Here is a 57,671-nt window from a genome sequence, read left to right as displayed (position 1 = left end):
AGCGGTCTGTTTGAGCTCTTTTTCTTTGCAAAAGAAAAAAGCGAGTAGCGAAAGCAGGTTCCAGGCTCCTGAGAAAATAATTGAATTTTACAAAACTTTTTATTTGGAGCTTTTTACTTCAAACTTTTTTACTATCTTTGCACTCTTAAATATTTAACTGGGACGAGTTCCCGTAAAATTCAAACATTATGTCAGTAAAAATCAGATTACAAAGACACGGTAAAAAAGGAAAACCTTTCTTCCATATCGTGGTTGCAGATTCTAGAGCTAGAAGAGATGGTAGATTCATCGAAAAACTAGGAACTTACAACCCAATTACTAACCCAGCAACTATCGAGTTGAACGTTGATTCTGCTGTACAGTGGTTAAACAACGGTGCTCAGCCTACTGATACTGCTAGAGCTATTTTATCTTACAAAGGTGCTCTTTACAAAAAACACTTACAAGGTGGTGTTGCTAAAGGTGCTTTTGATGAAGCTGAAGCTGAAAAAAGATTTAGCGCTTGGGTAGATGCTAAAGAATCTAAAGTACAAGGTAAAGTTGACGGTTTAGCTACTGCTAAAGCTGATGCTAAGAAAGCGGCTTTAGATGCTGAAGTAAAAGTAAACGAAGCTAGAGTTGCTGCTGCTGCACAAGCTGATGCTGATGCTAAAGCTGCTGAAGAAGCTGCAAATGCACCTGCTGAAGAAGTTGCTACAGAAGGAGAAGCTGCTGCTGAAACTGAAGAAAACACTGAAGCTTAAGAACATTTCCTGTTATGCGTAAAGAAGATTGCTATTTGTTGGGGAAAATCACACGCAGACACGGACTTGCGGGTAACGTTATTCTTAAATTGGATACCGACCAACCCGAGCTTTACAATAAATTGGAATCAATATTCGTTGAAATCAACGGATTATTGGTTCCTTTTTTTATTGAAAAATCATCATGGAGCAAATTTGATGCTCTGAACCTTGCATTCAAAAACTCTTCTGAAGCAATGGTAGACCAGGCTTTAGGTAAAAGTGTTTACCTTCCGCTGGCTTCTCTTCCAAAACTTACAGGTAAGCAATTCTATTACCACGAAATCATCGGATTTGAAATTTTTGATGAAAATGACAACAACTGTGGAGTGATCAGATCCGTAAACGATCAGACGGCACAGGTGTATTTCATCACCAATTTGGATGGAAAAGAAGTAGTTATTCCTATGATCAAAGACTGGATTCTTGACGTTGACAGAGAAGAAAGAACAATCAAAATGCAGCTTCCTGAAGGTCTTATTGACGTTTTTCTGGTTCCTTCGAAGAAAGACGAGTAAATTCTATTTTTCTATTATTATTCCCAAGAATATACTATTTATCTATTATCCGGTAAGATAAGAGGTATTTAATTAAACAATTTTCTAAATTCTCCAGGCGATTGCATTGTCTTTTGTTTGAAGAGTTTACTGAAAGACTGTGGGTGTTCAAATCCCAGTTCATAAGCAATTTCGCTTACAGATAAACTTGTGGTACTCAAACGTTCCTTAGCCAGGTCAATGATTTTATTCTGAATATGCTGTTGCGTATTTTGTTGTGTATGAATGCGTAGTAATGTCCCAAGATAATTGGGGGAAATATTCATTTGTTCAGCAATGGTTTTTACAGATGGAATTCTATTTTCCAGAAGATTTCCGTTTTTAAAATACTTGGAAAGAATTTCTTCAAACTTATGAAGTAATTCATGGCTCGATTTTTTTCGGGTTAAAAACTGACGTTCATAGAAACGCTCGGAGTAAATCAGCAATATCTCAATCTGTGCAACAATAAGTTCCTGAGTGAATTTATCAATGTTCGACTGATATTCGCGTTCAATATTTTTAAAGATATCCACAATAATTGTTTCCTCTCTGTCAGAAAGAAAAAGTGCTTCTTTTACCTGATAGCTGAAGAAATCGCAAGATTTTATTTTTCTCGTTAATGAAGTATTCCACAAAAAATCAGGGTGAATAAGTAATAAAAAACCGGTAGGTTCTACTTCAACATTCTGTTTTATTTCCAGTCTTAAAACCTGCTGTGGAGATACAAAACATAGCACTCCTGAATCAAAATCATATGGTTCCTGTCCATAGTTAAATCTCGGATTGACATTTTTTTTCAAACCAATCGAATAGAAATCCTGAATCCATCTTAATTCATCTTCATCTACCGTATAATGTACTTTACTGTAATCTATGAGACTTACCAGCGAATGCTCAGGCTTTGGAAGATTGCAGAAAATATGAAAATCTGAGATGGAGTTAAAACGAAGGAACTGTTTCATACAAGCTAAGTTAGTTGTTTTTTGGATAAAATGGTATACTGTATTGTTTCGAAAAAACTTCGACTCTGCTTAGACTGATTTCTCTAAAGCTGTTTGTGAGATGTCTGAGTAGAGCCGAAGGCTAGTGAGTGATCATTATAAAATCAGATTGCGGTTGAAACGGTCAGTTTTTCCCATTTTTCGGCATCTTTCGTTAAAATATCAATTTTTTGATTCAAAAATTCTCTTGTCCCAACTCCCAATAATAAATGTACTGGCGGATTTTTCTCTTTACTGATCTGGATCAGCACGTCTGCCGCTTTTTCCGGATCATTAGGCTGATTACCATTGATTTCATGAAGATGGGCCTGCTCGGAAAGTCTGGCTGCTTCATAAGCCTGAATAGGGTTTGCCGGAGTCTTCACGGAATCTTTTGTTAAAAAGTCTGTACGGAAATAACCCGGATAAACAACGGTGGCATGAATTCCAAAGTCTTTTACTTCTTCAGCCAAAGCTTCTGTAAATCCAGCAACCGCAAATTTTGTTGAACAGTAAATACCCCATCCCGGAAAATTTGCTGAATATCCACCAACAGAAGATATATTGAAGATGTTTCCTGATTTTTGTTCACGGAGATAGGGAAGAACATTTCTGATCACATTTAATGTTCCGAAAACATTCACGGCATAATTTTCTCTGGCTTCTTCATCTGTAAGCTCTTCCAAAGTTCCGATTTGTCCATAGCCGGCATTGTTGACAATCACATCAATTTGTCCAAAATACTCTACCGTTTTTGAAATAACAGATTTTATGTCATTATTGTCTTTAATGTTGACGCTGAGCGGCAGGAAGTTTTCGGAGGATTTTCCAAAGGAAGAAATTAGAGATTCAACAGTACGGCTTGTTGCAGCTACCCTGAACCCTTCGGATAATAATTTTTTAACTAATTCGAATCCTAAACCTTTTGAAGCTCCTGTCACAAACCATACTTTTTTTGTTTCCATTTTTTTAATAATTTTTTGTTTGAATGATGGTACAAAGATGGGTTGTTAAGGAAATGAAAAAGTATCCAAATCGGGCAATGATGTATCCAAATCGTGAATGATCATAAAATCCGGATACCTTTGAGATAAACTACACTTTTGTTTTAGATCAGCCTTTAATCAGTTTATAGCCTTTTCTAAAGAATAATTTTTTATCCTCCTTACTTATTTAATAGCAGGCAGAAGATATTGCTCTACTATCTTGTCTGCTTGTGAATGGCCATATGGCTTATTGTAAGCGGTTGCAGTAATTACTATTACTACAGGAATATGGGTGAATATAATAATTTTATTGCCGCCATTTCCACTGGACTGATAAGCTTCAAAACTTTGATTTCCTACTTTATACACTTTTCTCCAGAATAAATATCCATAGCCTTCAAAATCTAAGGAGCCGGAGAAATAATTAGTGAACGTTTTTTGAATCCAGATTTTATCTAACACTGTTTTTCCATTCCACACTCCATTATTTTTGTAAAGTTGGCCAAATTTTGCGAAATCTAAGGCTCTCATCCTTAATCCTCCGGCTAAGGAAGGCTTATTTTGAGGAGTAAATTGCCATTTGTAATGAGTGATTCCGAGGGGCTGGAATAATTTTTTATCAGCATAATTTTCCAATCCTTTTGGTACAGTCTTATCTAAAATATCTCCGGTTATGACAACACCGGCAGTAAAGTAATTCCACTTTTTTCCAATTGTATTGTCTGTCATAGGTACATCGAGTGCAAATTTTACCCAATCTTCAGTAGGATACATGTTTTCTTCATTACCGGGAGATTCACTATCCTCATCATTCCCATCAAAACCGGAACTCATCGTTAATAAACTTTTGATCGTGACACTGTCTTTTTTAGGAGAATAGTTTTTAAATTGTTCTATGGCATAAAATGTTTTTAAATTTTGATCCTCGTCTTTTATATGGTTTTCTTTTATGGCAATTCCCATCAAAGCTGAAGAAAAAGATTTACCTACGGATCTTGTATCCTGTAAAGAATCTCTTCCTGAATGATTAAAATATTCTTCTAATAAGAGCTTTCCATTTTTTATGACCACAATACCAGTGATATTTTTGAACCTTTCTTCAGCTATTTTTTTGTTTAAATTTCGAATGATTTCACCGTTGAGTTTTTCTTTGGAAATCTTCCATCCACTGTTAGTTTGGATAGGCTGCACAGCGGTCTCTTGCTCTGAAATATTCTTTTGTGGAACATTGATATTTACTTCTCCTTCTGCAATAATAGATCCTGTCTGTATTGTTGTTGTTGTTCTCAGGTAAGGACGGATTTCAATTTTTAGAATATGATTTCCGCTTGTCAAAGCATCAATGCCGTCATGGATTAAGTAAAAACGCATCCATAAATATCTTCCCCATGAATCCTCATTGTTGTTGCTGATGAGAGGAATTCTGAAAGTCGTTTTTAGTTTCTTACTTTCTGTAGTACCTGCTCCCGTATTCAGGTTTTCTTTGTAAATCATTTTTCCGTCCACGTAAAATGAGAACTGATAATTTCCTTTTTTAAGTAATTCATCAGCTGTGAGGGCTGGCTCAAGCTGGTGCAGATAATTTACAAGAGAATTATCAAAGAAAGCTTGAATACCAAGGTTTTTATCTTCCTGCAGAGTAGTGGAGGAGAGGATATGGGATTCTTTTAAATTTTCAAGACTGATCGTTTGGTCTAGAAATATAATTTTTCCGGAATATTTCTTCTGAATCAGATTTTCAATTTTCTCAGGAGTGACAATATTTGGGGTTTGTGCCTGATAAAAATAAAATGTGAAAATAAAGATCAGCTTTAATACAGTTTTCATTTTAAAATATTTTAGCAAAAATAAGAGACTGCTATTTCAGAAAATAGAATGAAATTAACATGACTATCTTCTTAATAGACTTCGATATTTTAAGGGTGTTATGCCCATATTCTCTTTGAAGCAACGGATGAAATGACTTTGGTCGGCAAATCCGCATTCCATGGCAATATCCGTTAAAGAAGTGTGTTGAGGAAGCAGTTCTAATGATTTATTCAATTTTAATTTTCTAAGATATTCTCCCAGATTACAATGAAAGTATTTTGGGAAATCTCTGCTTAAGTGAATGGGATGGATATTGAGTGTTGAGGAAAGCTCAGTAAGGCTTAATTTTTCTGTAAAGCATTCGTGCAAAATTTCACTGATTTGTTCAACCCATACAGGCTTTTTCTCAATTTTATCTTTCCGGATAACGAACTGACTGAATAGATTTAACAAAAGTTGATGGATAGCCAATTCAAAAGTATGATCTCTAGCCTGGTTTTCTTTAAAGATTTTATAAATCAATAATTTTAAAGTAGGGTCCTGTATATTAAAACTACCTTCAACTTCATTTTTTTGAACATCAAACCGATCAAACCAGCTTTGTGAAATCTCAATGTGAAATCCTCGTGTAAATATATCAGGTTTAATATTATAGTGCGGATCTTCCCAGTGATGGTAGAGTAATGTACCTGCAGAACATTCATAAATTTCTTTTTTGTTTCCCTCAGTCATATTTCCCTGAAGCAAAAAAGTAAAATAAGCATTTTCATGATAATGCCAGTCTACATAAGGATGAGTATATTCAGTATCTGTGATTATTAATCCATCAAGATTAACAATATCATTGGTATGACCAAAATATTCACCGTTATGTAAAGTCTTCATGATAAATTTTGTTTTAAGCGTTCAATCTGTTCATACATTTTGTTAAAGAACATTTTTCTCTCCCGGTTTCCGGATTCATTCAGTGATCTTGAATTCTTGATCTGATGCTCAAAATAACTTAAAGAATCCTCACAGGTTATTTTATCATTGGTCATCATATATCCAAACATACTGAACGGGATGAAAAAGGAACACTGCTGCTCATTTTTAAATAAAATACTGTTGTTTAGAATCACCAGATCGTTGATGTAAATCTGAAAGTTAGATTTTTCCAGTGTTTTGTTTTCTAATTCTATCAAAAGATTTTTCAGGTCTTCTAAAATCAAATCAATATCATTATTATTGAGTAAACCCATTTCAGAATAAAAGGTGATCTGCCTTAAAACACTCAAAATTGTTGTGTCATTCCAGATTTCTGTAACATTTTGTTTATCATACAAATCTCGGAGCATTTCATTTTTCACTGAGTGATACTGCATGTTGAAATCGTGAAAAGGACTTAAAAACTTATCCTGATTCAATAAATTCATCCATACATAAAACTTAAAACGGGATAAAACAGAATCTGAAATCGTATAGAAAAACGGAATATCTTTAGCTGAATAATAAACTTTCGAATGGGTAATATCCTGAAAAACGTTCAGAATTTTAAGAGAGTTTTCAAAGTAATTTAAAAGATCCTCAGTGGTTTTTACAGGCTGTGTTCTTTGGACCACCAATTGATTTTCCGTTCCCAGAAACTGATCTAATGATATTTGGTAATATTTGGCGAGTTCAAGGGCTTCTTCAAAACTAAATTTAGCCTTCAATGAAGTTCTTCGGTGAGCTGCATCATAGCTGATATTAAGAATATTGGCGATCTCATCATTCAACGACTTATCACCGATTTTTCTGCGGATTTCCTTTAATAAAGCTTCCTGGTGCATAGCTTTGTGATTTTCACAAATGTAATGTTTTTTTCAAGGCGAATACATTTTTTGAAAATAGCGCTGTAAATGTGTTTTGTGATTTTCACAAACTGGATATTTTTTTTAATTTTTTTTCACATTCAATACTGGGCTTTCGGCAGATAATTTTGAACTATAATTTAAAAATCATGAGTTATGAAAGCACAATTTTTTTTAATACCAATGCTTTTATTCAGTAGTCTGTTCTATGCTTCAGACACTATAAAAGTTGATTCTTTGAAACCAAGAATTGTTGGGTTTTCACCTTCAAAAAATGTTCGAAACGTTAATGGAGTTTTATTTAAATATTTTGAAGAAGAGGAAGATTTTATTCCCAAAAAAGTAAACGGATTGGGAGTAGGTGGGAATGTTCTTGGAGTTTTTTTCCCTTTTTGTTATTTTTTAATTTACCAGATGCTCTGAGTAAAGGAAGTCTGAATGATGATTATGAAATTGTTCCGGAAAATAGAATGAATAAGATTAATGGAGTTCAGCTATCATTGATTAATATGGAGCCCTCTGTTACCAATGGGTTGGAAATAAATGTTTCCAGTAATATAAATACGTATGCCATAACAAATGGGATGGCTGTTTCTCCACTGTATAATCTACATCATAAAATAAAAGGCGTCTCTGTAGCTCCGTTTGCTAATGTTGGACAGAAATGCAGAGGTCTTCAGATCGGACTTTATAACAGCTGTAAAGACTTCCGTGGAATACAGATTGGAGCGTGGAATGAAAACGGAAAACGGAAATTGCCATTCATCAATTGGAATTTTAAAAAACAAAAAATAAACGTTCAGCCATGAAAAATCTAGTTTTAATACCTGTTTTTACAGTAATAATATTGAGCCTGAACTCATGCGTGAGTTTCAGCAGGAAAATGATTCAGGATGATCTTTCGGAATTGAAGGATGAAAATGTTCATATGATTGATGGGCAATATAAATATAATGGCTATGAATATATTAGGCATGATAACTCAAAATCTGGAACTGAAGGAAATATAGGAAAAATGCTGGCTGTGAAAAATACATTAGTTAATGATTGTGACCAACTCGTTATTAAATCGGTTCCGTTAGTGCAGGGAAAGACATATGAATTAGAGTTTATGTTTTTAAAAGGAGAGGAACTTAGATATACTTTTAAATATCAGGCTCAACTTAAGAAAGGTCTTCTCATACTTAACAATCATATCTCAAAATGCCATGGAGTTCCTTATTTGCTCGGTGGTTGTGAGATTTCCCAGTCAAGGATAGGTTTAACAAAAGACCATCATTTATTGATTCAAAATTATAAAGATAACAGTGGGGCTTTTTTACTCTTTTTCTGGGCAGGATATACCATCAATTACGCAGAAAAATACCAAAGAATTAATTAAAAATAATAGTTATGAAAAATATACCTTATTTATTAATCCTATCCCGCTTTATTATAGCCTTTATTATTCTGTATCTGGGATATTATGTAGGAGAACCGGCCCGTAAATATATTCTGATTCTGATGTATTTTGGACTGTTTACCGATATTTTTGACGGAATTATTGCCCGAAAGACAGGAGTTTCTTCAGAAAAATTAAGAAGACTGGATAGCCAGACTGATCTTGTCTTCTGGTTATCTCTGGGATTTGCTTCTTATTTCCTGAATCCGGATCTGATTATTAATGAATGGAAAAGTATTCTGCTGATCTTCATTATGGAAACATTGTGCTATATTGTTAGTATCTGGAAATTCGGAAAAGAAACTTGTACGCATGCCTTTTTAGCCAAAATGTGGGGATTGAGTCTTTTGCTGGCCTTTACCTATTTGATAGGTTTTCAGGAAGCAGGCTGGATCTTTGATTGGGCTGTGATCCTGGGGTTGGTTTCTCATCTGGATGTTATCCTGATTATTGTATTTCTTCCCCAATGGCAATATGATGTTCCAAGCTGTTATCATGCTCTGAAAATCAGGAACGGAAAGCAAAGAAAAAAGACCATTTTCTTTAATTAAAGCATTAAATAGTTGATAAATGATTTTTAAAGAGGGCGCAATCATCAAGTTGCGCCGTTTTTTTGTAACTTTGCAGCCATTAATTTTTATACAAAAATTTATTATCAACAAATGAAAAAGCAAACGATCAAAGAAATCCTAAAGGATTACAAGAAAGTATTACATCATGACATTACAGTTTACGGATGGGTAAGATCATTCCGTGCTAATCGCTTTATTGCACTTAATGATGGTTCTACGATTAATAATTTGCAGATAGTTGTTGATTTCGAAAATTTTGATGAAGAACTCATTAAGAATATTAGCACGGCTTCTTCTCTTAAAGTAGTGGGTGAAGTAGTGGAAAGCCAGGGAGCAGGACAATCTGTAGAAATTGTTGCTAAAAAGATCATTATTTTAGGAGATAACTTTACAGAAGAGCTTCAAAGCACCATTCTTCAGCCTAAAAAACACAGCTTGGAGAAACTTCGTGAGCAGGCTCACTTAAGATTCAGAACCAATTTATTTGGTGCTGTTTTCAGAGTACGTCATGCCGTAAGTTTTGCGATTCACTCATTCTTCAATCAAAACCAGTTCTTCTATATCAACACTCCGGTCATTACAGGTGCAGATGCTGAAGGAGCAGGAGAAATGTTTGGAGTAACCAACTTCGATCTGAACAATATGCCCAAAACTGAAGAGGGAGAAATTGATTTCGCTCAGGACTTCTTTGGTAAGAAAACCAACCTTACGGTTTCAGGACAGCTTGAAGGAGAAACTGCTGCTATGGGATTAGGAAGAATTTATACATTCGGGCCTACTTTCCGTGCAGAGAACTCAAACACGACAAGACACCTTGCAGAATTCTGGATGATTGAGCCGGAAGTTGCATTCAACAACCTTGAAGATAACATCGATCTTGCAGAAGATTTCTTAAAATATGTCATTCAGTATGTATTGGATAACTGCAAAGACGATCTTGAGTTCTTAGACAAGCGTTTTGAAGAAGAACAAAAATCAAAACCTGAAAAAGAGAGAGCAAAAGAAGGTCTTATCGAAAAACTTCAGAATGTAATCGCTAAACGTTTCAAACGAGTAAGCTATACAGAAGCTATTGAGATTTTATTAAACTCAAAAGAAAATAAGAAAGGAAAATTTGCTTATCCTGTTGAAAAATGGGGGGCAGATCTTCAGTCTGAGCACGAAAGATATTTGGTTGAAAAACATTTTGAGTGCCCGGTTGTATTGTTCGATTATCCGAAAGAAATTAAAGCTTTCTATATGAAGCTGAACGAAGACAACAAAACGGTTGCAGCAATGGACGTTCTTTTCCCAGGTATCGGTGAAATCATCGGTGGATCTGAAAGAGAAGCGAGATTAGATGTTTTAAAACAGAAAATGGCAGAAATGCATGTAGATGAACACGAACTTTGGTGGTATTTAGATACCCGAAAATTCGGTTCTGTACCGCATGCTGGTTTTGGTTTAGGGTTAGAAAGATTAGTTCTTTTTGTAACAGGAATGACGAATATCAGAGATGTAATTCCTTTCCCAAGGACGCCGAAAAGCGCTGAATTCTAGAATCATAAAAAAAAGCCTTCATCATTGAGATAAGGCTTTTTTTATTTTTCAATAGTTTATTATATAAAAAGTATGAAGCAAAAATCATGCTAAATGTATTTTTTATCAAATAAATTTATTAAATTCGTAGAATATGTTATGTTAAAACGCCAATATTAATATGCTTAAACAACACTTACAACTCAAATTAGGACAGAAGCTGGCCCCTCAGCAGATCCAGTTGATGAAGCTTATTCAGCTTCATACTCTTGAATTTGAAGAGGAGTTGGAGAGAGAGCTAGAAGAAAACCCTGCTTTGGAAATTGTAAAGGAGGATTCTAAGGAAGATGATTTTTCTTCCCTGGAAGATGCTTATCAGGATGAGGGTACAGAAAGCATTGAAACAGACTTCGACGTTAACGAATATCTTTACGACGACGAGCCTAGCTATAAAACCGCATCCAGTAACTACTCTCCGGATGATGAAGAATTTGACAATGAAAGCCTTTTAACCGAAGGACAGTCATTATATGATTATTTGACGGAACAGATTCACCTGAGTAATATCAGTGAAGAAGATCTGAAGATTGCAGAATACCTTATCGGTAACCTTGATACAGACGGATATCTGAGAAGAGAGATCAAATCTATTGTAGATGATCTTGCCTTCTCCCAGGGAATTTATACTACTAAGGAAAAAGTAGATGATATCCTTGAAAATTATGTTCAGAAACTGGATCCGCCTGGAGTAGGAGCCAGAGGCCTTCAGGAATGTTTATTATTGCAGATTGAAAAGAAAGTGAGCTCTGATAAAGCCGTTTCTTTAGCAGCCAGCATTTTGAGACATCAGTTTGATGCCTTAACCAATAAGCATTATAATAAGATCATTCAGAAATATGATATTGAGGAAGAGGACCTGAAAGATGCTTTGGATGAAATTTCAAAACTGTCACCAAAAGTTGGAGGAAACTTCGATACCCAAACCATTACCATCAACCAGGAAATTATCCCGGATTTTGTAATTCAGGTAAAGGATGGGTTGGTTATTCCTATGCTTAATAGCAAAAATGCGCCTACATTAAGAGTTTCTGAAGAGTATAAAGATATTCTTACTACTTATTCACATGATAAAAACTCTTCTGAACATAAGCAGGCTGCCTTGTTTATCAAGCAGAAACTGGATGCTGCCAAATGGTATATTGATGCTATTAATCAGCGTCAGAATACTTTGCTGCAGACCATTACAGCTATTGTTAAGTTTCAGAAAGATTATTTCATTACAGGTGATGAAAAATCTCTGAAGCCAATGATCCTAAAAGATGTAGCAGACATTACCGGATTTGATATTTCTACCATTTCCAGAGTGGTAAAAAGCAAATACGCAGATACATCAAACGGTATTGTTTATCTTAAGGACCTATTCTCAGATAGTTTAACCAATGATGATGGGGAAGAAGTTTCTACTAAAGAGATCAAAACCCACCTTCAGGAAGTCATCAGTAAAGAGAATAAGAGAAAACCTCTAACAGATGACGCTCTAGTCGTAATTTTAAAAGAGCAGGGGTATAATATTGCTAGAAGAACGATTGCAAAATATCGGGAACAACTCAATATTCCTGTTGCTAGGTTAAGAAAAGAACTTTAAAATATAAAAAAAGCATTTCATTTGAAATGCTTTTTTGTTTTAAGAGGTGTTAAAGTGATGCTTTTGTTATTTATTGATGATAGATTATTTGTAAAACCACCCCGTCAAAAATTCTTTGAATTTTTGCCACCTTCAGAGGAGGAGAATTCTAGTCTTTCGATTGTAGCATTCATTATACCATGCATAGAAATCGAGGACAAAAACTTTTGTGGTTAAAATATTTCAGCTTAAGACCTATCATTAAAGTAAATCTATTTTACTACTCTTCATCGTAAAGGTTTTTAAGCTTTATGACTTTCCAATCCTAATTCTTTCATAGAGATTTCCCGCATTTCTACCTTTCTTATTTTCCCGGAAATGGTCATTGGAAATTCCTCCACAAACTTCCAGTATTTCGGAACTTTATAATGAGCAATTCTTCCTTTACAATAGTCTAATAACTCCTGTTCTGTAATATTAAAGCCTTTCCTTACTTTCACCCAAGCCATCACTTCTTCTCCAAATTTTTCACTCGGAACTCCAATGATTTGAACATCCAGAATATGGGTATAAGTGTATAAGAAGTCTTCAATTTCTTTAGGAGAGATATTTTCTCCACCTCGGATGATAAGGTCTTTAATTCTTCCGGAAATGGTAATATACCCATCTTTATCCATTACTGCCATATCGCCGGTGTGCATCCAGCGGGCATCGTCCAGTACTTTTTTTGTGTTTTCGGGATCATTCCAGTATTTCAGCATCACAGAGTAGCCTCTTGTACAGAGTTCACCGTGTTCACCACGTTTCAGAATTTTTCCATTTTCATCAATGATTTTTATTTCAAGGTGATCCTGAACGGTTCCTACTGTACTTACCTGTTTCTCCAATGGAGTTCCTATTAAAGTTTGGGTGGATACGGGAGAAGTTTCCGTCATTCCATAACAGATACTCATTTCTTTAATATTCATAAGGTTTTCCACTTTTTTCATAATTTCCGGTGGACATACTGAGCCTGCCATTACACCGGTTCTTAAACTTGAAAAATCATAAGAATCAAAATCCTTTACGGCAAGTTCAGCAATAAACATAGTAGGAACACCATAAAGGGATGTACATTTTTCATCCGAAACCGTTTTCAATGTAATATCGGGATCAAAACTGTCATTAGGAATTACCATGCAAGCACCGTGAGCGGTACAGCACATATTTCCAATCACCATTCCAAAGCAGTGATAGAAAGGAACCGGAATACATACGCGGTCTTTTTCCGTATACTTTAACCGGATACCAATAAAGTATCCGTTATTTAAGATATTATGATGGGAAAGAGTAACTCCTTTAGGAAACCCTGTGGTTCCTGAGGTATATTGAATATTGACAGGATCATCAAACTGTACATGTTCTTCAAAACTATGGAGAACTTCATCAGAAATTTCCTGGCCGTTGTTTACAAAGTTTTCCCAGTTATCATCGAAGAAAATTTCGTGCTTTAAAGTGGGGCAAACTTCCTTGGCATATTCAACCATTTCTTTGTAGTTGCTGGTTTTAAAGCTTAAGGAAGAAAAAATAAAACGAATTTCAGACTGGTTCAGTACATAGGTAAGCTCGTGGGTTCTGTAGGCGGGATTGATATTCACTAAAATAGCCCCGATTCTGGCAGTGGCATATTGAAGAAGTACCCATTCATAGCGGTTGGAAGCCCATATTCCTATTCGGTCACCACTTTTTGCGCCTAAAAATATCAGGGCTTTGGCAATAGCGGTTGTTTGATTGTAAAATTCTTGATAAGTAGCTCTGTAACCTTGATGAACACAAATAAGTGCTTCTTGATTAGGGAATTTTTCGACAGTACTTTTAAGATTTGCTCCAATAGTCTGTCCTAATAATGGAACCTCAGATGCTCCATAAACATATGATAAAGGCATAGTAAAAAGATTTGGTGAAATAAAATTAACAATAATATCTTGAACTATAGCCTATGAATGCTAATTTTCCTGAGAATCTATCTCTTTAAGTTGCTCCAGATTTTTATCAAGTTTTTTGATGATGCTTCCATACACCAATCTGTAATACACCCAGATCATAGATATGGCTAACAAAGTACTGATACTAATGGCAACAATAATAACGGTAAGGTCAGAACCGGAAGGTTGTATATTTTGAGAATTTAAGGTATAAAATATAAAAGCAACCAATACAAAAGTAAATGCCAGCAGTAATACAATACTAATCAGAATGAAAGCATTGACTGTTTTTTTGAAACTGATAATTCTGGTAATAAGACCTTTTAGATTTTCTTCAATTTTTATTTTACGGTAATTCTGATAGAATTTCAGAACAAAATAAGCTGTAATTAATACGCTCAGAATTTTAATCGCTAAATAGAAATGACTGAAGTTGTTTTCCACTTCAGGGGCTTCTTGAGTGCCCAGCTTTTCCAATATTTTACGGAAACCGTCGGACTCATTATCCTGAAAGAAATAGAATAAGCCCAAAAGAGAAAAGAACAGGAATTCAAAAACACTGATCCAGAAAATATACTTTACATAATTACGTGATTTTCTATTCAGCATTTGAAGAATCTCGCTGTTGTCGTATTTCGGTGCTACAGGTTGTTCCTGCCACGTCTTTTTAAAGCTATCTAGATCAAATTCAGGCATATTTTTCCATCTGTTCTTTAAGGGTTTTCTTTAATCTGTTCATTTTCACGCGTGCATTAACTTCAGTAATTCCGAGGTTTTCTGCAATGTCCTTGTAAGGCAGATCGTCAAGATACATCATGACAATGGCTCTTTCTATATTAGGAAGAGTCTTGATTACAGTATACAAAAGCGAAATCTGTTGTTGTTTTTCATCATCATCTTCCACAAAATCTTTGTGGTTGATGTCCAGTTCATTCGTAGGAAGGCTTTTGCTTTTTTTTCTAAAGAGGGTAATGGCTGTATTAAGCGCTACACGATACATCCATGTTGAAATCTTGGAATTTCCTTTGAAAGAGTCATAACTTCTCCAGAGTTGCAATACAATCTCCTGAAAAAGATCCTCTTCATCTTCCAGTGAATTGGTATATAAGCGCGATACTTTAATAATCAGACCCTGATTATCTTTGATGAGCTGCGCAAATTCTTTTTCTCTGGAATCCATAGATATATAATGCCACGAAGATAACAATAATGTGGTAATTGGGGAAGAATAATTATTGTGAAATCAAAGATAATTCTGAACATGTCAAGAAGCCTGAAGCTGGAGGCAGGAAGTTATTATAGAGACTTATTTTAACAGTAACCTTAAACTCTGATCAGACAGCCTTTAAAAAAATACTATAAAATGGATTATGGTTAAACCTTAGTGCCTCAATAACTTCCTGCCTCTCACTTCCAGCTTCCTGTTCCTTGTGCTTTTCCCATGAAATTTATGTATCTTTGCATCCGCGAGAAAATCGGCTTGTTGATTTCCCGTTTACGGGAGGTAGGAAAGTCCGGACACCATAGAGCAGCAAAGCGGATAACATCCGTCACCCGTGAGGGTAGGACAAGTGCAACAGAAAGCAAGTACAGTTCGGCTGTAGTGAAACCAGGTAAACTCTTTGCGGTGCAATGGTAAGTATATCGGTTCTTTTCAGCAATGGAAATAGGGGCGGCTCGTCCTGAAAACCGAGGGGTAATCAGCTCAAGTTTTGCAGCAATGTAGGACGTAGATAAATAACAGGCGCTTCTTAGGAAGTACAAAATCCGGCTTATAGGTTTTCTCGTGATTTTTACAATACATCTTTCTTTTGGATTTTTATTCTTTAAATCAGTGTTGTATTTATTTGTAAAACAGGATGTTATATATTTGTAATTCTAATATAAGACCTTTATAAAACTATATAAGACTTATCAACGACTTTCGTATTCTTTTGTTATCTCAAATTTGGAATAAAGAAATTGAGATGAAAACGGAATGTATTTTACAGTCAGTTCCAGTAGCAAAACCAGGTTTTATAGTTATCCTGCTATACGCGGCTTTTATTTATGGCTTATTTTGGGGAATTGATCAATGTCTGGGATATCTTTTCTATGGGATAACAAACGAGATCATTATAAAAATTCTTAACAAGATTCTGTGGATTGGATGTATGTTTTTAAACTATAAAGTGGTAAAGTATTTTCTTTACCTGGTCAGGAAACAAAGAGAACGTACTGTTATTTACCCTGTTTTAAACATTTCGAGAGAAGGAATGAATTATTATCCTGAAAATAAAGAAATGAAATGGGAAAATATTTCTGAAATACAGATTGTAGATGCTGTGCTTTCTGTAACTGTGGATTTCAACCCTAAGAAAGATTTTAAACTGAACCTGTCTACAACAGATCTCCAGAAACAAATGACACAGGACCGCTTTGAAAAGCTACTGAAATATCATTATAAAAAAGAAGTCTATATTTACAATACGCCATCATCCTGCGGATGCGGCTGTTAATTTTAAGGGTATATACAGATAAAATGAATTACAATGGAATCAGAAATTACTTTATATACATCACAACAAGAAAGGGCAGGATATTCTACAATTATACTTTTTATGATATCCTCAGTTGGTTTACTGGCAGCCTTTTGTGCAATGATTTTCCTTGTGATTACCAACCAAAACCCGTTTGAAATTTTAATCTCTATCATCATGCTTTTGCTTATAGCAGCTTTTCTTTATGCTTCAGTAAAAATCTTAATTAGCTGTATTGCTGAACGGATGAAACCGGTAGCAAAGCCTGTAAAAAGATTATCTATAAGCTCAAAAGGAATGTTTAATCATAGGACAGAAAGACAATTGATCTGGGAAGAAATTTCTGAAATCCAGATTATTGATTCAATGCTTTCAGTGACCGTAGATCCACATCCTGAAAAAGACTTTCAGTTGAATTTATCAGATACAGATGTTTACAAACAAATGACGAGAGAGGATTTTGAAAATCTACTCAAACATCATTATAAAAAAGAAATTTATACCTATTACACTCCTCCATCCTGTGGATGTGGTGGTTGATTAAATACTTGTGTAAATAACTAATTATCGATTAAGATTTTTAACATTATGAAACCTGAATTTACCCCCATTCTATTGAATAATGCACAGCTAGATTATCTCCAAAGCCCTTTGTGGAAAAGGATTTCAGATTACCAGATCGATCAGGCTGAGGTAATCATCCCTTTTACCCGAAAATTGGCTCAGACTGAAGGCTGGACAAGAAGATTTTGCCTGCTGGTCATTGAAGAATATAAAAAGTTTGTCTACTTATGCTGTATTTCCAAAAATGGGGCATCTCCTTCCATAGCCGTAGATAAAGTTTGGCATCTGCATTTACTCTATACTACCGAATATTGGAAAGAATTCTGTCCGAAAATTCTGGAAAGAGAATTACATCATTTTCCGAATGTAGGTGGAATTAATGATTATAATAAACATAAGGATTGGTATTTGGAAACATTGAAGCTTTATATCAATGTTTTCAGGCAAAATCCACCTGAACCTTTCTGGCGGATTCCAAAAGAAATTGAACTCTTCTTATTGCCTGAAAGTGAAAATAAGGTAAGAACGATCAGACAGTTCACATGGAAAAAGACCTTTGAAGATTTGCATTCAAAAGTCTTTACATATATTCATGGTAAATCGGCTTACCAATAAATTTTTGTTACTCTTCTAATAAATGTTTTTTAGCCTGCTCCAGATCTTCTTTATCTTTTTCGGAAAGTTGGGGATACTTAAGATTCATTTTCTCCAGAGTATCTATAATAATCTGAATAGCTGCCGTTCTTGCAAACCACTTATTGTCTGCAGGAAGGACATACCATGGTGCATGGTCTTTTGAAGTTTCGTTGATTACCGTTTCATAAGCTTCCATATATTGATCAAATAAAGCTCTTTCCGGAAGGTCACCAGCAGAAAACTTCCAGTTTTTTTCCTGTTCGTTGATTCTGTCCAAAAGCCTTTTCTTTTGTTCATCCTTAGAAACATTCAGAAAGATTTTAATGATTGTAGTGCCGTTTTGGGCAAGATGCTTCTCAAAGTTTCTGATGCTTTCGTAGCGGTTTTCCCAGAATTTATTGTCGAAATCTTTTACAGAAGACCATGTTTTTTCACTTAAATTATATTCAGGGTGTACTTTGCAGACTAAAACACTTTCATAATGGGAGCGGTTAAAAATTCCAATCATTCCTTTTTGGGGTAATGCCAGATAATGTCGCCAGAGAAAATCGTGTGAATATTCCTTTGAGCTTGGCGTTTTAAAGCTGGTTACATTACAGCCTTGAGGATTTACTCCTCCAAAAACATGTTCTATCATGCTGTCTTTTCCTGCAGCATCCATAGCCTGAAGTACAACCAGGAGAGATTGACTTCCATCAGCATAAAGCTTTTCCTGCAATTCACGAAGTTTTTCTTTTTCCTGGATTAATAATTGTGTTCCTTCTTCTTTGGTAAGTTTTCCTTTATACGATGTGGAAGCTTTTTTAATTGAAAATTTTCCATTTACCCTAAAGTCATCTGAGAAATTGGTGTCCATATTTTTTTTATTTAAAGATAAAAGATAAAAGATAAAAGATAAAAGATAAAAGATAAAAGATAAAAGATAAAAGATAAAAGATAAAAGATAAAAGATAAAAGATAAAAGATCTTGTCGTTAAACAACTATTATACATTCGGGTATCAACATCAATAGGGGCGGGCTTTAGCCCGGCCGTCCAATAAATAAAATCATCAAATTCCATTGGCTTTAGCCAAAATCTAAAAAAAATAGATGTATTAACGTAATTTTCATCCTCTATTGTCCTGCATATCCATTACTATAAATGACTAGTCCTGAAAAAGGTTGACTAGTTTAATATTTCAAATATACTTAAATCAGAGTAGGAATTTTCCTATTCTGATTTTGTTTTTTATAGGTTTTTAATTTCACATTATTTTTCATGTGCACTTGGCTTGGAATATTATAATTCAAAGAAAAATGAGGTCTTAAATTATTGTAATAATAGATTGATTGATCAAGCTGTTGTGAGAGATTTTTAAAGTCTTCAAAGGTATCGATCAATCCAAATTCATATTTCAGAATACCATTGACTCTTTCGGCTACAGCATTTTCATAAGGGTCTGAGTTCTCTGTCATACTGATGAGAATGTCATTATTCTTCAGCATTTCAGTGTATTCTTTACTACAATACTGCAGGCCTCTGTCTGAATGATGAATTAGGGGATGTTTGTAGACTCGATTCTTTATAGCCTGTTTTAATGCTTTCAACGTAGAGCTTGTCTGTAAATTATCACTCAATTCATGTCCTACAATTTTCTTTGAATAGGCATCGGTAATCAAATGAAGATAATAATTCCTCTCTTTGGTTTTCAGATAGGTAATGTCTGCAACCCAGACTTTCTCTGAACATTCCAACTCTTTTTCTTTGATAATATTGGGGTACTTCCTCATCCAATGTCTGGAATTCGTTGTTTTAAAGTAGCTGTGTCTTCTGGGGATTAAAAGATAATTTGATCTTAAAATCTTAAACAAGCGATCTCTTCCTATATGAAGTTTCTCTTTTTCAAAATCATCCTTAAGTAAGAAGTAAAGTTTTCGAGTCCCTATTTTAGGCATCTTTTTACGAATTGATAACACCAATTCTATAATCCTTTCTTGATTATTTGTAGAATCAGATTGTTTTCTTCTTTTGTAATAAGCTTGTTTACTGTGTCCAAACAATCGGCAGATATCTTCCAGTGAAAGATGCGTATACGGCCTTATTTCCTGGATTGATTGGAACCAGACTTTTTTACAATCTCAATCTTTAGCTCACGCTCTGCTATTTCTATAAACTTCCTAAATACCTTAAGCTCTTCTTCCTTTTTTAACAAAGCTGCCTCAAGTTCTTTAATCTTTTGTTGCTGTGGATCTTTCATGGGTCTACCTTTACTTAGTTTTGTTTCGTAAGTAAAGTTACCATATTTTATTAACCAGCTGGAAATACATGAATTACCACGAATATTGTATCGTGTCTGTAATTGTGATTTCGTAAATAATCCCCGTTCATATTCGGAGACAACCTGTCTTTTGAAAGCCTCGCTGTATTCCTGTACAGGGAATGCTATTTTTTTTGAATCCATAAGAGTGACTGTTTTTATGATTTTATAGTCAACTTTTTTCAGGACGAGACAAAATATAAAAAAAACCGCCTCCATAGAGACGGTTTCTTTATTTTTAAGTAGAGAATTACTTCGCAGTAGCTTTTTTAGCAACTTTTGCAGCTTTTTTCTCCGCTTTAGCAGCTTCTTTCTGTTCAGCAGGAGTTAATACTTTTGGCTCAGGAGCGTTAGCATCTACATTTCCTTTGATGTAAATTACGCTTCTGCTGTTTGCAGGGTCGTTAGAGAAAACTTCAATCATTTTGTTGAACCCTCCTGTAAGAGCTGTGTTGTATCCAACTTTGATCTTAGCAGATTTTCCTGGCATGATCGGATCCTGGCTAAATTCTGGTGTTGTACATCCACAAGATGGTTTTACATTTGAAATGATCAAAGGCTTATCACCTGTGTTTGTTACTGTAAAGAATCTTGTACCATCAGAACTAGGCTTAATGTTACCATAGTCGAAAGTAGTTTTATCAAATGTAATTGTTTGTGCAGATGCAAGAGCAAATGTTCCGAATAATGCAATTCCTGCGATTAATTTCTTCATATTCTTGAATGTTAATATGTTTGTTAGATAAATTTTGTGAAACAAAGTTAAAAATTATTTTAATTCATGCTTAAAAATTTTTTTCTTTAGACTATTTTTGCAAATTGCAAGCCAAAGAAATAGAATTTATGCAGATTTCAGAAAAGTACAATCCACAGGAAACAGAACAGAAATGGTACAATTACTGGTTGGAAAACAAATATTTCCACTCAGAACCTAATGAGAAACCACCATATACCGTGGTCATTCCGCCGCCAAATGTGACGGGGATATTACACATGGGACATATGTTGAACAATACCATTCAAGATGTTCTGGTCCGTCGTGCAAGGATGCGCGGGTTTAACGCTTGTTGGATTCCGGGAACAGATCACGCTTCCATTGCTACCGAAGCTAAGGTTGTTGCTAAACTGAAGTCTGAAGGAATCAATAAGTCTGATATTACCCGTGAACAATTCCTTGAGCACGCTTGGGAATGGACCAATAAATATGGAGGAACAATCCTTGAGCAGCTTAAAAAATTAGGATGTTCATGTGATTGGGACAGAACCCGATTTACATTAGAAGATAAGCTTTCACAACAGGTTATCAAAAGCTTTGTAGATCTTTATAACAAAGGGTTGATCTACAGAGGATACAGAATGGTAAACTGGGATCCGGAAGCGAAGACCAACATTTCAGATGAAGAGGTAATCTTTAAAGAGCAGAACGGAAAATTATATTTCCTTAAATATAAGATTGAAGGTTCAGAAGAATTCCTTTCAGTTGCTACTACACGTCCTGAAACTATTTTTGGAGATACTGCGGTATGTATCAATCCTAATGATGAAAGATATGCTCATTTAAAAGGTAAAAATGTAATCGTACCAATCGTTAATAGAGTAATTCCTATTATCGAAGATGAATATGTTGACATTGAGTTTGGAACAGGTGCTTTAAAAATCACTCCTGCACACGACACCAATGACTACGAGATCGGTCAAAAACATCAATTGAAAATGATTGATGCATTAGATGATGATGGTAATCTTAACGAGCATGGTTTACATTATGCGGGTCAAAACAGATTTGAGGTAAGAAAGCAAATCGCAAAAGAATTAGAGGAAAAAGATCTTTTACTAAAAGCGGAAGATTACGTAAATAAAGTAGGAACATCTGAGAGAACAGGAGCTGTTATTGAACCTAAAGTTTCAGTACAGTGGTTCCTTAAAATGTCTGAAATTGCTAAGCCGGCATTGGATGTCGTAATGGATGACGAGGTTAAATTCTATCCGGATAAGTTTAAAAATACTTACAAATACTGGATGGAAAACATCCGTGACTGGAATATTTCCCGCCAGCTTTGGTGGGGACAGCAGATTCCAGCATATTATTATGGTGCAGGAGATGAAGATTTTGTAGTCGCTGAAACTAAAGATGAAGCTTTAACATTAGCAAAACAAAAAACAGGAAATCAGGAATTAACAATAGAAGGTCTTAGACAGGATGATGATGCACTAGATACCTGGTTCTCTTCTTGGTTGTGGCCAATGTCTGTATTTGATGGATTGCTTGATCCTGAAAATAAAGATATCAACTATTATTATCCAACTTCTGACTTGGTTACAGGTCCGGATATTATTTTCTTCTGGGTAGCCAGAATGATCATGGCAGGATTGGAATACAGAAAAGAAGTTCCATTCAAAAATGTTTATTTTACAGGAATCGTAAGAGACAAGCAGAGAAGAAAGATGTCAAAATCTTTAGGGAACTCTCCGGATCCGCTTGAGCTAATGGATAAATACGGAGCTGATGGTGTTCGTGTAGGAATTCTATTGAGTTCTGCAGCAGGAAATGACCTTCTTTTTGATGAAGATTTAATGCTTCAGGGAAGAAACTTCATGACGAAGATCTGGAATGCCTTCCGTTTAATCAATATGTGGAATCATGAAGATAAGCCGGCTATTGCTACAGATCATCAGGCTATCGAATGGTTTGAAAATAGATTGAATAAAACCATTCTTGAGATCAACGATCAGTTCGAGAAATTCAGAATTTCTGATGCCCTGCATTTGATCTATAAATTAATTTGGGATGATTTTTGTGGTTGGTATCTTGAAGCGATCAAGCCTAACTATGGAGAAGGTATTTCTAAAGAAGTGTATAACAAAACAATATATTTCTTTGAAGAACTGATGAAGTTACTTCACCCGTTCATGCCTTTCTTAACAGAAGAGCTATGGCAGACGATTTCTGAAAGAAATATTGAAGAAGCTTTAGTGGTTGCTCAGCAGAAAGAGGCTGGTGCATTTGATGAGACCATCATTAAAAACTTTGAAACCGCAGCAGAATTGATCTCTGGAGTTAGAAATTACCGTCAGACAAAAGGGATTTCACCAAGAGAAGCCGCTGAAATATATACCAATGCTACTGAGTTTGCCAATGAAGCAGTAGTAAGAAAGTTGGCCAACGTTTCTGAAATTCATTTCGGACAGAAAACAGATAAGCCAAGCTTTACATTCCTTGTTGGAGCTACAGAAGTTTCAATTCCTTTAAGTGAAAACTTAGATTTAGGAGAAGAAAAAGCTAAAACTGAAGAAGAATTAAAGTATCTTAAAGGATTCTTGATTTCAGTAGATAAAAAGCTTTCCAACGAAAAATTTGTTGCCAATGCTAAACCTGAAATTGTAGAGGTAGAGCGTAAGAAACAAAAAGATGCTCTAGATAAGATTGCGATCTTGGAAGAGAAGCTGAAAAGTTTGTAAATAAACCCAATAATAAAAGAAGTTGTTGGAATGTCAGGCTGAGCGGAGTCGAAGCCTTTTTAAAATGAGATGAAACAGTATTTCGTATATATTTTAAGATGTTCTGACAACTCCTATTATACAGGAGTTACAAGTGATATTGAGACTAGATTTTCTCAACATCAGTCAGGTAAATTTCCTTAAAGTTATACTTATAAAAGAAGACCGGTTGAACTAGTCTTCTTTTATGTATTTAATGACATTATTCAAGCGATAGCGTTTGAAAAACAAGTAAAAGGTTGGAGTAGAAAGAAAAAGGAAGCTATAATTAATGATAATTGGGATAAATTAAAAGAATTGTCTGTTTGTCAAAACAAAAGTCATTCTGATAATTTTGATAACAAAGATCAAAAAGGCTTCGTGAACATTCGTTCGCAGATTTTTTCATCTGTGCTCAGCCTGACACTAAGAATAAGTAATACAATAAAATGACACATATAGAAAACATAAAAAAACTATTTTCGAAGGACTTTGTAGAAAGTCCATTGTTAGAAAGTTTTGAAGTAGGGAAGATTTACCTTTCCAGTGGAAAACTGGTAGCTTGTGATCCCTTAATCACCAATGATATGCTTTCTTTTTCTACAGAATTCCCAAAAGGAGAATTTTCTGTGATATTGCATAAGGAAAGAGACAGCAATTGTGTAGCCTATGCAGAAATTATTTTCAATACTGCAGTAATTAAAGACTGGAAACTGGCGACTACTTCGGGACAGAATATTAAAGAGCTGGCAGAAGGAGAAGTATTCGGATATCCGGTAGAAAGCGGCATGGGCTGTTTCATGGATGTGGATACTCAAAACAGTCTTAATGAATTGGAGCAAAAGCTTTATCGCAATAAAGGCGGAGACTTTATGGGAATTTATGAAGAGTTTTTCCATGAATATTTCTTCGATGAAAACGGGGCGATAGATCAATATGCATTTTTAAAACCTTCAGAGGCTCATCCTGGGACTATATTTGCTTTTGAGGCCGGATATGGGGATGGTTTTTATGCCAGCTATATTGCTTATGATAAAAATCAATCACCAGTGAAGATTATTACAGAATTTATTGAAATAAGTTAGGTAAAATTAGTTATTTTTGGCACGGAATTTAGTCTGTTATAATTTTTAAACTAATATCAAACACAATGAATTTCTCATCAGAACAACCAAAAATTATCGTTGTAGGCAGCTCCTCAATAGATCTTGTTTTGGAAACCGATAAACTTCCTTCGCCTAACGAAACCGTTCTGGCTGTTAACTCAGAGAGTTATTTTGGCGGGAAAGGAGCCAACCAGGCAGTAGGAACTGCAAGATTAGGTGCCAGTGTTTATTTTATAGGTTGTGTTGGAATGGATCCCCTGGGACAGCAAATCATGAGAAATCTGGTGGGCGAAAATGTAAATGTAGGCTTCGTACATGAAACTGATAAAGAGTCAACAGGAACAGCTTATGTAACCACTTCCGAGGGAAATGCCGCTATTGTGGTAGTACCTGCAGCTAATAAATATCTGAGTGTCTCTCATATTGATGAAGCGGACCGCTATTTTCATACTTCAGACCTGATCCTCGTACAGCTTGAGGTTTCTATGGATGTTGTAGAATATACCGTAAGAAAAGCAAAAAAATATGGTAAAAAAGTGGGTTTATATGCTTCTCCTGCTATGAGAGTAAATGATGCAATTCTTGAGGAGGTAGACTTTATTGTTGCCAAAAGTAATGAGTTGTTCATCATTTTTGGAGAAGAAAAAAGAGAAGAGGTTCTTAAAAAATACTTTAATAAAGTGTTTGTAAGGGACGATACCAATTCTACCATTTATTTTGATGGTACAGAAATGAAGTATTATAGAAAGAATAAAGAGAAGACCGTTTATAAGATGGGAATGGGAGATGCATTTACTTCTGGATTTGCAATTGCCCTTTGTCATGGAAACTCTGTTGAAGACTGTGTGAAGTTTGGAAATGAGGTTTCATCCAGAGTTTCCGGAAGTAAAGGTTCACAGACCGGATTGCCGAGAATGTCAGATTTCTTTTCTTAAAGCTATTTACGGCATATCGAAAGTTTCAAACTAAGCATTATAATATACTGAAAATGTCCACTTTTATAGTGGATTTTTTCTTTTTATCCTATGGAAAAATTAATACTTACCACAGAAGACCATGCTTCCCTGACTGCTCATCTTTTTCAGCCTGAAAAAAATAATGGGAAATTATTGCTTATGAACTCTGCCACAGGAGTAAAACAGCAGGTATATTTTTCTTTTGCCAAATATTTTGCTGAGCAGGGATTTACTGTGATTACTTATGATTACAGAGGAATAGGTCTGTCTAAACCGGAAAATATGAAAGGCTTCCATGGATCTATGAGAATTTGGGGTTCAAAGGATTATAAAACATTAACTACATACATTAAAAATAAGTTTCCAGAGCATAGAAAATTCTGTCTGGGACATTCTGTAGGTGCTTTGATTTTAGGGATGAATAAAGATTCCGAAATGTTTGAAGAATTAATATTTGTAGGAACTCAGAATGCTTTTGTAGGAAATCTCAGGCTGAAGACAAAAATTGAAGCGTATCTCGGATTCGGGATTGTACAACCATTAACCACTTCATTGCTGGGATACTTTCCTGCAAATTGGTTTGGGCTTGGAGAAAGTCTTCCGAAAAATTGTGCATATGACTGGAGAACCTTAATTTTAAACAAAAAATCAACCAACAGACTGTTGGAGAAGATTGATGATTATTCTAAAAATTTAACGCAGAAAGTATTTGTAGTTCGTGCAGAAGATGATGTCTGGTTAACGGAAAAAGGAGTTCTGAGCCTTTTAAACAATACTTATCCTAACCTTAAACCAACTTACAGGCTGGTAAAAACTACAGAGTCTGAGAAAAAAGAAATAGGACATGTTAATTTTTTTAGAAACTACAATCACAAGCTCTGGGATATTATTTTAAATGAACTGATAGATTAATGAAAAGTACGATTAACAACACCGTAGAATTTGTAAAGGAAAAATTAGAGGGAGCTGAAGCAGGACATGACTGGTTCCATATCGAAAGAGTGTGGAAGCTGGCTAAAAAAATAGCTGAAACAGAAAAAGACTGTGATCCGGATGTGGTAGAATTGTCTGCGTTATTGCATGATATTGCAGATCCTAAATTCCATAACGGAGATGAATCCATAGCTCCGAGAATATCCAGAGAATTTTTAGAAAGTCAAAATGTTCCAAATGCAACCATTGAAAAGGTTTTATTTGTGATCGAAAATATATCTTTTAAAAACAGAAGCCAGGCACCCGCTAATCCGTTTATTGAACTGAAAATTGTACAGGATGCAGATCGTATCGATGCTATTGGTGCGATAGGAATTGCCAGAACGTTTAACTTTGGAGGGTTTAAAAATAATCCAATGTATGATCCCAATGTTCAGCCTGATTTAAATATGTCTAAAGAACAATACAAAAAATCTAACGGGACAACCATCAATCATTTTTATGAAAAATTATTGCTTCTAAAGGATTTGATGAATACAGGGCACGGAAAAAAACTGGCTCAGGAAAGACATGATTATATGCTGAATTTCCTTGATCAGTTCTATAAAGAATGGAATGTAGATTAACATTCTCTTAAAAAATCTGAAATCAGTATCTTTGCAATATGGTATTTTTCATTCTTGTTATCTTTTGGGCGTGTATATTTTCTCTGGTTTTATATAAAGTAAAATTGGGAAGAATGGCAAAATGGACAAGACTGTTCCGTATTGTAACAGTGGTTTCTTCCATCTCAATTTTTACCTATTGGTTTATAAAGAAAAGCGCTGTAGCGTTTGTGGATAACTCTGTAGGGCTACAGGTCATCAATAAACTTCCTCAAGCATTAGATTTTTATCTTCTCAATGTTAATAAAATTGATAATACTACGAAGCTTGAACCTAAACATGTCGGGAAAATACGTCCGGAATATTACAGGGTAGAGTATCTGAAAATGGACAAGTCTGATGAGTATTGGATAGTAGGATATCTCGGAAAGAAGAATCTGGTATATTTTTCACAGCATTCTGTTCCTAATAAGAATATAGATCAGATTGTGGAAGTGCAGAATTATATCAATCAAAGTATGAAACTGTCTGATGCTGCTAAAAAACAGATAGATGCCTACAATTATGAAAATACAAAGTTGGGAATCTGGATTACATTGGATTTTCTGCTTTTATTTCTTAATCTGGTATTGCTTCTGAAGAAAAATAATAAAAACTAAATTATATATTCTCTCGCAGATTTTGCTGATCCGGCAGATGATTGTATGATATCAATCTGTTGTATTTGTAAAATCTGCGAGAGTTTTTTATTAAGGATAATCCAGAAGATGCATAATCTGTTCTTTAAATTCCTCAGGACATGCTCTTATTAATTTATCCTTATTTTGTTTATTGATTTGATGAGGTTCCAGCCATTCCGTCTTGTTGGAGTTCAGGCTATGATTGTCATATACTCTTTTTATAGTATGGTCTTCATAGAAGATATAGTCATCTCCAAGCCAGTTGCTGGAGACACTGATTGTACAAATTTCCTTTTTCATGACATTTATTTTTTTAAGTATACCTTTTTCAGTTTGAATAGGGTATTACTCTAATGTATGAATTTTTCTGTTATGAAAAGGCTTTTATTGTCATTCGTGCTGTAAATTAAAATTAGTCTATTTAAAACTTTAATCAAAATAAGGTTCCTGTGCTTTCAGTAGCCATTTGTGGAATATGGATGTCGGTCTTCCATTCTTCATTTATTTTTTTAATGAAATAAGCGGAAAGAAGTGGTGAGGCTTTCTCAATATTCTGGTGAACGAAGAAATACAGATTCTGAAGACCGTCTTTTTTCCACTGGGTAAGATGTTTTAACCAATCATCCAGTCTTTCATAATCACTTTCTGCATTGGCTCCTACATAGCGGATAAATGCGTTAGGAGTGGTAAGGCGCATATGAAGCATATCTCTTCTCCCGGCAGTATCTACAATGATATTTGTGATATTATGGGTTTCAAAAAGTTCGCAGGTGGTATTCAGAATTTCCTCATCGGTAAACCATTCTGTATTTCTTAATTCTATGGCAAGAGGAACTTCCTTAGGCCATTCTTTTACGAATTTTTCCAGTCTGTCATAATCTTTGGGTTTAAAGTTATCATGAAGCTGAAGAAAGGCCATTCCCAGTTTTTCATCAAAATTAATGACTGCTGAAGCAAAATGGGTAACCGGTTCGGTAACATCAATAAGTCTTCTGAAATGAGAAACAGTATTGGTGATCTTAGGGAAAAATTTGAAATTTTCCGGAGTTTTCTCCTTCCATGTTTTTACCTGATCCGGAGTGGGCATTCCATAAAATGTGGCATTTAATTCAATGGAATTAAATTGAGTAGCATAATAGGTTAGCTCATCCTTGGTTCCTTTGGGATAAAATCCTTTAAGGTCTGTTTTATTCCATTTGGCACACCCGATAGAAATGTTTTCCAATCCTTTCTTATTAAGACTTAAAATTTCTTTGGTTCTTGAGTGATCTTTGGGAAGGGTGAAGTCTATTTTTGAAGGGTCTTCTACTTGTCCGAATTTCATATTAAGCGGTTTTAATGTCTAAAATTAATCATTTTTTTACTGTAATTTTCATAGAAAGTGTATAAAATCGGGGATGAAATTTGTAATGTATATTAAGTTTTTTTTAAGGAAATATTAAACTTTGTGTTACGCAATGTTAATTCTATGTTACCATACTTCATATTGAGTAGGTATAATTTTACAGTAAGTTTTGTAGCAATAAAAATATGAAGAAAAAATTGATCTGTGCTTTTGCTTTATTATCTTTTGGGTTTGCATTTTCACAGGAAACCAGTTCTAAAATTTTTGGAAGATTAAAAGGAGCTTCTTCCGAAGTTACCGTGAAGGTAGTGCATATTCCTACCAACAGTACTTTTGAAACTAAAAGTAACAGCAAAGGACAGTTTAGCTTAGACAATCTTCAGCCGGGAGGTCCTTATAAAATTGAGATATCTGACGGTTCACTGATTATTTACGAGAATCCTAATCTGCAGCTTTCTTTAGGAAATAATGACCTGCCTGTAGTAGATGTTGGCAATAAGGAAAAGACAATTGACGAGGTGAAGATCACTTCAAAAAAGACCAACGTAAAATATGGAGTGGGAATCAACCAGGCTCAGATTTCAGGACTACCTAATATTAACCGAGGGATTCAGGATGTAACCAAGCTAATTCCGCAAAGTGCCAATAACTCTTTCAACGGAACGAATTTCCGTTATAACAACGTTACTATTGATGGTTCAATTAATAATGATGCCATTGGGTTCAGTCCTTCATTGGGTGGACAGACGGGAACTTCGGGAATGCCTGGAAGCAGTACGCGTTCCAACTCGATAAGCTTGGATGCTATTCAGGATGTACAGGTCTACATTGCTCCTTATGACGTGAAACTTGGTAATTTTCTTGGGGGAAGTATCAATGCCGTAACCAGAAGTGGTAGTAATGATGTTACAGGTTCCATGTATGTATATGGCAGAAATGCTGCTATAACAGGTAGAAACAGGGTAGGTGACAATTCCAAAATGCCAAGTGATTTTTCCGATTTTATTTATGGAGGAAGAGTAGGGCTGCCTGTAGTGAGAGATAAAGTATTTTTATTTACCAATCTTGAATATACCAAAAGGGTCGATCCTATATTTTATAATGCCAACGATCCTGGTGCCCTGATAGATGAATCGGTGGCTCAGAAACTTTCAGACTTCGTACAAAAGAAATACGGTTTTAATGTAGGAAGTTTTAATGGATACAATAACTTTTCCGAAAGTGCTAAACTTTTCAACAAGTTAGACTGGAAGATCAATGATAAGCATACTTTATCCATTAAAAATAATACAGTATTTTCTCAGGCTTCCAACCTTGAAAGAGATGGCGCCAATTTCAGATTTGCCAGTATGGATTTTGTTCAAAAGAATACAGCCTCCACTACCACTCTTGAGTTGAAGAGCCGTTTTAATGATAAATGGAATAATAATTTAGTAGTTGGATATTCTTCTATTCATGATTACAGAGATCCTACTTCCAGCAATGCTATGTTCCCGCAGGTGGAAATTACTCATAATGGGGGAACTATTCTGTTCGGGAATGATAGGGAAGCTACTGTTTTCAATATGAAGCAGAAGACTTTTGAAATTACGGATAACCTTACTTATAAAACAGGAAATCATACTTTCTTATTAGGAACTCACAATGAGCTATACAATATCAATTATGGTTTTGTAAATGCCTTAAACGGAAGAATATCTTATAAATCGTTAAATGATTTTTATAATGGGACACCTGCCAGAATAAGAGGGACTTACCCTTTCAACGGAGACAGCAGACAGACTCTTTTTGATAATCCTTATGCACAATACAAAGTAAACCTTCTTTCAGTATATCTGCAGGATGAGATCAATTGGGGGAGAGTGAGGCTTTCACCTGGAGTAAGAGTTGATTATACAGATTTACCTAATAAGCCACAATTAAGTCCGGCGGTTAATAACTCTCCTCAGGATCCTTATTTCGGAAATACTTACAATTACACTCCATTAAGTCAGTTAACCAATAGCTATCTTAATAAACCTACATTATCACCAAGATTAGGATTTACCATTGATATTACGGAAGACAGATCTATGGTGTTAAGAGGAGGTTCCGGTATTTTCGTGGGAAGAATTCCGTTTGCATGGTTAGGATATGCATATTATAATGATGGCGTTGGTTTTGGAAGCTACGATTATAATGCGCCAACAGCGGCACAGATTGCAACTAATGGAGACCCTCTAATAGGCGCTAATTTCCCGAAATGGCAGAATTCATCTAAAGTACAGGTTGACCTTATTGATAATAATTTTAAGATGCCAAGAGTCTGGAGAAGTTCCCTGGCATTTGATTATACACTTGCCGGATATAAACTGACACTGGAAGGAATTTATACGAAAGTATTGTATGATCTGAAATTCCAACAGGTGAATAAAACAGATAATGTGACATACTACAGCTATGATGTGAATCACGAAATGCCGATCTACACAACGAATATTAATAGTAACTTCTCTAATGCTTATTTACTATCCAATACAAAAGAAGGGTATCGCTATAACCTGACAGCTCAGATTTCAAAATCGTATAATTTCGGATTTAATTTCTTTGCGGCTTATACTTATGGTGATGCTAAGGATATTACGAATGGTATCAGAAACTCTATGGAAAGTAACTGGCAGATGAACCAATCTTTGACGCCAAATAATCCTCAGCTAACGACTTCCAATTTTGCGATCAAGAATAGAATTGTGGCCAATTTGGGATATGCCTTTAATATTTCCGAGTCTAACAAGTTATATACCAATGTTTATTTTAATGCTCAGTCAGGAAATCCTTTCTCATGGGGATTTGTAAACAGTACGATTGCCAATACGGGACAGGCGGCTGGCCTTGCTTATATCTTTAAAGATGCTGCCGAAGCTGCGAAATATATTGTTCCTATAAAGGATGGATCAGGAAACGTGCTGGTAAGTGCTCAACAACAGGTTGCAGATTATGAAAGCTTTGTTAATAACAATGATTATCTTAAATCCAGAAGAGGAAAGTTTACAGAAAGAAATGGAGATACAACCCCTTGGAATGTTCAGGCAGATATCAGAATTATGGATGAGATCAGACTGAGTGAAAAATCTAAGAACAATATCCAGATCTCTTTAAGTATCATTAATTTCACCAATTTATTGAATAAAGATTGGGGTAAGGTGTACTTTGTACCTAATACGTTCAACTCTACAGCAAGTGTAGGACTTACAAAAGTTGGGAATGTAGCTGCTGGGCAACCGTCAGCTGGAGATCCTACTTATAACTTTAAAACACCTGGGTCTGCTTATACCATCGATCAGTTTGCATCGAGATTCCAGGCTCAGCTGGGTGTGAGATATAATTTTTAATACTTCTTTTTACAAATATTTCTTTCAAAGGTTCGGATTTTCTTTCCGGGCCTTTTTTATGAATTGTAAATGATAGATGATGAATGATGAATGATGAATGATGGATGATGGATGATGAATTTTGCCGATAAAAGAAATGCATTTTATTTTTAATAAACCATTTTAAATACATGCAATTATCTGTGAAAATCCGTTTAATCTGTGGTTAGCCTCCAATAATTATATACACATTGTAATTATTCAATAGGAACGGGCTTTAGCCTGTTTAAAAAATGAAGACCAATCCCGACGGCTTTAGCCAAAACCTATCAACAGTAGGAGCTGAAGTGAAATTTTTTCAATTTTTACCCAATCATCTGTGAGAATCTGCACAATCTGTGGGAAACTAAATTATCAATCAAGGCCTATGAAAACGACAAAAGCACACCTTTCGGTATGCTTTTGTAAATATAGCGTGTTTATTACTTGGTCCTATGCTTCGCAGCTTGAGCATGATACAAAGTTCACCATCATTTCTTTAGAAACGGAAGAACTTCTTTGGTAGTAAAGTGTTTTTACTCCTTTTTTCCAAGCTTCGATATACAGATAGTTTACGTCTTTTACAGGCATTGTAGAAGGAATCTGAAGGTTCAGAGACTGTGCCTGGTCAATGTATTGCTGTCTTTGAGCCGCCTGAGAAATAATCTCCATTGGAGAAATCTCCTTGAATGTTTTGAATACTGCCTTTTCTTCAGGAGTAAGCTCATTCAGGTGCTGTACAGATCCGTGGTTCAACATAATGGTTCTCCATGTCTCCTCATTATCCAATCCTTTTTCTTTCAATAGTTTTGCCAGGTATTTGTTCTTACGCATAAAGTTTCCTTTAGCCAAACCTGCTTTATAATAGTTAGAAGAGAAAGGCTCAATTCCTGGAGATGTTTGTCCTAAAATCGCAGAACTTGAAGTGGTAGGAGCAATAGCCATTGTAGTGGTATTTCTTAATCCATAGCCTTTCAATACGTCTGGTTCTCCATAGATGTTGGCAAGTTCTCTTGAAGCCTGCTCAGCCTGTTCTTTGATATGTCTGAAAGCCCTTGCGTTGAACTGAGTCGCTTCAAAACTTTCAAACGGAATCATATTTTTCTGTAGATAAGAATGGTATCCTAAAACTCCTAATCCAAGAGCTCTGTGACGCATTGCAAAGTTTCTTGCTCCCTGTAAGTAGTAGTTTCCTTCAGTTTTATCGATGAACTCAGATAAAACAGCATCCAGGAAATATACGGCTAATTTAACAGCATCTGTATCTTTCCATTCATCATACAATTCAAGGTTCATGGAAGACAGACAGCAGATAAATGATTCCTCCATAGTAGATGGAAGCATGATCTCAGAACAAAGGTTACTTGCGTTTACCGTCATTCCAAGGTCTTTATATACCTGTGGTTTGTTTCTGTTTACGTTATCGGTGAAGAAAATATAAGGAAGACCTTTTTGCTGGCGGCTTTCCAATACTCTTGCCCAAACTTTACGTTTTTCCATATCACCGTCTATCATATCCTGCATCCAGTAATCTGGTACACATACTCCGGTAAATAGGTTTTGGATTGGGCTACCAATATCTTTAATGGATAAAAACTCTTCAATATCTCCGTGGTCAATATCTAGGTAAGCAGCAAAAGCACCTCTTCTTACTCCTCCCTGTGAAACAACATCCATAGCAGTATCAAAAAGCTTCATGAATGAAACGGCTCCTGAAGACTTTCCGTTATCAGTAACAGCTGTTCCTCTGTTTCTCAGTTCTCCAAAATATCCTGAAGTTCCCCCACCGATTTTTGTCTGCATGATAACTTCACCCATTTTATGAGTAATTCCTTCAATGCTGTCTGGAATGTGAGCGTTGAAACAAGAGATAGGAAGACCTCTTTCGGTTCCCATATTAGCCCATACAGGAGAAGAGAAGCTGATCCATCCTTTTGTGATCATTTCTTTGAATGCTGCTTGAAGTTCCGGTTTGTATAACCTTTTTGCAGCAGCAGTGGTGATTCTGTCGATAGCTCCGTCTACCGTTTCACCTTTCAACAGATATCCTCTGTTCAGCATCTGCTCAGACTCTTCGTTGAGCCACCATATATTTGAATTTTGCTCTTCCATAGATGTTATATTTTCGAATTCCGGAATGAAATTCCCGCTCCGGAATTTTGTTTTTTTATATTATTGATTGTAAAAATTCTACTTTGTGAGAGTCATTCAGCCCGCTTTCATCTCTCAATTTTTGAAATTCCTTAAAAGATGGAATATTCAAAACTTCATGCTGAACATCTTCATTACTATAGTTTGAATAATGTAGAAAAGTAACACCATCCTCCTTTACGAAAACCTTATATTCAAATGTTGACTGATCCAAATTTTTAAAATCATTTAAAAACTTTTGAATATTGGCTTTATTGACAGGAACAAATTCAGGTTTTACGGTGTAGCTTACTATTACATTAATCATATTATTTGTGCTTATTAAGTTAACTGTTGTTCTGTTTTGAAGTATGAGAAATTATTAATCCTAATACTTCCTGCTTTGACGCTCGCTTCGCTCGCGCCTTTATACATTAAAACAAGTCGTTTGCTGTAATACTCTTATCGTGTTTCGTGTAATCTACAGGTCTTTTTGCAAAGAAATCATCTAGTGAATTGGCGAAAACTTCCTCTTCGAACCATACCATTGGTCTGTATTGTTCCGGAGTGATGTTGTATCTTGTTTTCATATTGATTTTCTTCAAGCTGTCATCTACACGATACTTCATGAAGTTCAATAGATCTTCTTTGGATACGTTATCAATTTCACCTAGTTCAAAGATCCAGCTAAGGATGTCCCCTTCTCTTGCGATAGATTCATCAACAAGCGTGTAGATGTCTTCAATATCGCTGTCTGTTAATAGATCTGGTTGTTCTTCACGGATTTTGTTGATAAGGTAGATTCCTGCATTAGCGTGAATTTGCTCATCTACAGAAGTCCAAGCGATGATATTGGAAACATTTTTCATGAATCCTTTGAATCTTGTGAAAGAAAGGATGATGGCAAACTGAGAGAAAAGAGAAACATTTTCTACTAAGATACTGAATAGCAATAATGCAGAAACATATTCTTTAGGAGTAGCAGAGTTGGCATGTTTTAAAGCATTTCCAAGGAACTCAATTCTACCTTTTACAGCAGGAATCTCAATTACATTAAGGAATTCATCATTATATCCTAATACTTCCAATAAACGGGAATATGCTTCAGAATGACGGAACTCGCATTCTGCGAAAGTAGATCCTAATCCATTGAATTCCGGTTTCGGAAGGTGGTTGTATAAATTCCCCCAGAATGTCTTTACAGACACCTCAATCTGTGCAATGGCTAAAAGCGCATTTTTCACAGCATTTTTTTCATGTGGCTCCAACTGCGAATGAAAATCTTGTACATCTGCAGTAAAGTCCACTTCCGAATGTACCCAGAATGATTTATTGATGGCTTCTACAAATTGCAGAACCTCCGGGTATTCAAATGGCTTATAGCTTACTCTCTTATCAAAAATTCCCATATTAAATATCTTTATAATTAAATAATTCAGATCTCTGTGGAAAATGTTCAGAATGTGTGTAACTTTTTGTTTTTGTGGTGGTTGTGAATTTAAGTTATTCACATTGAAAGTTTTCTTTTCTGAGCAAAATCTAATGACAAAGTTCGAAAAAAAGAACTGATTTTGAAAGAGGTAAATACTAATAGGCTGACTTTTAGCTGTAAAAGTTTTCCACATTTACATGAAACAGGCACAAATAATAGGCTAGAGGGCTATATAGGGGATAAATGCATGGAAAACTCAAGTTACAGTTAAACAAAAATTGATAAATTGCTTTAAATAAAGGTTTAATATATTAAACAAAAAAATATTTGAATAAATTTTCATTCTTGTAACAATTTGAAAATATCATCTACTTATTGGGTATAAAACATACATCACTTAATGTTAGTAATTCAGGATTTACATAAATCATACGATACAGGAAAAAGCAAGCTTCATGTTTTGAAGGGAATCAATCTGAATATTTCAGAAGGAGAGTTTGTTTCCATTATGGGAAGTTCCGGTTCCGGAAAATCTACTCTTCTTAATATTATTGGTATTCTGGATGAAAAAGATTCAGGAACTTATGAATTGGATGGCGTTCCTATTGAGCATTTATCAGAAGTAAAAGCTGCAGAATACAGAAGTAAATTTTTAGGATTTATTTTCCAGTCTTTCAATCTTATCAGCTATAAAACCGCTCTTGAAAATGTAGCCCTTCCATTGTACTATCAAAATGTACCAAGAAAAGAGCGTAATCAAAAGGCTTTGGAATATTTGGAAAAAGTAGGTCTTGCCCAATGGGCAGATCACCTTCCTAACGAACTTTCAGGAGGACAGAAGCAAAGGGTAGCCATTGCAAGAGCTTTGATTACCAATCCGAAAGTAGTATTGGCGGATGAGCCTACCGGAGCATTAGATTCAAAGACGACTCATGATATTATGAAGCTTCTTCAGGATATTAACAATGAAGGAAAAACAATCATTGTGGTAACCCACGAACCGGATGTAGCAGCACAAACGAAAAGAAATGTTATACTGAAGGATGGTATCATTGAAAGTGATGAGTTTATTAAACAGATTGTGCTTTAAACAATTTGAAAATTTGAAAATGAGATAATTTGAAAATTGAATGATGTTATTCTTTTAATTTTTCAATCTTTTAATATAAATAAAAAAATGTTTGACCTAGATCGTTGGCAGGAAATATTCAGCTCTATCCGTAGTAATGTACTTCGGACGGTGCTTTCGGGATTTACGGTAGCTTTAGGACTGTTTATTTTCATTGTACTTTTTGGCATAGGACAAGGGCTTCAGAATGCTTTCTCGGAAGGGTTTGCAGGGGATGCCAAAAACCTGATTATTGTTTCTACAGGAAAAACCACTTTAGCTTATAAAGGACTGCAGTCTGATCGTAATGTTACAATGAATAATTCCGATTATGACTTTTTAATTAATGCAGATAAGAAAAAAACAGGCCCTTCAAGTCCCAGATATACTGCAAGTTTAATGGTGAAATATGGAAAAGAGAGTGGTCTTTATCAGGTTAACGGAGCCGACCCCGGAGAGCAGGTGATTGAAAACAGAAAAGTTATAGATGGCCGCTATCTGACTCCTAGGGATTTGGCAGAAAAATTAAATGTTGCTGTCATTGGAAGAATGGTTCAGAGGGATTTAATTAAAAATGGAAGCCCGGTAGGAAAAGAGCTTGATATCAACGGAACCATGTACAAGGTTGTTGGAGTTTTTTCAGATGATGGAGGTGATAGAGATGAAAGACATATTACCGTTCCTATTACTACTTTACAGCAGATGAAAAAAGGCTCTGATACAGTAAATATAGCCTATATTACCTATAATGATAAACTGACTCCGGATCAGGCCATAAAATATGGAGATGAGCTGAGAGATAAATTGAAGTCAAGAAAAAATGTTTCTCCTGATGATGAAAATGGAGTCCGTGTCTGGAATAATGCTAAAAATATGAATGATACCTTCATCTTTATGGCAGTTCTTACTGCAATTGTAGGGTTCATTGGATTGGGAACATTATTAGCAGGGATTATCGGGATCAGTAATATCATGGTGTATATCGTAAAAGAAAGAACCAAAGAAATCGGGGTACGAAAAGCTATTGGAGCCAAACCGGCAGGAATTGTAGCACTGATCGTTCAGGAAAGTGTTGTGATTACAGTAATTTCCGGATTTGTGGGAATAGGAGTAGGAGTTTTAACATTAAGTCTGATAGGCGATAGCCTTGAAGAGTTTTTTATTAAAAATCCAAGTGTAGGCTGGGGATCCATCTTTATGGCATTTATTGCATTGGTTTTCTCCGGATTGATTGCAGGATTTGTTCCGGCATACAGAGCTTCGAGAATTAAGCCGATTGAAGCATTAAGAACAGAATAGTAATTTGAAAATAATATAAAATTGGAAATGCAGTAATGATAACCGTTTGTTGATTTACTCTTTTACAACTATTAATAATTTATAATTCAGAAAGGTGAATATCATATTTAAAAAAGATACTTGGCAGGAAATTTATTATTCATTGAGGAATAATAAACTCCGCACATTTCTTACCATGATTGGAGTAGGATGGGGCATGTTTTTGTATGTAAGCCTTCTTGGGGCGGCAAAAGGTATGGAGAATGGTTTTGATAAATTGTTTTCCGGGTTTGCGACCAATTCCATTTTCTTGTGGGCACAGAAGACGTCCATTCCTTACGAAGGTTTTCCTAAAGGAAGAGAAGTTCATTTGAACCTATCCGACATGGAAATGCTCAAAAGAAAAATAATTGATGTAGATTATATATCACCTCAGAATGCAAGAGGGAGCTTTACAGGAACACCGGGAGAATCTATGTCAAGAAACGGGAAAAGTGCTACCTATTCTCTTACCGGAGATTATGCAGTAGGAAATAAGATTTCAGAAAAGAAACTTATCTATGGGCGTTATATCAATGATGCAGACGTTTCCGGAAATAAAAATGTAGTGGTTATAGGAGAAGAAATCTATAAAAACCTTTTTGATTCCAAGAAAAAAGAAAATCCGATAGGACAGTCTATTAATATAAAAGGGATATTCTTCAATGTAATTGGTGTTTTCAGAGTAAAGAAAGGAGGAGGTTTTGAGAATGACCAAACAGCCTTTATTCCGCTATCCACTTACACTAAAATGTATAATGCCGGAGAGCAGATTGATCTGTTTGCCATTGTAAGCAAGCCTAATGCTAACGTTAATGGGGTGGAAGAAGAAGTAAAACAGGTATTAAAAGCAAAAAACAAAATTTCTCCAGAAGATACCAATGCCTTTGGAAGTTTCAACTTAGGAAAGGAGTTTAAAAAACTGACAGGTTTCCTTACCGGAATGCAGCTTTTAACCATTATTGTAGGAACTTTAACAATTCTTGCAGGAGTTATTGCTATTTCAAACATTCTTTTGATTACCGTAAAAGAAAGAACCAAGGAAATAGGAATCAGAAGGGCATTGGGGGCAAAACCTGCTGAGGTAAGAAACCAGATCTTGCTGGAAAGTGTTGTGATTACACTCTCTTCCGGGTTACTAGGATTTATGTTTGGAATTTTTGTGCTGATGATCCTGAATATAGCCACTCAGGGACAGGATTCGTTTCCTTTTTATAACCCAACGGTAAACTATGGAAACGTATTTGCAGCCATGGCAGTGATGGTGGTGTTAGGGCTTATTATCGGGATGATCCCTGCGCAAAGAGCGGTAAAAATTAGACCAATTGAAGCATTAAGAACAGAATAATAATTTGAAAATAAATTAATTTGAAAATAGAAGAGAATCATCTTTTAATTTTTAATTCATTCAAAAACTTTTAATAAAAAATAAACTATACATATGAAAAAGAAATTCACTTGGAAAAAAGCCATTTATATAGTGTTGGGGCTTTTATTTGCAGTGGCATTGTTCTCGGGGATTGGTTACCTTGTGAAATCGAACTCCCAAGAAAGCGAGGCTTTCCTTACCCGTAAACCTAATATCCAGAATATGGATGATAAGGTAATGGCCACCGGAAAAATTGTTCCAAAGGAAGAAATTGAAATTAAACCTAACATTACAGGGATCATTGATAAAATTTTAGTGAAGGAAGGAGATAGAGTAGAAGTTGGTCAGCTGATTGCTACTGTGAAAATTGTACCAAGTATCTCTGAAGTAAATGCTGCTCAGCAGGAAGTTCAGAATGCACAGATTCAGATCAGTAATGCGCAGATGAATGTAGGAAATATGCAGAAGCAATTTGAAATGCAGGATAAACTGTATAAGCAAGGAGTAGCTTCCAGACAAGAATTTCTTAATTCCCAGCAACAGTTATTCTCTCAGCAGCAGACCCTTAAAAATGCTCAGCAGCAGTTGAATACAGCACAAAAAAGATTACAGATTGCTAAAACCGGAGCTACTCCTGAACTTCAGGGGCAAGGTTTAGCAACCACACAAATTCGTTCCAAAGCTTCAGGAACAGTGCTTGAAGTTCCAGTAAAGCTGGGAAGCCAGGTAATTGAAGCGAACAATTTTAACGCAGGAACAACCATTTGTTCAGTAGCAGATTTGAACTCTCTGATCTTCAAAGGAGAAATTGATGAAGCTCAGGCAGGAAAATTGAAACAAGGGATGGATATGAATATCGTAATCGGTGCATTACAGAATAAAACCTTCCCTGGTAAACTTACTATGATTGCTCCAAAAGGAAAAGATAATGCAGGGACCATCAAGTTCCCGGTAGAAGGAAACGTAGAGAATCCTAACAATGAATACATCAGAGCAGGATTCTCTGCGAACGGGGAAATCGTATTAAGCTCTCAGAAAAATGCTTTATTACTGGATGAATCTTTAGTTCAGTATGAAAAGAAGCAAGGGAAAGATGTTCCTTTTGTAGAAGTAAAGCAAACAGATGGGAAATTTAAGAAAGTATACCTAAAACTTGGAGCTAGCGACGGAATTAATGTTCAGGTTCTTCCTGGATCCAATATTACAAAAGATTCTGAAGTAAAAGTTTGGAACCCTTCTGATAAAGATAAAGAAGAGTTGAAAGAAAAAGCGAAAGCAAAATAATAAACTACATTATACATTTTAAACTGTTAGATCCCGGAGATATATTCTTCGGGATTTTTTATTAAAGTTCAGGAGGTATTATTATATTTTAAAATGTAATAAAGCAGACGCTTAAAATGTCTTATTTTTAAATATAAAATATAGCCATGAAGAGAAATAGTCTGATTCTGATCTTTTTTATCATTGTAAAATTTGTTCTTCAATATACCTTAGTAAGTTCTGAATATGATCTGCAGCGGGATGAATACCTGCATCTTGATCAGGGAAGCCATCTTGCCTGGGGATATCTTTCTGTTCCACCCGTAAGCTCATGGATCTCATGGCTGATCAAGATACTTGGGGATTCTGTATTTTGGGTAAGATTTTTCCCTGCTTTATTCGGAGCATTTACAATGGTTGTAGTCTGGAAAGCAATTGAAGAATTAAAAGGTAATCTTTTTGCCTGCTTCCTTGCTTCCCTGGGGTTATTGCTTTCCTCGCTGCTTCGTTTGAATATGCTATACCAGCCCAATTCACTGGACGTTCTTTTATGGACTTTCTTTTTCTATATCCTGATAAAATATGTCAACACCGAAAAAGCAAAATGGTTGTATTGGGGCGGAATCATTTTCGGAATCGGTGTTTTGAATAAGTATAATATTGCTTTTCTTGCATTAGGATTTATTCCTGCACTTTTAATAACCAAACAAAGGAAGATTTTTACAAATCCTCACACCTATGGAGCAACTCTGTTAGCTTTGTTGATTGTTCTTCCCAATCTCATCTGGCAGTATAATCATGGTTTTCCAGTAGTTCATCATATGAAAGAACTTTCCAACACTCAATTGGATAATGTTAACAGATTTGATTTTCTGAAATCTCAGTTTTTATTCTTTATCGGAGTTACTTTTGTTATTCTTTTTGGATTTTATGCTTTACTGTTTTATAAGCCTTTTGAAAAGTTTCGTTTTTTCTTCTGGGGATATGCTATTACCATATCACTGTTTATATTTTTTAGAGCCAAAGACTATTACGCCATAGGCATTTATCCTATCTATATTGGTTTCGGATCAGTTTATCTTGAGAATATTTTAAAAAATGGGTGGCAGAGATTTCTAAAACCAGTCTGTATTTTACATCCATTACTTCTGTTTGTGCCTATATATAATCTGGCATTTCCTAATAAAAGCCCTGAGTCTATAGTAGAGAATCCTGAATCTTACAAGAAATTTGGGCTTCTGCGCTGGGAGGATGGAAAAGATCATCCTTTACCTCAGGATTTTGCAGATATGCTGGGTTGGAAAGAACTTGCTCAGAAAGTTGATAAAGAGTATTCCAGATTATCAAAAACCGGAAATACTTTGGTGTTGTGTGATAATTATGGACAGGCCGGAGCTATTAATTATTACTCTAAAAAAGGTATAAAAGCTGTGTCATTTAATGCTGATTATATCAATTGGTTTGATTTAAGTAATAAATACAAGAATCTAATCAGAATTAAAAACCGTCCTGAAGATGAGCTTGAAGAGACGGGTGCTTTTTTTGAACATGCTGTAATGGCCGATTCTGTTACAAATCCATATGCCAGAGAAAAAGGGACTACAATTTTTAGTTTTGAAGGTGCTACAATAGACATCAGGCAGAGGCTTCGGGATGAAATTGTTGTAGTTAAAGGAAAGGACTAGCACTAATGCACAAATTGAAAATATAGAAACCATAAATAAAAGCGAAAGCGAATATAAAAAAAACATTATTGCAATAATGTTGCAATAGTGTTTTTTTGTTTTAACTTTGTGCTATCAATTATTAAATTACTATGCACAATAAAAATTTTGATGTTATCATTATCGGTGGAAGTTATGCCGGATTATCTGCTGGAATGTCTTTAGGAAGATCTTTAAGAAATGTTTTAATTATTAATGAAGGAAAACCTTGCAATAGGCAGACTCCACATTCGCACAATTTTATTACCCATGACGGTAAAACTCCAAGAGAAATTGCAGAATTGGCTAAAGCTGATGTTGAGCAGTACAAAACTGTTTATTTTTTTGATGGAAGAGCTGTAAAATTAATAAAGAGCGGTAATAGCTATGAAGCTGAAGTATCTTCCGGTGAAAGATTCTATGCGAAAAAAATTATTTTAGCTTCAGGAATAAAAGACATTATGCCGGATATTCCTGGGTTTGCTGAATGTTGGGGTATTTCTGTATTACATTGTCCGTACTGCCACGGATATGAAGTAAAAAATGAAGTGACGGGAATTCTAGCCAACGGTGATATGGCTTTTGAGTTTTCAAAACTGATTTTTAATATGACCAAGAAACTAACCTTATTTACCAATGGAAAATCCAGTCTTACTCAGGAACAGACTAAAAAACTGAAAGATCATGACATCAGTCTTAATGAAGATGAAATGGAAAGCATTGAACATGAAAATGGGCAGATTCAGAAAATAATCTTTAAAAATGGAAATACTGCTGCTTTAAAAGCTTTGTATGCGAAGATTCCTTTTGAACAGAATATTGAAGGTTCAGAGAATTTAAACTATGAACTAACGGAGCACGGATTTATCAAAGTAGATTTCATGCAGAAAACAACTGTTCCCGGACTTTTTGCCTGTGGTGATAATGTAAGCATGATGCGATCTGTAGCCAATGCAGTGGCACAAGGTAATTTAGCAGGAGCGATGGTTAATAAAGAACTCTCGGAAGAAGAGTTTTAAGATGTATGAAATACTGATCGGTACCAGACACAACATTAAAAATTACTGCAGCGGGTATGTTAAACAAAATTCATAAATAGACAATACTTTAAAGCTTTTAGGAAATATCAAGTCTAAAATCATATTTTTTGATGCCAAAATCTCAACGAAAATTCCGTACATTTGGGGTGAAAAATTTCAAAAACTAAAAGTAAAATGGATATTATTTTCGACCTGATTGAAAAGGAAAGACAAAGACAGGCCCATGGATTAGAGCTTATCGCATCAGAAAACTTTGTTTCTGAAAACGTGATGAAAGCAATGGGAAGTGTACTGACAAATAAATATGCTGAAGGATATCCCGGAAAAAGATATTACGGCGGATGTGAAGTAGTAGATGAGGTTGAAACATTAGCGATCAACAGAGCAAAGGAACTTTTCGGAGTAGACTATGTAAACGTACAGCCACATTCCGGATCTCAGGCGAATGCAGCCATTTATCTTGCTGTTTTGAAACCAGGAGATAAAATCATGGGAATGGACCTTTCAATGGGAGGGCACCTTACTCACGGTTCTGCAGTGAACTTCTCAGGAATTCAGTATGAAGTAGTTTCTTATGGAGTAGAAAGAGAAACTGGTCTTATCGATTATAATCAAATGAGAGAAGTAGCTTTAAGAGAGAGACCCAAAATGATGATTGCTGGATTTTCTGCGTATTCAAGAGACCTTGATTATGCTAAATACAGAGAAATTGCTGACGAAATCGGAGCCACTCTTTGGGCAGATATCGCTCACCCTGCAGGGTTAGTAGCAAAAGGATTATTAAACTCACCATTTGAGCACTGTCACGTAGTAACCACTACTACTCACAAGACTTTAAGAGGTCCAAGAGGAGGAATGATTATGATGGGGAAAGACTTTGAAAATACATATGGTCACAAAACTCCAAAAGGAGAAACAAAAATGATGAGCCAGGTATTGGATGGTGCTGTATTCCCGGGAATCCAAGGAGGTCCGCTAGAGCATGTTATTGCTGGTAAAGCGGTTGCTTTCGGAGAAGCTTTGGATGGTCAGTTCGAAACGTATGCAAAACAGGTTAAGGCTAACGCTCAGGCTTTATCAAAAGCGATGATCAACAGAGGTTTTGATATCGTAAGTGGAGGTACAGATAACCACTTAATGTTGGTAGATCTTAGAAATAAAGGAGTAAACGGTAAAGAAACAGAAAAGGCATTAGTACTAGCTGATATTACATGTAATAAAAATATGGTTCCTTTTGATGATAAATCTCCATTTACAACATCTGGTATCAGATTAGGAACTGCTGCTATTACAACAAGAGGGTTGAAAGAAAATGATATGGAAACTATCGCAGGACTAATCTCTGAAGTAGTAGATAATATCAAGAATGAAGAAGTTCTTGCATCTGTGAGAAAGAACGTGAATGAATTAATGGAAGGTAAAGCATTATTTAACTACTAATAAAGCTTATAAAATAGTGTAAAGAATGGGCGGAAGCTCATTCTTTTTTTTATTCATATGGAGAAAAAATCTTTTACTTTTGATGAAATTAAACTGAAGCTGGTGAACTATTGTGTGTACCAGGATCGTTGCCATGCCGAGGTAGAGCAGAAAATGAGAGAGTTTTTACTGATTGAAGAGGCAAAGGAAGAGATTTTCCTTTATCTGATGAAAGAAAATTATCTCAATGAGGAAAGGTTTACCAGAAGCTATATCAGAGGGAAATTTTACATCAAACATTGGGGAAGGAATAAAATCAGAATGAATCTTAAGCAGAAGCAAATCTCTGAAAAGCTGATTAATATGTGTTTTGATGAAATATATGAAGATGATTATATAAAAACGATCACAAGAATTTATGAAGATTATTTTTCTAAACAAAAAGGACTTCAGGAATATCAAAAAAAAGCAAAGACCATAAAATATTTAATGAGCAGAGGTTTTGAATATGAGAAAATAAATGATATTTTTGACTGAATGTTGATTAAATCTCACAAATAATTTTTTTTAAACTGAAAAAAAGAAAAAAATAGTTTTTTATGAAAGAATATTCTTCGTAAATATCACCCCCTGCTGAATTTTTATGGTATGATTTTTGTCAAGTCTTTGCTCTATTAACTGACTTCTAATGATTTCAGAAAATAGTTAAACATCAAATTTATTTTTGATTTCAGTAACTGAATAAAATTTTATTTTATTTTTGCATGATTGTATCGAAATTATCATTGGTGGATAATTGGATCTTACACTAACTAAAAATATGAACACAAAAATAGACAATGTAAATTCTCTTAGAAAAAAAATATTTGGAGGAGATAATGTTGTCAATCTCTCGGACGTAAGATATCTTCCTAGATGGATAATATTGGTAATAGATATTATTATTCTGGTTATATCTTTATTTCTTTCCACTTACATTATAGAAAAAATTACACAAAAAGAATTTATTTACCATGAAGATAAAAGTATTGTTTTTGCTTTTATTATACTGGTGAATACGGTTTTCATGTATATTTTTAAAACCTACGCTGGGATTATCAGACATTCTACTTTTATAGATTTATTTAAACTCCTTATTTCGTGCTTTTGTACCATGTTTGTCGTAGCCACGATAAATATTGCCTATTTTTGGATTACAGGAGGTAAATTTATTCTCACTCCTTATCTGGTTTTATATTTTGTGATCTCTTTTATGGGATTATTTCTCTTTAGACTTTATGTAAAAGAGTTTTTTCATATTGTAAGAGAATATAGAAGAAGTGCATTAAAGAAAAGAATTTTAGTTTTGGGAATTGATGAGCAGTCTATTGCCATTGCTAGAGCTATCTTGGATAATCCAAATCTTCCCTATCAGGTAGTAGGATTTTTAACGCAAAGAACAGATTCAAAAAGAGCCTCACTTCTTGGCAAACCAATCTACGCAAAAGAAAAAATTGAAAATAGTACAAAAGATGATCTTGTTGTTGACGGAATCATTATTGTAAAAGAAATGATGTCTAAGGATGAGATGAACTCCTGGGTTAATCTATTCTTAGAAAAAGATCTTAATGTATTTAAAGCCCCTTCAGTACAAAAATTAAGAGATAGTGATTTAGGAGGATCTATTAGAAATCTTCAGATTGAAGACTTACTTAACAGGAAGCCAATTAAGATTGAAAATGAGGAGGTTAAAAGCAGACACTATGGTAAAAATGTTTTGGTTACAGGTGGTGCAGGATCTATTGGTAGTGAAATCATAAGACAGGTTGCGCAGTTTACCCCATCTTTAATTGTCGTTTTAGACCAGGCTGAAACACCTTTGTATGATATTGAACTTGAAATGAAGGAAAAATTTCCTCATATCAGATTTAAGTTTGTATTAGCTGATGTATCTAATATTCATAGAGTAGAGCCTTTATTTCAGGCTTATAACTTCTCAATGGTATACCACGCGGCAGCGTATAAGCACGTTCCTCTGGTAGAAGATAATCCAAATGAGGCAATCCGTGTTAATGTTTTAGGATCAAAGAATATTGCTGTTTTATCCAGTCGTTACAAAGTCAACCGATTTGTAATGATTTCGACAGATAAAGCCGTAAATCCTACTAATGTAATGGGAGCTTCCAAAAGAGCAGCCGAGTTATTTGTTCAGTCTTTACAGCACGCTGAAGGTAATACCACGAAATTCATTACCACAAGATTTGGAAATGTTTTGGGATCAAATGGATCCGTTATTCCTCACTTTAAAAAACAGATCGAAGCAGGAGGGCCTGTTACCATTACGCATCCAGATATTGTAAGATATTTCATGACCATTCCGGAAGCTTGTGAGCTTGTTCTTCAGGCCGGAACGATGGGGCATGGAGGGGAAATTTTCGTTTTCGATATGGGAGAACCAGTTAAGATTCTCGATTTAGCAAGGAGAATGATAAAACTATCAGGTTTTGAACCTAATATCGATATTAAGATTATTTATACAGGACTAAGACCAGGGGAAAAGTTATACGAAGAGCTGTTAAGCGATAATGCAAAAACGCTTCCTACCCATAATGAGAAAATTATGATTTCTAAAGATCCTGCAATGTCGTTTTCGGAAATAGAACGCCTGGTTAATCATATAACAGAAGCTTCTGTAAAAAAAGAAAAAGTGGAAGTAGTTAAAATTTTGAAACTTATAGTTCCCGAATTTATAAGCAACAATTCGATTTACGAGGTTTTGGATAAATAGAAAAAATATAAATGTATATTTGTACAATTTTTAAATGTAATGAAAGGTAAAGCACTAGCCATATTATTAGCATTCTTATTAGTTTCCTGTAAATCTAAATCTAATGCTGATAATGAGTTAAATTATATGCAGAATATAGAAAATGTTGCTATAGAATCATCTGCAAAAAATTCAAATTCTACAATACAGATAGGAGATCAGTTGGTGATCCTTATTACGGCAAAAGATATGGATGTTGTAAGACCATTCAATCAGAATTATTCTTCATCGGAAGTCGTACAGAACAATGCTGCTTCAGGTGGGAATACTCCTTCGCAGGGAGCAACAACAATTTCAGGCCCAACTTATATTGTAGATTCCGATGGAAATATTGATTTTCCTGTTATTGGTAAGCTAAATACGACTAATAAAACATTAGTGGAATTTAAAGAAGAATTAAGAAGCAAAATGACAAAGTTTGTTCTTAATCCTACGGTGAATGTAAGGCTTTCTAATTTCAAGATTACCGTTTTAGGCGAAGTAAATAAACAAGGAGATTATACAATAACGAATGGACATGCTACAATCCTTAATGCTCTTGGGTTAGCGGGAGATCTTACCATGTATGGGAAGAGAGATGAAGTGTTGGTTATTAGAACTGAAAACGGTCAGGTAGTTCATGGTAAAGTTAATCTGAAGGATGCCAATCTTATCAATTCTCCTTTTTATAATTTGAAGCAGGGAGATGCAATTATCGTATCTTCTACCAATACAAAATATATTGCTTCAAAGCAAAACCCTAATACGGGAATATACCTTACTGCAGCTTCTGTAGCTGTAGGAGCAATCGCAATTATTGTTAGTTTGATTAAGAAATAAAAAAAATTAATGGACATCCAAAATTCCTCACAATTTTCCGAGATTAAAAATGAATCCCCAGGTATAGATATTAATGAAATAATAAAACCATACGTGCGAAGATGGCCATGGTTTATTATAAGTGCTATTATAGCTGTTATTTTAGGCTATGTTGCATTGAAGTTTATGACGCCTATTTATGAAGTACAGTCTACTGTACTCATAAAAGATTCTAAAAATCAATCGTCTCCCGTTTCTAATGAATTGGGAGTTTTACCTGATTTATCCGGATTTGGCGGATTAAAAACGAATAGTATTTCAAATGAAATTGAGATTTTCAAATCGAAGAGATTAATATATGATGTGGTTGAAAATCAAAGTCTTCAAACCAATATTCTTACCAAAAATAAACTCAGAACAATTGAATTATATAAAGAAACTTCTCCCATTGAGGTAAAGCTAATTTCGGAGAAACCTAATATTCTGCCTAATAATGTAATTAATCTTCAGATTAAAGGAGAACAATTGGTTATTAAACTTGCGGGTTCCCAAAAAGAAATTATATCAGGATTTGGAAAAACAATATCCCTTCCTTTTGCCAACATCATTATTGTAAAAAATAAAAAGTTTGAAAAAAAACCGGGTGACAAATTAGATTATGATAATTTAGAACTGGTGATCTCTTCAAAAGAAGGTAAAGTAAACAGCTTACAGGGAATGCTTAACGTAGCATTGGTCAATAAAGAAACTACCGTTCTGAAATTGAGCATGAAATACCCTCAGACTTCAAAAGCAAAAGACATTATTAATGCACTGATTATTGCGTATAATAATGACGCAATTTCAGATAAAAATGTAGAATCTAAGAAAACATTAGATTTTATAGAAGAGAGAATTAAAAAGCTTTCAGTAGAACTTGGACAGGTTGAAAATCAAAAAGAAAGTTTTAAATCAAAGAATAATCTTACAGATCTTGAAACTGAAGCTAAAATAGATTTACAAAGTTCAGCAGAAGCCAGAGCGAAACAATTGGATATTGATGCTCAGCTGGAACTTACAAATACATTAATTAATTTTGTTTCAAATCAGGGACAATATCAGGTTCTTCCTACTAATGTAGGCTTAAATAATCCAGATGCTACCGCAGGGGTAGGTTCATACAATCAGCTAATATTACAGCGAAACAGACTTTTAGAATCTGCAACTCCTGAAAATCCACTTGTGGTAGATGTTACCAAGCAGATCAATTCTATGCGTACCTCTATTATGCAGAGTTTGCAGAGAAACAGAAAAGGTCTTGAGCTTGCCAGAAATGAATATCTGGGTGAACAAAATAAAGTAACCAACAAGATCTCAAAACTTCCAACCATTGAAAAGATTTTCAGAGGGATTGAAAGACAGCAGCAGATTAAAGAAAATTTATATCTATTATTACTTCAGAAAAGAGAGGAAACTGCAATTGCACAATCTATCTTTGCCCCTAAAGCCAGAGTTATAGATATGGCATTTGCATCTATGGGACCTGTAGCTCCACAAAAAAGCATTATTCTTTTAATTGCACTTTGTATTGGACTGCTGATTCCTCTTGGTATCATTTACCTGAAAGAAATACTGAATAATAAACTGGAAACCAAACATGATCTTGAAAAATTAGTTCATGCGCCAGTTATTGCAGAATTACCAAGTATTGAAAAAGGAGAATCTGAAATTGTTAGAGTTAATGATATTACTCCAATGGCAGAAGCATTTAGAATTCTGATCACAAATATGAATTTTATGCTGCCTAAAAATAAAGATAAAGGTAAAATTGTTTTTGTGACTTCTACTGTAAAAGGAGAAGGTAAGACCTTTACTTCGGTTAATTTAGCTCTTACTTTAGCAAACCCAAAGAAAAAAGCCATTATCATTGGTTCCGATATCAGGAACCCTCAATTACAACGTTATAATCCGGCGAGAAAGGGACTTATTGGACTTACTGAATATCTGTATTCTGATCAGACAAAAATTGAAGATATTGTTCATGTATCTACATTTAACCCTCACCTTGATGTAATTTATTCGGGGATGATTCCTCCTAATCCAACAGAATTGTTGTCTAATGGTAGATATGAACTGCTTCTTGATAATCTTAAGGATAAATATGACTACATTATCTTAGATACAGCGCCATTGTTGCTTGTTACTGATACATTCCTGATTGCTGAACTTTCAGATGTTACCCTGTATGTATCAAGATCTCAGTATACAGAGAAATCATTGATTGAATTTGCAAACAATAATATTGATCAGAAGAAAATCAGAAATGTTGGATTTGTCCTGAATGATGTAAGCAGAGAAAATCTGGGATACAGTAATAAATATGGATACGGATATAATAATGTAGAGGACAAAAACTTATGGCAAAAGATTAAAGGTTTATTCGGTAAATAATGACATGAAATGATGAGAAATTATAAAATTGCAATTATTGGACAAGGATATGTAGGTCTTCCCTTAGCGTTAGAATTTGCTAACTACTATCCTGTACTTGGTTTTGATATTAATGCTGAGAGGATTATTCAACTGAATGAAGGGGTAGATATTACGCTTGAAGCAGAAGCTGATAAACTTGCTGTAGGATTAAAAAAATATGCCGAATCAAGAGGAGAAATAGGATATAGAGCAACAGCAGATATCAACGAAATTTTAGTTTGTAATATTTTTATTGTCACTGTACCTACTCCTATAGATAAATACAACGCTCCTGATCTTGGACCTTTAATTTCTGCATCCAAGATGTTGGGGGATATTATTAAGAAAGGTGATATTATTATTTATGAATCAACTGTTTTTCCTGGTTGTACAGAAGAAGAATGTGTTCCGGTACTCGAAAAATCTTCAGGACTTAGATTTAATAAAGACTTTTTTGTAGGATATTCACCTGAAAGAATTAATCCGGGAGATAAAGTAAATACTTTAACCAGTGTTAAAAAAGTAACTTCCGGATCTACGGAACAAGTAGCGGAGGAAGTGGATTCGCTCTATAAAAAAATTATTACAGCAGGAACCCACAAAGCTCCGAGTATTAAGGTTGCTGAAGCTTCTAAAGCAATAGAAAATGCACAAAGAGACGTGAATATCTCTTTTGTGAATGAGCTGGCCCTTATTTTTGATAGAGTTGGAATTGACACACATGATGTTCTGGAGGCAGCCGGCACAAAATATAACTTTCTAAAATACAAACCTGGATTAGTTGGTGGACATTGTATATCCGTTGATCCTTATTATTTAGCGCACAAGGCCGAACAATTAGGCTATCACCCGGATGTTATTTTATCTGGCCGCCGGGTAAATGATTCCATTGCAAAATTCATTGCATCCAAAGTTGTAAAACTTCTTATTTCAAAAGGAGGTGTTATCAAAAATTCCAAAGCTTTGATTTTAGGTGTAACTTTCAAGGAAAACTGTCCTGATGTTAGAAATACAAAAGTATTGGATATCTATTCTGAATTGATTGATTATGGTATTGATGTAGATATCTTTGATCCATGGGCGAGCCGTGAAGAAGTAAAACATGAATATGGTGTTGAAATGCTTGAACATCTTGATGAGACTAAAAAGTATGACTCTATTATCATCGCTGTTTCCCATAATGAATTCCTTGAAATGGATATTCAGAAATTCAAAAAAGAAAATACTGTTGTATTTGATACTAAGGCGTGTCTAGACAGAAACCTGGTAGATGCCAGACTGTAATTCTTGAATTCTGCAAAGGACATTAGATTATAATTGTTGATGAAAGAAAGAAGTTTAAGTGTAAATTATATTCTAAGTGCTCTTAGAATTTTAACCTCAGCTATCGTTGGGCTGCTTATTATGTCTCATGCCAATAAAGTATTGGGCGCAGAGATTATAGGGAAAGTAGAATATGCAAATACCATTATCAATTACTTTATTATGTTCTCTCTTTTGGGAATTCCAATGTATGGAGTAAGAGAAGTTGCCAAACAAAAAAATAATAAAAAAGAACTTTCAAAAACACTGGTAGAGCTTCTTTCCATTGTGTTTTTTACTACACTTGCTGCTTACATCGTATTATTTACATTTTTATTTGGTTTTCATTTTTTTGAAAATTATAAAAATTTAATTCTATTATTTAGTATTGTTATATTTTTAAATAATGCTGGTGCGGAATGGTTTTTTATAGGAATGGAAGATCAGATGTATATTACCATAAGATTTGTTTTTGTTAGGCTGATCGCATTGGGAATGCTCTATTTTATGGTAAATACCCAAGATGATTATCTTATATACGTTTTGATTACTATCCTATACATTTGCGGATCAAATATATTTAATTTTTACTTTTTATTCAGGCATATTCAATTCAATGAAATCCGATATAAAGACCTTGACTTTAAAAGACATATCAAACCTGTTATGACTATTTTTATAGCAGCAGTTTCTGTAAATATTTATTTACAACTGGATAGTTTTTTAATTAGTAAATTAGCCGGTGATAAGTATCTGGGGTATTATGCCGCTTCTAATAAACTCATAAGACTTGCTATCACATTTATATCTGTAATAGGTCTTGTTTTAATTCCACGACTATCGGCTTATTGGGAATCTGATAGAAAGATGTATACAGATACACTCACAAGATCATTTAATCTAATACTGATATTCTTTATACCAATTTCTGCTTATTTTTATATTTTTTCAGAAAAAATAATTTTAACTATGGCAGGTAAAGATTTTTTACCCGCTATACATACTATGAAATTGTTGGCGCCTGTTTGTCTTATTGCTGGTGTTGTATATTTTTTGGGATATCTCGTTTTGTTTATCCAAAAAAGAGAAAAAATCTATACTTACGCAGTAATTCTTTCAGCAGTTTTCAGCGCTTTAGTTAACTTATATGCAATAAAAAAGTGGCAACAGGATGGAGCTGCGGTAACTCAAATATGTGCAGAAATATTGGCAATATTATTTATGTTGGCTTTTATTTGGAGAGAACTTCCTAAAAAACTTTTATTTAATATTAATATCTTGAAAATTTTAATAAGCTCAACGTTAGGATTTCTATGTATAGTTCTCTTTAGAAAATATATTAACTGGGAGTTTAACTTCTTTACTTTTACCGGAGAATCAATTATCTTTTTTTTATCTATCTTTGTTAGTCTTCTCTTAACGAAGGAAAAATATGTCTCGGAAGCACTTTCAATGATAATTAAGAGATTTAAACAGATAATCAAATAGTTTTAAGCGAAAATGATTCCATATATTATACTTTATTTTTTGTCAACTTTGCTTTCACTTTATACTTACCTTAAAGAAAGAACAAATGCCATACCCTTTTTGCTTTTTATATTAGCTGTAGGGATATATGCGGGGTCAAGATTGAATTTAGGTGGATATGATTATGATGTGTATGAGTTAATGTATAATAATACCAATTCAGATTTTTCCGATCTGGTATCTCCTGGATATTTTCTTCTACAAACAACAGAAAAAGGATATATTTTTGTCATGTCCTTTTTCCGATTTCTACATGCAGGTTTTAATACTTTTTTTATTTTCCTTGGACTGTTCTGTAGTTTTGGATTGTTTTTTGTCTTCAGACAATATTCAAAGTTTCCCTATCTTATTCTCACTATTTTTTTAGCGAAAGGATACCTATATTACTTTTTTACTGCGCAACGGCAAATTATAGCTATGGTTATATGCTGGATTGCTCTTAAGGCTGTTATTGACAGAAAATTAATACCGTTTTTACTTCTAGTTGTATTGGCTTCCTTTTTTCATACAAGTGCTATTGTCTTTGTGATCGTATATCCTATTGTTACCTTAAAGATAACAAATAAGGGAGTGATTATGTTACTTCTTGGGTCAATCCTTATTGGAGTACTTAAAATAGGAATTATTTTAGGAACATTCATTTCCGGTTTTCTGCCGTTTGGGGCGGATAAATTGACCGGATATTTAGAAGGTGAAACCACAGGAGTAAACATTTTGAACTTCATCGAAATGGTTCCTATACTTTTTATTATCCTGCATTTTAGAAAAAATATTGAAAAGAAAATTGATAACTTTAATGCTCTTTTTAATATATATTTAGTATTTGTACTTATCACATTTGCTTTTTATGATTTTGTTTTTATTGCTAGACTGAAAGGTTATTTTTTAATTGGATATATTATCATATTATCATCTCTTTGTTATATTCCACAGAAAAAAAAGCTGGGAATTGGCATAGTTTTTTTATTGCTGTTGTATTGTTTTGCTGTATACGCAAGAGAATTGTTGACATTTGACGATGGTGAAGGTTATCTGCCTTACAGGTCTTATTTATTTAATAATTTTTAGGAAATGAATTATTTAAAAAAAAGCTTAGTAATATTGTTTTTTCAGTTTATATTATTCTCTTATGGCCAGTCAAAAGAGATTAATATCAATACATTTAAAGTCTATGGAAATGATAAAGCTGATGTTACAGGAAATTTTGACAAAGCTATAGAATATATAAGTACTAATGGAGGTACTCTTTACATTCCGAAAGGAAATTATTATTTAGATAATAAAAACAGAATTAGAAAGGGAATAAATAATAATAGTTATATCTTTTTGGTTAAAAATAATTTTAAAATAAAATTAAATAAGGAAGCTGTTCTTTATTATAGAAATAATTTCAAGGGATTCAGATTCAGGAGTACTCAGGATCCTAATGATAAGACTATTAATAATTTTGAAGTTGAAATAGAAGGGGGTACAATAGATTGTTCAGCCAATTATACTGTAAAAACAAAAGGAAATCCTGATATTTGGGCGTTTGTAGGAGAAACTCTTAAAAGGTTTAAAGCTACTAACATGGTAGTTCGTAATCTTTATGGAACTGCAGCAATTGGTGCAGGCTTTAATGATGTAAATCTGATTTCAGATAACAGATTTGAAAATGTTACAGGAAATCCATTAGATTATATTGATAACCATGGTAATGGTATTTATATAGCAAACAGTAAAAGTTATGAAGTAAAAAACAACAAGGTTATCAATAATCTGAACATTACTAAAAGGTTGGGAACAGTAGGTATCTGTATTGAGGGAGAAGGAATTGGAGATGGAGTAATTTCAGGTAATGAAGTTACCGGATATGACAGAGGTATTCATGTTGAGCATACTGAAGGAACCTCAACAATCATTAATAATCATTTAATAGGTAACTCTTCGGGAGTAGTTTTGTGGGATAATAATGGATATAAACAGATTGTGGAGTCTAATATTATCAGTAACAAAGGGCTTAGTAAGAATAATAAACCTATTTTATATACATCTGCTCCTTTGCTGATCTTAGGGTATAATACAAATGAAGGGACAATAATCAAAGGCAATACGATTACATTGGAAAAAGATTTTTTTATACCTAATGAACTGCTTCAGGTCACAAGTAATAATGTTGCAATATCAAATAATACATTTTATGATGAAACCGGAACTTTATCTCTTTCTATAGCACAAGGCAGAGGGCAAAAACAAAAAGTTAGGAATATAAGTTTTTTCAGTAATAAAGTAAAGGGAGCAAAACTTTATGTATATGATGCAAGTGATGTAAATGTTTCTGATAATCAATTTGATGTGGATGAAGCTGTTTTCTCTTTTGACAATTCAAATAATGTTTATAAAAATAACTCATTTCCTGTAAGGAGAAGTGCCAATAAGATTCAATTATTTGGAAAATATATGATCCGTTAAAGTATGAATAGAAAGAAAATAATAAAGTACATTAAATCTGATTTATACAGATATACAGGTAATTATTCATTGAGATCTTTTTTAATTCAATATTTGATTAATAGAGGATTTAATTATTCTGTTTGGATGAGGCTTTGCCAGCACAGAAATCCATTATTTCATAAAATATGTTTTGTCATCTTAAATTTCAAACGTATTAGATACAGAATTGATATCAGCCATAAAACAAAGATTGGATATGGATTTTATTTAGGACATTCCGGACCATTAGTGATTAATCCTACAACTATAATCGGGAATAATGTCAATCTGTCTCAATATGTAAGTATAGGTGCTAATGAAAATAATGCTGCTGTAATAGGAGACAATGTGTATATTGGTCCTAACGTGTGTATTATAGAAAATGTGAAAATCGGAAGTAATTCAACCATTGGTGCAGGTAGTGTAGTAATTAAGGATATTCCTGAAAATGCTACTGCTGCTGGAAATTATGCTAAAGTTTTGAATTTTAATAATCCAGGAAGATACGTCAATAACAGATTCGAAAATTAAAAAAATGCTTATAACAATTTTCACGCCAGCCTATAACAGAGGATCTTTGCTAAAAAGATTATATGATAGCTTATGTGGGCAGGAGGCACAAAATTTTGAATGGATAATTGTAGATGATGGTTCTTCTGATAATACGGAGGCTGTGATTAAAGGTTTTGTGGAAGAAAATAGGATTAATATTATTTATCATAAACAAACAAATTCCGGAAAACATATCGCTATCAACAAAGGTGCTGAATTAGCCAACGGAGAGCTGTTTTTCATTGTTGATAGCGACGATTATCTTACTGATGATGCAACAAAAATAATTGCTCAAAAATATAAAGAAGTTCAAGGAAATGAAAGATATGCCGGAATATCAGGAAGAAAAGGATATTCTGAAAAAGAATTCATTGGTTCAAAAGAAGAATTTAACGATATTCATGCCAATGCATTAGATTTCAGATAT

52 protein-coding genes and 1 other RNA gene (1 of these 53 only partly in view) are annotated in these 57,671 nt (G+C 34.5%); 37 read left to right on the top strand and 16 right to left on the bottom strand.

Annotated features, from left to right (window positions below; genetic code table 11):
- The first annotated feature begins 188 nt into the window (after positions 1 to 188).
- Both CHSO_RS20805 and rimM read left to right on the top strand, forming a co-directional pair.
- Positions 189 to 743 (top strand): 30S ribosomal protein S16, encoded by a 555-nt coding sequence (locus CHSO_RS20805; RefSeq protein WP_045500424.1) that lies wholly within the window; start codon positions 189 to 191, stop codon positions 741 to 743.
- 14 nt (positions 744 to 757) lie between these two features.
- Positions 758 to 1,300: a ribosome maturation factor RimM gene (gene rimM / locus CHSO_RS20800; protein ID WP_045500417.1), complete on the top strand. Its 543-nt coding sequence runs from the start codon at positions 758 to 760 to the stop codon at positions 1,298 to 1,300.
- 68 nt (positions 1,301 to 1,368) lie between these two features.
- Here the strand turns inward: rimM and CHSO_RS20795 are convergent, their stop codons facing one another.
- The 5 genes from CHSO_RS20795 to CHSO_RS20775 form a co-directional block, all read right to left on the bottom strand.
- The gene (locus tag CHSO_RS20795; protein ID WP_045500416.1) at positions 1,369 to 2,283 is read right to left on the bottom strand and encodes a helix-turn-helix domain-containing protein; all 915 of its coding nucleotides are present in this window, start codon (positions 2,281 to 2,283) and stop codon (positions 1,369 to 1,371) included.
- Between the two features lie 143 nt (positions 2,284 to 2,426).
- Positions 2,427 to 3,266 carry an SDR family oxidoreductase gene (locus CHSO_RS20790; protein WP_045500413.1) on the bottom strand — a complete coding sequence of 280 codons (840 nt, stop codon included), beginning with the start codon at positions 3,264 to 3,266 and terminating at the stop codon, positions 2,427 to 2,429.
- A 204-nt stretch (positions 3,267 to 3,470) separates the two neighbouring features.
- The gene (locus tag CHSO_RS20785; RefSeq protein ID WP_045500411.1) at positions 3,471 to 5,114 is read right to left on the bottom strand and encodes a serine hydrolase domain-containing protein; all 1,644 of its coding nucleotides are present in this window, start codon (positions 5,112 to 5,114) and stop codon (positions 3,471 to 3,473) included.
- A gap of 63 nt (positions 5,115 to 5,177) precedes the next feature.
- Positions 5,178 to 5,981 carry a helix-turn-helix transcriptional regulator gene (locus CHSO_RS20780; RefSeq protein ID WP_045500408.1) on the bottom strand — a complete coding sequence of 268 codons (804 nt, stop codon included), beginning with the start codon at positions 5,979 to 5,981 and terminating at the stop codon, positions 5,178 to 5,180.
- Complete coding sequence (locus CHSO_RS20775) at positions 5,978 to 6,907, bottom strand: hypothetical protein (protein WP_045500405.1); 930 nt, start codon at positions 6,905 to 6,907, stop codon at positions 5,978 to 5,980. The genes CHSO_RS20780 and CHSO_RS20775 overlap by 4 nt, the downstream gene beginning before the upstream one ends.
- Positions 6,908 to 7,084: 177 nt before the next feature.
- Here CHSO_RS20775 and CHSO_RS20770 point away from each other — a divergent pair, with 177 nt between their 5' ends.
- The 6 genes from CHSO_RS20770 (at position 7,085) to rpoN (ending at position 12,104) form a co-directional block, all read left to right on the top strand.
- Positions 7,085 to 7,351: a hypothetical protein gene (locus CHSO_RS20770; protein WP_045500402.1), complete on the top strand. Its 267-nt coding sequence runs from the start codon at positions 7,085 to 7,087 to the stop codon at positions 7,349 to 7,351.
- 47 nt (positions 7,352 to 7,398) lie between these two features.
- A complete protein-coding gene (locus CHSO_RS20765) occupies positions 7,399 to 7,737 on the top strand; it encodes an LA_2272 family surface repeat-containing protein (RefSeq protein ID WP_144429001.1) in 339 nt (112 codons plus the stop codon).
- The gene (locus CHSO_RS20760) at positions 7,734 to 8,309 is read left to right on the top strand and encodes a hypothetical protein (protein WP_052480674.1); all 576 of its coding nucleotides are present in this window, start codon (positions 7,734 to 7,736) and stop codon (positions 8,307 to 8,309) included. Before CHSO_RS20765 ends, CHSO_RS20760 begins: the two co-directional genes overlap by 4 nt.
- A gap of 11 nt (positions 8,310 to 8,320) precedes the next feature.
- A complete protein-coding gene (locus CHSO_RS20755; protein WP_045500398.1) occupies positions 8,321 to 8,920 on the top strand; it encodes a CDP-alcohol phosphatidyltransferase family protein in 600 nt (199 codons plus the stop codon).
- Positions 8,921 to 9,031: 111 nt separating this feature from the next.
- Positions 9,032 to 10,480 (top strand): asparagine--tRNA ligase, encoded by a 1,449-nt coding sequence (gene asnS, locus CHSO_RS20750; RefSeq protein WP_045500396.1) that lies wholly within the window; start codon positions 9,032 to 9,034, stop codon positions 10,478 to 10,480.
- A gap of 160 nt (positions 10,481 to 10,640) precedes the next feature.
- The gene (gene rpoN, locus CHSO_RS20745) at positions 10,641 to 12,104 is read left to right on the top strand and encodes an RNA polymerase factor sigma-54 (RefSeq protein WP_045500393.1); all 1,464 of its coding nucleotides are present in this window, start codon (positions 10,641 to 10,643) and stop codon (positions 12,102 to 12,104) included.
- Positions 12,105 to 12,385: 281 nt separating this feature from the next.
- Here rpoN and CHSO_RS20740 read toward each other — a convergent pair whose 3' ends face one another.
- From CHSO_RS20740 to CHSO_RS20730, 3 genes are read right to left on the bottom strand one after another with little or no spacing between them, the layout of a single operon-like run.
- The gene (locus CHSO_RS20740) at positions 12,386 to 14,008 is read right to left on the bottom strand and encodes an AMP-binding protein (protein ID WP_045500391.1); all 1,623 of its coding nucleotides are present in this window, start codon (positions 14,006 to 14,008) and stop codon (positions 12,386 to 12,388) included.
- Positions 14,009 to 14,068: 60 nt separating this feature from the next.
- The gene (locus CHSO_RS20735; protein WP_045500389.1) at positions 14,069 to 14,743 is read right to left on the bottom strand and encodes a hypothetical protein; all 675 of its coding nucleotides are present in this window, start codon (positions 14,741 to 14,743) and stop codon (positions 14,069 to 14,071) included.
- The gene (locus CHSO_RS20730) at positions 14,736 to 15,227 is read right to left on the bottom strand and encodes an RNA polymerase sigma factor (RefSeq protein ID WP_045500386.1); all 492 of its coding nucleotides are present in this window, start codon (positions 15,225 to 15,227) and stop codon (positions 14,736 to 14,738) included. The genes CHSO_RS20735 and CHSO_RS20730 overlap by 8 nt, the downstream gene beginning before the upstream one ends.
- A gap of 287 nt (positions 15,228 to 15,514) precedes the next feature.
- Here CHSO_RS20730 and rnpB point away from each other — a divergent pair.
- The 4 genes from rnpB (at position 15,515) to CHSO_RS20715 (ending at position 17,745) form a co-directional block, all read left to right on the top strand.
- Positions 15,515 to 15,838: RNase P RNA component class A (gene rnpB / locus CHSO_RS25255), an RNA gene on the top strand.
- A 176-nt stretch (positions 15,839 to 16,014) separates the two neighbouring features.
- On the top strand, positions 16,015 to 16,545 hold the full coding sequence (locus CHSO_RS20725; RefSeq protein WP_045500383.1) for a hypothetical protein: 531 nt from the start codon (positions 16,015 to 16,017) through the stop codon (positions 16,543 to 16,545).
- Positions 16,546 to 16,578: 33 nt separating this feature from the next.
- Complete coding sequence (locus CHSO_RS20720; protein WP_045500381.1) at positions 16,579 to 17,106, top strand: hypothetical protein; 528 nt, start codon at positions 16,579 to 16,581, stop codon at positions 17,104 to 17,106.
- Positions 17,107 to 17,154: 48 nt separating this feature from the next.
- Positions 17,155 to 17,745 carry a glycine-rich domain-containing protein gene (locus CHSO_RS20715; protein ID WP_052480673.1) on the top strand — a complete coding sequence of 197 codons (591 nt, stop codon included), beginning with the start codon at positions 17,155 to 17,157 and terminating at the stop codon, positions 17,743 to 17,745.
- A 7-nt stretch (positions 17,746 to 17,752) separates the two neighbouring features.
- Here the strand turns inward: CHSO_RS20715 and CHSO_RS20710 are convergent, their stop codons facing one another.
- The 3 genes from CHSO_RS20710 to CHSO_RS20695 form a co-directional block, all read right to left on the bottom strand.
- Complete coding sequence (locus tag CHSO_RS20710; protein WP_045500378.1) at positions 17,753 to 18,622, bottom strand: polyphosphate kinase 2 family protein; 870 nt, start codon at positions 18,620 to 18,622, stop codon at positions 17,753 to 17,755.
- A 333-nt stretch (positions 18,623 to 18,955) separates the two neighbouring features.
- Positions 18,956 to 20,208 (bottom strand): IS3 family transposase gene (locus tag CHSO_RS20705; protein WP_144428915.1). Its coding sequence is split into 2 segments (ribosomal slippage): positions 18,956 to 19,881 and positions 19,881 to 20,208, totalling 1,254 coding nucleotides; the frame shifts between segments, so codons are not numbered across the junction.
- 106 nt (positions 20,209 to 20,314) lie between these two features.
- The gene (locus CHSO_RS20695) at positions 20,315 to 20,779 is read right to left on the bottom strand and encodes a DUF1573 domain-containing protein (protein WP_045500376.1); all 465 of its coding nucleotides are present in this window, start codon (positions 20,777 to 20,779) and stop codon (positions 20,315 to 20,317) included.
- Between the two features lie 128 nt (positions 20,780 to 20,907).
- Here CHSO_RS20695 and CHSO_RS20690 point away from each other — a divergent pair, with 128 nt between their 5' ends.
- The 7 genes from CHSO_RS20690 to CHSO_RS20665 all read left to right on the top strand — a co-directional run bounded on the left by CHSO_RS20690 (position 20,908) and on the right by CHSO_RS20665 (position 27,800).
- Positions 20,908 to 23,523: a valine--tRNA ligase gene (locus CHSO_RS20690; RefSeq protein WP_045500373.1), complete on the top strand. Its 2,616-nt coding sequence runs from the start codon at positions 20,908 to 20,910 to the stop codon at positions 23,521 to 23,523.
- A 69-nt stretch (positions 23,524 to 23,592) separates the two neighbouring features.
- Complete coding sequence (locus tag CHSO_RS26685; protein WP_410493364.1) at positions 23,593 to 23,706, top strand: GIY-YIG nuclease family protein; 114 nt, start codon at positions 23,593 to 23,595, stop codon at positions 23,704 to 23,706.
- Positions 23,707 to 23,990: 284 nt separating this feature from the next.
- Positions 23,991 to 24,626 carry a DUF4241 domain-containing protein gene (locus tag CHSO_RS20685; protein ID WP_045500371.1) on the top strand — a complete coding sequence of 212 codons (636 nt, stop codon included), beginning with the start codon at positions 23,991 to 23,993 and terminating at the stop codon, positions 24,624 to 24,626.
- A gap of 65 nt (positions 24,627 to 24,691) precedes the next feature.
- On the top strand, positions 24,692 to 25,582 hold the full coding sequence (locus tag CHSO_RS20680) for a ribokinase (protein WP_045500368.1): 891 nt from the start codon (positions 24,692 to 24,694) through the stop codon (positions 25,580 to 25,582).
- Between the two features lie 90 nt (positions 25,583 to 25,672).
- Positions 25,673 to 26,515 carry an alpha/beta fold hydrolase gene (locus tag CHSO_RS20675; protein WP_045500366.1) on the top strand — a complete coding sequence of 281 codons (843 nt, stop codon included), beginning with the start codon at positions 25,673 to 25,675 and terminating at the stop codon, positions 26,513 to 26,515.
- A complete protein-coding gene (locus CHSO_RS20670; protein ID WP_045500364.1) occupies positions 26,515 to 27,162 on the top strand; it encodes an HD domain-containing protein in 648 nt (215 codons plus the stop codon). Before CHSO_RS20675 ends, CHSO_RS20670 begins: the two co-directional genes overlap by 1 nt.
- Positions 27,163 to 27,275: 113 nt before the next feature.
- On the top strand, positions 27,276 to 27,800 hold the full coding sequence (locus CHSO_RS20665) for a hypothetical protein (protein ID WP_045503084.1): 525 nt from the start codon (positions 27,276 to 27,278) through the stop codon (positions 27,798 to 27,800).
- Positions 27,801 to 27,890: 90 nt separating this feature from the next.
- On the opposite strand, the gene CHSO_RS20660 is transcribed toward CHSO_RS20665, so the two are convergent.
- Together CHSO_RS20660 and CHSO_RS20655 are read right to left on the bottom strand one after the other, a co-directional pair.
- Positions 27,891 to 28,121, bottom strand: a complete 231-nt coding sequence (locus tag CHSO_RS20660; RefSeq protein WP_045500363.1) for a hypothetical protein — start codon at positions 28,119 to 28,121, stop codon at positions 27,891 to 27,893.
- A 133-nt stretch (positions 28,122 to 28,254) separates the two neighbouring features.
- The gene (locus CHSO_RS20655) at positions 28,255 to 29,145 is read right to left on the bottom strand and encodes a DUF72 domain-containing protein (RefSeq protein WP_045500362.1); all 891 of its coding nucleotides are present in this window, start codon (positions 29,143 to 29,145) and stop codon (positions 28,255 to 28,257) included.
- Positions 29,146 to 29,351: 206 nt separating this feature from the next.
- On the opposite strand from CHSO_RS20655, the gene CHSO_RS20650 reads away from it, so the two are divergent.
- Positions 29,352 to 32,537: a TonB-dependent receptor gene (locus tag CHSO_RS20650; protein WP_045500360.1), complete on the top strand. Its 3,186-nt coding sequence runs from the start codon at positions 29,352 to 29,354 to the stop codon at positions 32,535 to 32,537.
- A 471-nt stretch (positions 32,538 to 33,008) separates the two neighbouring features.
- Here CHSO_RS20650 and CHSO_RS20645 read toward each other — a convergent pair whose 3' ends face one another.
- The 3 genes from CHSO_RS20645 to CHSO_RS20635 form a co-directional block, all read right to left on the bottom strand.
- The gene (locus tag CHSO_RS20645; protein ID WP_045500357.1) at positions 33,009 to 34,667 is read right to left on the bottom strand and encodes a ribonucleoside-diphosphate reductase subunit alpha; all 1,659 of its coding nucleotides are present in this window, start codon (positions 34,665 to 34,667) and stop codon (positions 33,009 to 33,011) included.
- A 55-nt stretch (positions 34,668 to 34,722) separates the two neighbouring features.
- A complete protein-coding gene (locus tag CHSO_RS20640) occupies positions 34,723 to 35,013 on the bottom strand; it encodes a hypothetical protein (protein ID WP_045500355.1) in 291 nt (96 codons plus the stop codon).
- A gap of 106 nt (positions 35,014 to 35,119) precedes the next feature.
- Positions 35,120 to 36,094: a ribonucleotide-diphosphate reductase subunit beta gene (locus tag CHSO_RS20635; protein ID WP_027374636.1), complete on the bottom strand. Its 975-nt coding sequence runs from the start codon at positions 36,092 to 36,094 to the stop codon at positions 35,120 to 35,122.
- Positions 36,095 to 36,517: 423 nt separating this feature from the next.
- Here CHSO_RS20635 and CHSO_RS20630 point away from each other — a divergent pair, with 423 nt between their 5' ends.
- The 17 genes from CHSO_RS20630 to CHSO_RS20550 form a co-directional block, all read left to right on the top strand.
- Positions 36,518 to 37,207: an ABC transporter ATP-binding protein gene (locus CHSO_RS20630; protein ID WP_045500352.1), complete on the top strand. Its 690-nt coding sequence runs from the start codon at positions 36,518 to 36,520 to the stop codon at positions 37,205 to 37,207.
- An 87-nt stretch (positions 37,208 to 37,294) separates the two neighbouring features.
- Complete coding sequence (locus tag CHSO_RS20625) at positions 37,295 to 38,524, top strand: ABC transporter permease (RefSeq protein WP_045500351.1); 1,230 nt, start codon at positions 37,295 to 37,297, stop codon at positions 38,522 to 38,524.
- Between the two features lie 94 nt (positions 38,525 to 38,618).
- Positions 38,619 to 39,890, top strand: a complete 1,272-nt coding sequence (locus CHSO_RS20620) for an ABC transporter permease (protein WP_045500349.1) — start codon at positions 38,619 to 38,621, stop codon at positions 39,888 to 39,890.
- Between the two features lie 93 nt (positions 39,891 to 39,983).
- On the top strand, positions 39,984 to 41,195 hold the full coding sequence (locus tag CHSO_RS20615) for an efflux RND transporter periplasmic adaptor subunit (RefSeq protein ID WP_045500346.1): 1,212 nt from the start codon (positions 39,984 to 39,986) through the stop codon (positions 41,193 to 41,195).
- A gap of 146 nt (positions 41,196 to 41,341) precedes the next feature.
- Complete coding sequence (locus CHSO_RS20610; RefSeq protein ID WP_045500344.1) at positions 41,342 to 42,859, top strand: glycosyltransferase family 39 protein; 1,518 nt, start codon at positions 41,342 to 41,344, stop codon at positions 42,857 to 42,859.
- Positions 42,860 to 42,990: 131 nt separating this feature from the next.
- Positions 42,991 to 43,896 carry an NAD(P)/FAD-dependent oxidoreductase gene (locus tag CHSO_RS20605; protein WP_045500341.1) on the top strand — a complete coding sequence of 302 codons (906 nt, stop codon included), beginning with the start codon at positions 42,991 to 42,993 and terminating at the stop codon, positions 43,894 to 43,896.
- Between the two features lie 195 nt (positions 43,897 to 44,091).
- Positions 44,092 to 45,357 (top strand): serine hydroxymethyltransferase, encoded by a 1,266-nt coding sequence (glyA, locus tag CHSO_RS20600; protein ID WP_045500338.1) that lies wholly within the window; start codon positions 44,092 to 44,094, stop codon positions 45,355 to 45,357.
- 51 nt (positions 45,358 to 45,408) lie between these two features.
- Positions 45,409 to 45,873 (top strand): regulatory protein RecX, encoded by a 465-nt coding sequence (locus CHSO_RS20595; protein WP_410493412.1) that lies wholly within the window; start codon positions 45,409 to 45,411, stop codon positions 45,871 to 45,873.
- Positions 45,874 to 46,156: 283 nt separating this feature from the next.
- Positions 46,157 to 48,103 (top strand): polysaccharide biosynthesis protein, encoded by a 1,947-nt coding sequence (locus CHSO_RS20590; protein ID WP_045503076.1) that lies wholly within the window; start codon positions 46,157 to 46,159, stop codon positions 48,101 to 48,103.
- Between the two features lie 39 nt (positions 48,104 to 48,142).
- Positions 48,143 to 48,961 (top strand): polysaccharide biosynthesis/export family protein, encoded by an 819-nt coding sequence (locus CHSO_RS20585; RefSeq protein ID WP_045500333.1) that lies wholly within the window; start codon positions 48,143 to 48,145, stop codon positions 48,959 to 48,961.
- 9 nt (positions 48,962 to 48,970) lie between these two features.
- Entirely contained in the window at positions 48,971 to 51,370 is a 2,400-nt protein-coding gene (locus CHSO_RS20580) for a GumC family protein (protein ID WP_045500330.1), read from the top strand.
- A 9-nt stretch (positions 51,371 to 51,379) separates the two neighbouring features.
- The gene (locus CHSO_RS20575) at positions 51,380 to 52,675 is read left to right on the top strand and encodes a nucleotide sugar dehydrogenase (RefSeq protein ID WP_045500327.1); all 1,296 of its coding nucleotides are present in this window, start codon (positions 51,380 to 51,382) and stop codon (positions 52,673 to 52,675) included.
- A gap of 39 nt (positions 52,676 to 52,714) precedes the next feature.
- Positions 52,715 to 54,181, top strand: coding sequence for a flippase (locus CHSO_RS20570; protein WP_045500325.1), 1,467 nt, complete (start codon positions 52,715 to 52,717; stop codon positions 54,179 to 54,181).
- Positions 54,182 to 54,280: 99 nt separating this feature from the next.
- Positions 54,281 to 55,288 carry an EpsG family protein gene (locus tag CHSO_RS20565; RefSeq protein WP_171817674.1) on the top strand — a complete coding sequence of 336 codons (1,008 nt, stop codon included), beginning with the start codon at positions 54,281 to 54,283 and terminating at the stop codon, positions 55,286 to 55,288.
- A 3-nt stretch (positions 55,289 to 55,291) separates the two neighbouring features.
- Positions 55,292 to 56,671, top strand: coding sequence for a hypothetical protein (locus CHSO_RS20560; RefSeq protein ID WP_045500320.1), 1,380 nt, complete (start codon positions 55,292 to 55,294; stop codon positions 56,669 to 56,671).
- Positions 56,672 to 56,674: 3 nt separating this feature from the next.
- On the top strand, positions 56,675 to 57,223 hold the full coding sequence (locus tag CHSO_RS20555) for a serine O-acetyltransferase (protein ID WP_045500317.1): 549 nt from the start codon (positions 56,675 to 56,677) through the stop codon (positions 57,221 to 57,223).
- 4 nt (positions 57,224 to 57,227) lie between these two features.
- Positions 57,228 to 57,671 carry the 5' portion of a glycosyltransferase family A protein gene (locus tag CHSO_RS20550; protein WP_045500315.1) on the top strand. The gene runs 423 nt beyond the window's last position, so the window shows 444 of its 867 coding nt (coding positions 1–444); its start codon is at positions 57,228 to 57,230; its stop codon lies beyond the right edge, outside the window.

Source organism: Chryseobacterium sp. StRB126 (assembly GCF_000829375.1).
Classification (GTDB): Bacteria; Bacteroidota; Bacteroidia; order Flavobacteriales; family Weeksellaceae; genus Chryseobacterium.
Note: the sequence above shows the minus strand (reverse complement) of the source record. Positions and strands in the feature narration are given on the sequence as shown.

What these genes read in the sequence shown, in the direction of transcription:
- CHSO_RS20805 (WP_045500424.1), top strand. Translation starts at nt 189, where the DNA reads ATGTCAGTAAAAATCAGATTACAAAGACACGGTAAAAAAGGAAAACCT.
- rimM (WP_045500417.1), top strand. Translation starts at nt 758, where the DNA reads ATGCGTAAAGAAGATTGCTATTTGTTGGGGAAAATCACACGCAGACAC.
- CHSO_RS20795 (WP_045500416.1), bottom strand. Translation starts at nt 2,283, where the DNA reads ATGAAACAGTTCCTTCGTTTTAACTCCATCTCAGATTTTCATATTTTC.
- CHSO_RS20790 (WP_045500413.1), bottom strand. Translation starts at nt 3,266, where the DNA reads ATGGAAACAAAAAAAGTATGGTTTGTGACAGGAGCTTCAAAAGGTTTA.
- CHSO_RS20785 (WP_045500411.1), bottom strand. Translation starts at nt 5,114, where the DNA reads ATGAAAACTGTATTAAAGCTGATCTTTATTTTCACATTTTATTTTTAT.
- CHSO_RS20780 (WP_045500408.1), bottom strand. Translation starts at nt 5,981, where the DNA reads ATGAAGACTTTACATAACGGTGAATATTTTGGTCATACCAATGATATT.
- CHSO_RS20775 (WP_045500405.1), bottom strand. Translation starts at nt 6,907, where the DNA reads ATGCACCAGGAAGCTTTATTAAAGGAAATCCGCAGAAAAATCGGTGAT.
- CHSO_RS20770 (WP_045500402.1), top strand. Translation starts at nt 7,085, where the DNA reads ATGAAAGCACAATTTTTTTTAATACCAATGCTTTTATTCAGTAGTCTG.
- CHSO_RS20765 (WP_144429001.1), top strand. Translation starts at nt 7,399, where the DNA reads ATGAATAAGATTAATGGAGTTCAGCTATCATTGATTAATATGGAGCCC.
- CHSO_RS20760 (WP_052480674.1), top strand. Translation starts at nt 7,734, where the DNA reads ATGAAAAATCTAGTTTTAATACCTGTTTTTACAGTAATAATATTGAGC.
- CHSO_RS20755 (WP_045500398.1), top strand. Translation starts at nt 8,321, where the DNA reads ATGAAAAATATACCTTATTTATTAATCCTATCCCGCTTTATTATAGCC.
- asnS (WP_045500396.1), top strand. Translation starts at nt 9,032, where the DNA reads ATGAAAAAGCAAACGATCAAAGAAATCCTAAAGGATTACAAGAAAGTA.
- rpoN (WP_045500393.1), top strand. Translation starts at nt 10,641, where the DNA reads ATGCTTAAACAACACTTACAACTCAAATTAGGACAGAAGCTGGCCCCT.
- CHSO_RS20740 (WP_045500391.1), bottom strand. Translation starts at nt 14,008, where the DNA reads ATGCCTTTATCATATGTTTATGGAGCATCTGAGGTTCCATTATTAGGA.
- CHSO_RS20735 (WP_045500389.1), bottom strand. Translation starts at nt 14,743, where the DNA reads ATGCCTGAATTTGATCTAGATAGCTTTAAAAAGACGTGGCAGGAACAA.
- CHSO_RS20730 (WP_045500386.1), bottom strand. Translation starts at nt 15,227, where the DNA reads ATGGATTCCAGAGAAAAAGAATTTGCGCAGCTCATCAAAGATAATCAG.
- CHSO_RS20725 (WP_045500383.1), top strand. Translation starts at nt 16,015, where the DNA reads ATGAAAACGGAATGTATTTTACAGTCAGTTCCAGTAGCAAAACCAGGT.
- CHSO_RS20720 (WP_045500381.1), top strand. Translation starts at nt 16,579, where the DNA reads ATGGAATCAGAAATTACTTTATATACATCACAACAAGAAAGGGCAGGA.
- CHSO_RS20715 (WP_052480673.1), top strand. Translation starts at nt 17,155, where the DNA reads ATGAAACCTGAATTTACCCCCATTCTATTGAATAATGCACAGCTAGAT.
- CHSO_RS20710 (WP_045500378.1), bottom strand. Translation starts at nt 18,622, where the DNA reads ATGGACACCAATTTCTCAGATGACTTTAGGGTAAATGGAAAATTTTCA.
- CHSO_RS20695 (WP_045500376.1), bottom strand. Translation starts at nt 20,779, where the DNA reads ATGAAGAAATTAATCGCAGGAATTGCATTATTCGGAACATTTGCTCTT.
- CHSO_RS20690 (WP_045500373.1), top strand. Translation starts at nt 20,908, where the DNA reads ATGCAGATTTCAGAAAAGTACAATCCACAGGAAACAGAACAGAAATGG.
- CHSO_RS26685 (WP_410493364.1), top strand. Translation starts at nt 23,593, where the DNA reads ATGAAACAGTATTTCGTATATATTTTAAGATGTTCTGACAACTCCTAT.
- CHSO_RS20685 (WP_045500371.1), top strand. Translation starts at nt 23,991, where the DNA reads ATGACACATATAGAAAACATAAAAAAACTATTTTCGAAGGACTTTGTA.
- CHSO_RS20680 (WP_045500368.1), top strand. Translation starts at nt 24,692, where the DNA reads ATGAATTTCTCATCAGAACAACCAAAAATTATCGTTGTAGGCAGCTCC.
- CHSO_RS20675 (WP_045500366.1), top strand. Translation starts at nt 25,673, where the DNA reads ATGGAAAAATTAATACTTACCACAGAAGACCATGCTTCCCTGACTGCT.
- CHSO_RS20670 (WP_045500364.1), top strand. Translation starts at nt 26,515, where the DNA reads ATGAAAAGTACGATTAACAACACCGTAGAATTTGTAAAGGAAAAATTA.
- CHSO_RS20665 (WP_045503084.1), top strand. Translation starts at nt 27,276, where the DNA reads ATGGCAAAATGGACAAGACTGTTCCGTATTGTAACAGTGGTTTCTTCC.
- CHSO_RS20660 (WP_045500363.1), bottom strand. Translation starts at nt 28,121, where the DNA reads ATGAAAAAGGAAATTTGTACAATCAGTGTCTCCAGCAACTGGCTTGGA.
- CHSO_RS20655 (WP_045500362.1), bottom strand. Translation starts at nt 29,145, where the DNA reads ATGAAATTCGGACAAGTAGAAGACCCTTCAAAAATAGACTTCACCCTT.
- CHSO_RS20650 (WP_045500360.1), top strand. Translation starts at nt 29,352, where the DNA reads ATGAAGAAAAAATTGATCTGTGCTTTTGCTTTATTATCTTTTGGGTTT.
- CHSO_RS20645 (WP_045500357.1), bottom strand. Translation starts at nt 34,667, where the DNA reads ATGGAAGAGCAAAATTCAAATATATGGTGGCTCAACGAAGAGTCTGAG.
- CHSO_RS20640 (WP_045500355.1), bottom strand. Translation starts at nt 35,013, where the DNA reads ATGATTAATGTAATAGTAAGCTACACCGTAAAACCTGAATTTGTTCCT.
- CHSO_RS20635 (WP_027374636.1), bottom strand. Translation starts at nt 36,094, where the DNA reads ATGGGAATTTTTGATAAGAGAGTAAGCTATAAGCCATTTGAATACCCG.
- CHSO_RS20630 (WP_045500352.1), top strand. Translation starts at nt 36,518, where the DNA reads ATGTTAGTAATTCAGGATTTACATAAATCATACGATACAGGAAAAAGC.
- CHSO_RS20625 (WP_045500351.1), top strand. Translation starts at nt 37,295, where the DNA reads ATGTTTGACCTAGATCGTTGGCAGGAAATATTCAGCTCTATCCGTAGT.
- CHSO_RS20615 (WP_045500346.1), top strand. Translation starts at nt 39,984, where the DNA reads ATGAAAAAGAAATTCACTTGGAAAAAAGCCATTTATATAGTGTTGGGG.
- CHSO_RS20610 (WP_045500344.1), top strand. Translation starts at nt 41,342, where the DNA reads ATGAAGAGAAATAGTCTGATTCTGATCTTTTTTATCATTGTAAAATTT.
- CHSO_RS20605 (WP_045500341.1), top strand. Translation starts at nt 42,991, where the DNA reads ATGCACAATAAAAATTTTGATGTTATCATTATCGGTGGAAGTTATGCC.
- glyA (WP_045500338.1), top strand. Translation starts at nt 44,092, where the DNA reads ATGGATATTATTTTCGACCTGATTGAAAAGGAAAGACAAAGACAGGCC.
- CHSO_RS20590 (WP_045503076.1), top strand. Translation starts at nt 46,157, where the DNA reads ATGAACACAAAAATAGACAATGTAAATTCTCTTAGAAAAAAAATATTT.
- CHSO_RS20585 (WP_045500333.1), top strand. Translation starts at nt 48,143, where the DNA reads ATGAAAGGTAAAGCACTAGCCATATTATTAGCATTCTTATTAGTTTCC.
- CHSO_RS20580 (WP_045500330.1), top strand. Translation starts at nt 48,971, where the DNA reads ATGGACATCCAAAATTCCTCACAATTTTCCGAGATTAAAAATGAATCC.
- CHSO_RS20575 (WP_045500327.1), top strand. Translation starts at nt 51,380, where the DNA reads ATGATGAGAAATTATAAAATTGCAATTATTGGACAAGGATATGTAGGT.
- CHSO_RS20570 (WP_045500325.1), top strand. Translation starts at nt 52,715, where the DNA reads ATGAAAGAAAGAAGTTTAAGTGTAAATTATATTCTAAGTGCTCTTAGA.
- CHSO_RS20560 (WP_045500320.1), top strand. Translation starts at nt 55,292, where the DNA reads ATGAATTATTTAAAAAAAAGCTTAGTAATATTGTTTTTTCAGTTTATA.
- CHSO_RS20555 (WP_045500317.1), top strand. Translation starts at nt 56,675, where the DNA reads ATGAATAGAAAGAAAATAATAAAGTACATTAAATCTGATTTATACAGA.